This is a genomic window from Pararhizobium sp. PWRC1-1 (genome assembly GCF_049897905.1).
Lineage (GTDB): Bacteria > Pseudomonadota > Alphaproteobacteria > Rhizobiales > Rhizobiaceae > Pararhizobium.
Genome location: NZ_JAFCXE010000009.1, coordinates 1 through 56,261, shown reverse-complemented (window position 1 = coordinate 56,261; position 56,261 = coordinate 1). Strand labels below are relative to the sequence as shown.

Below are 56,261 nucleotides of genomic sequence, written 5' to 3'. Positions count from 1 at the left end.
TCGGCAGCGATGGTGCCGATCTTCCTGATCGTTTCGGCCATCGGGCTTGTCGACAGCCACCTCGCCGTCATCCTAGTGTTCGCGGGTGGACTGTTGCCGACTGCGATGTTCATCCTTCGCGACTTCATTGATGCCATTCCGCGCTCCTATGAGGAAAGCGCCATGGTAGCAGGCGCCTCGCCGATTCAAGCCTTCTTCGACGTGGCGCTTCCGGTCATCCGGCCGGGCATCGTGGTGGTGGTGGTCTGGGCGTTCGTGAACATCTGGGGTGGCTTCCTTATCCCGTTCATCCTGCTGCGCAGCGATAACCTCATGCCGGCGTCGGTCGCGATCTATTCCTTCTATTCTGAGGCAGGAACACCGATCGTCACTCTGCTCGGCGCCTATGCGCTCCTTTATTCGCTGCCGGTTATCATTCTTTACCTGTTCGTCAACTGGAAGTTCGGCTTCCGGTTCTTTGGCGGCATCAAGTCTTAACGGATCCACTTATGGCTACTGTAGAATTCCAGAACGTTTCCAAAAGCTTCGGTTCTTTCCTGGCCGTGCCCGACATCAGCTTCTCAATCGACGATGGCGAGTTCATCTGCCTGCTGGGCCCATCCGGCTGCGGCAAGACGACGAGTTTGCGCATGATCGCCGGCCTCGAGACCCCGACGTCCGGCAAGGTGATGATTGGAGGACGCGACGTCACCCACATGCACCCGAAAGACCGACAGATCTCAATGGTCTTCCAGGATTATGCGCTGTATCCCCATATGACACTTGCCGACAACATCGCCTATCCGCTGAAAGTCCGCGGCCAGTCGGTGGAAGAGCGCCACGCGCGTGCCAAATCGGTGGCGGACGTGCTGAAGATCGGTGATCTCCTGAAGCGCTTGCCGAGCCAAATTTCGGGCGGCCAGCAACAGCGAACTTCACTCGCCCGGGCGCTTGTCTATCCGAGCCAGGTGTATCTTTTCGACGAACCGCTCTCCAATCTTGATGCCAAGCTTCGGCTGGAAGCCCGCGCCTTCCTTAACCATCTGCAGCGCGATATGGGCATGACCGCGATCTATGTGACCCACGACCAGGCAGAAGCGATGGCTCTGGCGACCCGCGTCGCCGTCATGGATAAGGGGCGCATCGTCCAGTTCGCTCCGCCCATGGAAATCTATCGCCGACCGGCCACGACCTTCGTTGCCAATTTTGTCGGCAACCCGCCAATGAACCTCGTGCCCGTTGAGGCGATGGTCGCCGACGGAAAGCTGCATTTGCGGGCGGATGGCTTGACGATCGAGCCGCTGCCGGTCAACGACGCAAAGGCGACCGCCGCTGCGGCCGGCATGACGCTCGGCGTCCGTCCGGAACACCTGCGTGTCGCCCAGACCAACGACGGCAACGCCATTACCGGCACATTGTTTGCCAATGAGAACATGGGGCCAGAAAGCCTCGTCACCATAGAGCGCGGGAGCCATGGCCGGGTTACAGCACGCATCTTCACCGATGAGGAAGTACGCATGGAGCAGGATGTCCGGCTCGGCTTCGATGCCGCCCATGTCACACTATTCGACAGCACCGGTGCGCGAATACCCGGCGTCGGTGAATAATGGCTTGCAGAAAACCCATGAGTTGATCGAGACCGAAGTTCACGTCACACGTTGCTGTCTGCTGCAAGGGTTTGAATTTTCGATATAGGCCAACTGCCGGCGATGCCGCCGTGCTGGGCGCCGGCATCAAGTTCGACATCGCACCAGGCACGACGCTCGGCATCAACTACACCGGACAGGTGAGCAGCCGTGCATCCGACCACGGTATTGACGCCATGCTGGCAGTCCGTTTTTAAAAACTGCAAACCCGCCCTGCCCTGCCCGGGACGGCAGGGCGGGCTCTCAACAGCTTCTGGCATTGAACAAGGCATCCAAGGCCATGCCCCGGATGCCGAAATTAGGCAGGCAACACCAGCCCTGCACCAATCGAGTCTTTTAGCCTCATCATCCCAGTGCTGTTCTATGACATCTGTATTGACGGTTAAGGCCGGCGGCTGAGTGCAAGGATCCGGTCGCGGTCCTCCGTGCAGACCGGCGAGATCGCAGCAAAGCTATCCGGGATCGCGAGCCAAACTCTGCAAGTGAGTAGCTGGTGCTGCGGCCGCCGCCTTGTCCTTCACCAGTATGTTTCGCGCGACGAGATCGTTGATGTCGCTCAGTGCCGTGTCGGGCGATGACTGGGTCAGTGTCGCCCATTTGGACGATGTCAGCTTGCCCTCAAGCCCTCAAGCCCTCAAGCAAGCGGTTAATGACGTTGGCTTGCCGTTCGTTGAGCTTTCGCTCTGCCAAAGCCTCCCAAAAACGTGCCTTGCGCATGACATTTGTCAAAATGGCTTCGGCGCCACCGAATGCGCGATCGAGGCATGCGAGAAACCAGTCCAACCAAGCGGTGAATTCCAGGCCACCCTTTTGGGTCGCTTCGAGCATGGCGTAGTCTCTGCGTTCCAGCCGCATTTGCGCGGACATGCCGTAGAAGCGCTGCGCGCTGTCTTCTGAACGGGCCAATGCCATATCCGCGATGGCACGTGCAATGCGGCCATTTCCGTCGCCAAACGGATGGATCGTGACGAACCCCAGATGCGAAAGTGCAGCCTTGATGACCAGATCGGTCGTTAGGCCGCTGTTGAACCAATTCAGGAAGGATTGCATTTCAACGTCCAGCCGCTGGGCTGCAGGAGCTTCATAATAGACTTTTTCCCGGCCGAAAGGCCCGGAGACGACCTGCATCGGACAGGAGCTCCCGTTGCGCCAGTCGCCGACGATGATCTTGGTCATGCCGCCACGGCCCGTCGGAAATAGCGCTGCATGCCGGGCGAACAGGCGTTCGTCCGTAAGGGGCTGTGCATAATTCTGCGTCGCATCAAGCATCATCTCGACGATGCCCTCGACATGCCGGTCTGCCGGCGTAAGAGCGCCAATATCCATGCCAAGGCGTCGAGCAATCGATGACCGGACCTGGTCTTTGTCAAGGACTTCGCCTTCGATCTCGCTCGATTTCACAACATCTTCGGTCAGTGTTTCAAGCACGGCTTCCGCGCGCAGATTGAAGCCGAGCGACCGCATGCGACCGATCAGAAGTCCTTGACGATGACGCACCGAGGCGAGATGTTCGGCCAAGAGTTCGGTCTTCCAGAAGAGCTGTGGCCAGGACGGTTTCGCCGGTAGCGACCGAACGCTCCGCTGTTGTAATACCCGGGAAAGCTGGGTTTCGGCGTTCAGCCGCATCCCCTTCATTTGGATGTGAGGCTGCTTTCTTTCACCGACAAGCGCCGAAGCCTAGGACACCCGACCGCTTCCTCGAGTTTCTTTTCGAAATTGGGGATCATTTTCCATAACCCTGCGTTGTCCTGTATCTGCCTCCATTCGCTTAAAGGGCATTAAGGAAATATAGTTCAATCGGTCCGCATGAAGGGGATTGAACCGGTTGAGAGCCAACCGGCGCGTCCTGTTGGTTTTCAACTTGCAGATAGGTCGTGACGCGCAATCCCACTGCGATCATGGTTTGCGTCAACAACGTGATGGTCTGCGCAGGGATGAGGTCACAATGCCAGAAATTAAAGTTCAACAGCCCAAGGAACCCAGTTGGCTTACAGAGCAGAAATTGCTCAAGGCCATGATCGATCAGGTGCCAGATTATCTTTTCTCTAAGGATCTGGATGGTCGTTTCATGCTGGTCAACCAGGCTGTTGTCCATATTCATGGCTTTGACAAACCGGAAGAGTTGATTGGCAAAAATGACTTCGACCTTCATGACGCTGACACGGCCGGGAGGTTTTTCAAGATCGAGCAAGACGTTATTCATTCGACACGGGCGGTGGTCGATATGGAAGAGCTTGTCCTTGATGCCAGCACTGGTGCCAAAAAATGGCTCTCTACGACAAAAGTGCCTATGCGCAATGAGCACAACGCCGTTGTCGGCCTTGTGGGCATTTCTCGTGATATCACCGCCCGGAAGAAAGACAGTCTTTTAAAAGACGAGCAAGCGGCGGTTCTCGAAATGATCGCCCTGAACTTACCGCTGCGGGCGATCCTTGATCGGCTCGTTCATTTAATGGAAAGCCAGCTTGAAGGCGTGCTCGGCTCGATATTGTTGCTGGATGAAACCGGGACATATCTTAGACATGGGGCAGCGCCAACGTTGCCACTGGAATACTCAAATGCGATCGACGGTCTCGCTATTGGCCCGAGCGTTGGCTCCTGCGGCACGGCCGCCTTTCGCCGTGAAAGTGTGATCGTCTCGGACATTGCGAGTGATCCGTTATGGAAGGACTTTCGGGATCTGGCCGCGCTCCATAGTCTAGGCTCCTGTTGGTCCACCCCAATCATGTCGCATCAGGGCTTGGTTCTGGGGATTTTTGCGATGTATTCTGCTGAGGTTCGTTATCCAGGAACCGCTGAGAAACATCTCATTCAAATGACGACCCGGGTCGCAGCGATTGCCATCGAGCGGCAATATGCGGAAGATCAGATCCGCTTCATGGCTCATCATGATTTGCTTACCGGCCTTCCCAATCGAAGCTTGCTGACAGATCGCTTGACCCAAGCCATGTTACGAGCGGAGCGCCATAACCCGTGGGTATCGGTTGTCTTCGTTGACCTCGACAATTTCAAATTTGTCAACGATAGCCTTGGTCACGCCGCCGGCGACACGCTGTTGAAGACAGTCGCCCAGCGGATGTTGGATTCTGTCCGTTCGACGGATGCCGTTGTCCGCCTCGGCGGGGACGAGTTCATAATCCTGCTCACCGATATGCCCGCGAATACCGACGCAATTTCTGCGGCCCTGCACCAGATTAAGATAGCGATCACGGATCCCATCATCGTCAACGGGCAAGCCTTCCACATCACCTGCAGCATGGGTGTGGCGACGTTTCCAAATGACGGTACCGAGGCAGAAACGCTGATCGCAAATGCAGACGCTGCCATGTACAAGGCGAAAGATGCCGGTCGTGATGGGTTTCAGTTTTTCACCCCCGAGATGAACACGCGGGCACACGAGCGGTTGGCCCTTCAGGATGGCATCCGCAAGGGCATCGCGCGGTCCGAATTTTATCTGGCTTATCAGCCTCAGGTCGACCTGAAATCCGAACGGATTTTTGCTGTTGAAGCTCTTGTTCGGTGGAACCATCCAACTGGCGTCATATCTCCGATACAGTTCATTCCACTGGCCGAAGAAACCGGTCTGATCGTGCCGCTGGGAGATTGGGTGCTGCATGAGGCATGCCGGCAGAACAAGGAATGGCAGGATGCCGGACATGCGCCCATCACCGTTTGCGTCAATGTGTCGGCGCGGCAGTTTCAGGATGAAACCTGGCCAAGCCGTGTTCTGCGCGCGCTGGAAGAGACTGGTCTTGACGCGAAATACCTCGAACTTGAATTGACGGAGAGCCTCGTCATGCGCGATCTTGAACGAGCCGTGGCGATCATGAAGGAATTGCAAGCGGGCGGAATTAGCTTTTCCATCGACGACTTTGGAACGGGGTACTCAAGCTTAAGCGCGCTCAAGAGCCTGCCGGTTTGCCGACTTAAAATCGATCAGTCCTTCGTCCGCAATCTCGCGCATGACGAAGACGACAGAACGATTACCGCCGCCGTCATATCGCTTGGGCAGAAGCTCAATCTAAAAGTCATCGCCGAGGGCGTGGAGACGGACGAGCAGCTGGCGTTCCTGCGCGCTAACCAGTGCGACGAAATCCAGGGATATCATTTCTGCAGGCCCGTTAATTCCGAAACAATAGGGACGATGCTGCAAGTCCAGGAACCGGTACGCCAACGGCTTGGCAGCGTCGAGGGTTCGAAATGACGGTCTCATCGATGCAAAGAGCAGGTTTCGCGGTCGCCGTGATTGACGCGCTTTCCGCCCACATCTGCGTTTTGGATCGCAACGGACAGATTATCGCGGTCAACCACGCATGGCAAAATTTTGGTGTCGCAAACTCGCACCTGTTCGACCTTTCTGACATCGGGCGAAACTATCTCGAAATCTGCCAAAGCTCTTCGGGGCCCGGAGCTGCCGAAGCCGACGATTTTGCTACCGGCATACAGGCGGTCCTTGATGGAGGCACTCTGCTTTTTCAGATGGAGTATCCCTGTCACTCGCCGACAGTCTCCAGATGGTTTTTAGGGCGCGTGACACCGCTTGAGTTGCCCGAAGGGGGCGCTGTCATTTCGCATGAGAATATTACCAGTCGCAGGCTGCTCGAGATTGAACTTGAGAAGCTCGCGGCGACGGACGCGCTTACCGGACTACCCAATCGCCGGTATTTCCTGGACAGGGCAAACATCGAGTTCGAGAAGGTTCGCAGGTTTCACGCAAAGGTATCGCTCGTGATGATTGATGTCGATAACTTTAAAGCTGTGAACGATACCCATGGGCATGCTGCCGGGGACGAGGTCTTGAAATCCATCAGCCGGGGCTGTCGGGACCGTCTGCGGCAGAGTGATGTCCTTGCGCGGTTTGGAGGGGAGGAGTTCGTCATCCTCTTGTGCGACACCAACGCGGTAGACGCTGTCTTCTTGGCGGAGATATTGCGCAAATCTGTAGAAGAGGGCCCGGTCAAGATCGATGACGGCATAATCTTTGTTACCGCCAGCTTTGGTATTACTCAAATCTCCAGCGAGGACGCAACAATCGATACGGCGTTGGCTCGGGCTGACAAAGCTTTGTACATGGCGAAGCGTGCAGGCAGGAATCGCGTGAGACAGGCAGAAATGTCGAGTTCACTATCGGTGGCCGCGAAGACATCGCCGATCTCATGAACCTCGTGCGTCACGAGCTGGCTCTGTCGAAACCCGAACGCTGCTGCCCGAGCAAGGTTACCTGTCGGTCGATCCATTTGCGTACAGCGGCGGGTTGGCAGCAGCAGCGATTGATGCCGTTCCGGCGATAACGCAGTTTATCCTACAGTCCTTTGCCAGTTTCGGTTCACCAGGATTTTCAGTGGAACCATCTCTACAACGGAACGTTGTGTCCTCAGGAGTATGCAAGCCATGCCAATCGGGCGCGATGGCGCGAGACCATAGGGATTTAACGCATACCAGCGTCCACCCATGACGGTTTGCAACGCCCCGACCGCCCGGCGCCTTCGAACCGCCTCCTGTCAAAGTCTACAGGCTTTGGGCAAAGACTTATTTGAGGCCGGCCCCGATGGTCAAGCCGCCATTGAAACGAACCTTGCAATCTCAGCACCAAGCAAAATCGGAGGAGGAAGCGATGATAGAACCTGGACCAATTTTCAAGAACCAGGCGAAGTGCGAACCCGATCGAAGGTCTAAGGCCGGACCGGGACTTGGTCTCACAAACAGGCAAAACAAAGCGGTCATATTTCTCGGAAAGCACCATCCAGAGCCGCAGCCGACCTCCGTGATACCTGGAGTATCAGACATCACCATGGAAGAACTGATCGATCGAAACGCCGTCGCAGAGGTGCGTGATCCCAATGGCGAAGAACGCGTCTTTGTGCTGATGCCGAGCGGAGAAGATGAAGCACGGCGGCTCATACTTCAGGATGAATCGCATAGGGGAAGCCCACGGACGACATTGAAGAAATAGCCGTTAGCTAAACCTCCTCAATTGATGCTCGACACGCTTCATGAGAACGACCAAGTCTTCACCGCTGATGATCGGGGGCCGAGTTGTTGCTGAATGGACGAAGATTTCAACCGAGTCCGCTAGCGCAGGATGGCGGTTAACATGGCGTACGGCCCTTTCCAGAGAGCAAAAAGTCTCGTCAGGCACCTCGCCCAGCCAAAAAAATACCGTACAGTCCGTATGGGCAAATTCAGCGAGTTTGCTGACTGTGGCGTTTGTCATGTTAATCACCTGCCTCTGGTTCCGGTTAATCAGCACGAAATCCGACCCGTCGCGGAATGAGCACTTTTGACGACACGGCTGGCGTCTTAGCATGCACCTGGGAAAGCTCCAGCGAGAGCCGTCCCTGTGTTCATTTCCCTCTTTAAATGAGTAGACCTAATACAATAATATTTTCGCGTGTATTTACCCGCGCAATGCACCCAACAACTTTCAGTCGTGCATTGGTACAAATTCGTACCAAAGTTGTTGTGTTCTGCAATTTTTAAGCGCATCGTGATCTGCGTCGCCGCTGACGTTTGGAAGGCCATCGTGCTTTCACCCCGCCCGGAGAGCACGATGACCGGCCAAAGCAAAAGCTTGTTTAAAAACCGTCTGCTCCGCGCGCTTTCGCCTGCCGACCTCGGGCTGCTAGCGCCCAGCCTTGAGAGCGTTCAACTTAGCCTTCGCCAGTCGCTTGAGACGGCACATCAACCTATCGATCTGGTTTATTTTCTTGAGTCCGGGCTTGGTTCGGTGGTAGCCAGAAAAGAAGGCGGCACGACGGTCGAAGTCGGTCTCTTCGGCCGCGATGGCATGACAGGCACCTCCCTTGCTCTGGGAGATACAGAAAGCCCGTTCGATTGCTTCACGCAGATGGACGGTTCGGCGATGCGTATTTCCGCCGACAACCTACGCAAAGCCATGTCAAAGAGTGCTGCGGTTACAGATCTGCTCATGCATTACGCGCGCGCGCTCGGTATACAGACTACCTATACCGCCTTGGCAAATGGCCAGATCAAGCTGGAGGAGCGGTTGGCGCGGTGGATTCTCATGGTTGATGATCGCGTCGATCATGGCAGGTTTTTGTCACCCATGAGTTTCTTGCAATGATGCTTGGCGTTCACCGCCCGGGCGTCACGGTGGCGCTGCAAATTCTGGAATCCAGGCACCTTATCAAGTCGCAGCGTGGCGAGATTTTCGTCAAGAATCGAGACGGGCTCGTAACCCTTACTAAAGGCACATATGGCCCGGCTGAGGAAGAATATGAACGTTTAACCGGCATCCCTCTGGGCAAACCGGTTCCCGATGACGATGCACCTCTCTCCCGGCCGGCCTGACACGCAAACTGCGCATTCCAAGTTTGGCACAATATGGCAACCTTTGAGGACGAAGCATGACCTCAATTTATGACACGCCCATCGACGCAACATCCGACGCCAGTCTTTTCGACGCATTTACCGAGGCCTGCGCGCAACATGGAATTTCGCCAGATGGCGACGATGGTTCCGATCTCGCGACCATTCTTAGTCACGCATTTCAGCGGGGCATTACGAGCAAGGACGGGCTTATCGCTCTCGTCCTAAACCTGGTCGAAAAATGAAAGGAGACCAACCTCCATCGGATTAATGTACCGGTTTCTGGCGACGTTTCCGACAGGACAAGGCGGTTCAATGTTGAAGATCGATAAAAAATCCAAAGAGCAGATCGTTGCAGAGGGCGAAGTCGAAGGGTTTCGCGAAGAACTCGGCCCCTTCGTGGTTGCCGCCGAGACGACACGCATGGCTATGGTGTTTACGAATGCCAAGCAGCCGGATAATCCGATCATTTTCGCAAATGACAGCTTCCTGGCGCTCACCGGGTATGCGCGGGAAGAGGTGCTCGGCCAAAGCTTCAATGCGTTGATAGGACCTGCATCTGCACCAGATGGCCTGGCGCAGTTGAAATCCGCCTTCGCGGACAATAACGAGGACAATCTGGAATGCATCTGCAACAGGAAGGACGGAAGTGTGTTCTGGGCAGCTATCCTGATCGGCCCGGTTCGCGATGACGAAGGCGATATCGTCCAGCACTTCATTTCCTTCACCGATCTGACCAAGCATAAGGACGAACTGGCAAAGTCGCGCATGTTCATCGATGAATTGAACCACCGCGTGAAGAACACGCTCTCGACGGTACAATCGATCGTGTCGCAGGCCTTGCGGACAACCACGGATCCCGTGGCCATTCGAGAGGCGATCGAGTCGAGAATTTTCGCGCTGTCACGGTCTCATGATCTCCTCAGTCGGGAGATCTGGAAAGGCGCGGAACTGCACGATTTGCTAGCCGCGGCGCTGGAACCATTCAAGGAGACACCAGGGAAGTCTCCACGTTTCGTCGTCACTGGAGGGAAAATCCGTCTTTCCCCGAAAGTGACCCTGGCGCTGGGCATGGCCTTTCACGAACTGGCGACAAATGCCGTGAAATACGGTGCGCTCTCATATGACGCCGGGTCGGTCTCTGTCGACTGGACAACGGAGGTAACCCGGACGGGAAAGCAACTGACAATCCACTGGCAAGAAAAGAATGGGCCGATCGTCGCAACGCCGTCCCAAAAAGGGTTCGGCTCCAAACTTCTCGAGCGCGGGCTGGCCCACGAACTGGAGGGAACCGTTGATCTTCAATACCGACAGGACGGGATTGTCTGCACCTTCACTTTTTCGACGCCGGAGGATGATCGAAATGGATAAACTGCTATCAGGTCGGCGTGTGCTCGTCGTTGAAGACGAGATGATGGTCCTCATGCTGATGGAGGACATTCTTGCTGATCTCGGCTGCGAATCTGTAACCGTCGCTGCAAACGTCAAACAGGCCCTGGCCCTCGTCAATGCGCAACTGTTCGACGCTGCCATGCTCGATGTGAACTTGAACGGTGACAAGAGCTTTCCCATTGCCGACGCACTCGTGGCACAGGGCGTGCCGTTCGTCTTCGCCACCGGTTATGGGATCGACGCGATAACTGACAACTACCGCAACCGCCCGCTCTTGGCGAAACCCTATAGCCGCAGAGATGTGGAGGAAATTCTTGCAGATCTTCTCACACACCTGGCGTTCCGCCCGGACCTTGGGCCACGGGCGTCGGCTTGAGGTACAAGTTTGCACCGGTCGCACTTATCCGGCTGCTTTGGCAGGCGCTAACCGCATAGCCGTCGTTGTAGCTCAGCACGCCGTCTGCACCGCACGTTCGTCATCCACACAGGCGGCTGGAGCAGCGTCGATATTCCGGCGACGATCTTACCCATCACGAGGCGATGATCTCAAGTGAGGAACTGACGGCCTGGCTGCGAAACGTCGATGTCGGCGAAAGGCCATACTCCTCATAAAGATCATCGTGAGCCGATATTGTGCCTGGCGGCACCGAGCGCCGGCCCTCGGCGGGTACGCCATGAGCTTACGCGGATTGTCGAAACGTGAGAATGTTCCGACCTCGGCAACTCACGTGGCTGCAATGACCAAGCCCGCAAACAGCCTGACGTGCAAGAATTTCGAGCGCATCTGGGGCGCAAGCTAGGACGATGTAACTACGCTTAAGCATTAGCGATTTCGTTCCGGTTTGAGCTGAAGTCAATAAAACGTCACGGCTCACTCATGTTGATGGAACTGACTACTCACCCCTCGCATGCCAAAGCTGTGTTTAAAACCCGGTTTATGAGTACGCGACCTGGTAGGATCTGCCGTGTGCGAAGCACGTCAAACTGATTTGAGCCATTCAGCCAGCTCGCTTTCGGCGCGCTCCAGGGCGCTGTAGTTGAGAAGCTTGCGCAGCATCGCAACGGTTACCGCCCTTGCTCGAAGGTTGAAGCGACTGTCTTCGTGGTCGTCTGACGCGGTCTGATAGACATCGAGTTTTTCATAGAGCTGCTGCAGTCTGTTCTGGACGCTGCGAAGCGAAAGATTGCGTCTTCTCGCAATGGCCCGGTCTGTTAGGCCGAGCGCAATATCGACCAGGATTTCATACTCCGTGTCGCTAAACCCTTTCGTCTGGCCGAGACTCTTTTGCTGCATCCCGCGCACTTCGCGATCGATGACGCATTGCGCCTCGACGAAAATACTGCGCAGCGCCAGTTTCAACCGCTCGTCAGAAGCGGACTTGAGCACATATCCATATGCCGCCCCGTCCGGCACGATACGCGACACACCCCGCACATAGGCCTCATCGGAATAGTTGGACCAAAAGAGGATACGCGTATCAGGCCGCTCTTTCCAGATCGTACGCGCGGCTTCGATGCCGTTTCGATTGTTCATCTGCAGATCCATGACGACATGCGCCGAGCGGTGGTCGCGTGCGAGTTTTTCGCCCATGGTGCCACTGTCCGCCTCGATCACCGTTTCGCATTCCGGCAGGGCGGCACTGACGGCTTCGTGCAGATATGAACGGTGCAACGGGTCGTCTTCGACGATCAGAACCTTCATGAATCATTCCTCGGGTTTGGTTGGCGCGGCGTTTGCGCCGCCACTGGCAGATGCACGCCGATCGCAGTCCCAAGATTGTTTCGACCGGCACTGATAGAAAACTTGGCGGAAATCAATCTGGCCCGCGTTTTCATATTGTCGATACCACCACCATTACGCCGGCGCTGCTTGGCAATGCCAACACCGTCGTCACAAACTTCAATAGAAAGCCCGTCGGGTTGCTCGCCCAGCCGCACCACAATGCGGCTCGCCTGCGCGTGGCGCACTGCATTGTTGATAGCTTCCTGGGTAATGCGAAACAGTGCAACGCAGACGGTCGGATCAAGGCTGTCGATGCCGCCCTCTGTCTCATCGACCAACTCGCGACCGATCGACATGCCGCTGTCGCGCACCGATCGATCCAAATGGTTTTCTACTGCCTGCACGAAGCCGAAGAGCTGCAGGACGGAGGGTTTGGCCTCCTCGATGATCTGGCGGAGATCCTGCATGCAGTGCTGCAGGCTACGCACTAAAGGCTCCAATGCTTCGCCGGCGACTTCCGGTTCATGGGTTAGCCGTTCGAGTCGACGAGACAGGCGCGTCAAGTCCGCCAGCGTCTGGTCGTGCAGGTCCATACCGATGCGCTGGCGCTCGCGCTCAAGGGCTTCCGTCAGATTGAGTGCGCCCAGCCGCAATCCCTCCTCGCGTGCCCGGGCCTCGGCCTCAACGATCGCCGATTGCTGCGCCTGCTCCGCGGCCCGCAGGGCAAAGAAATAGGGTGAAAGCAAATCTGCGATAGAGCGGGCGTTGACGATGTCCTCCATCCTATAAAATCCCGCCTGATGCGACGAACAACTCAGTGCGCCGATCACGTCGCCTTCCACCTTAAGCGGAACATGGATTCGGCTGCGTAGCGCCTGGTCGAAAATCGGCAGGGTGAAAGCATTTTCAAAATTGAACCTTGGATCGATTCCGGCGTCGTCCGTTAGGAAATACGAAACCTCGCCCCAGAGGAGAGCACGGATCGGGCTGCCGGAGACAAGCGCAGGCGGATGGTTGCCCCATGCGGTTTCGAGGCCAGTCTCATAGGCCGTATGGTATTTGCCACCATGCATGATGATGCATACGTCCAGATGATCGTGCGGGATGATGTGGGAGATCTGCGCCGCCACTGCGCGGATGGCGGAGCGGAACTCAAGCTGCCCGGCAAGCAGGCGCGATATTCCCAGGTAATGTTCGAGAAGCACCGATGGCGCCATCTTGAGCATGTTTGCATCTCCTCCCCGCCAACTCGTCCCGCCTCCACGGTAAAAGTCCCGGTAATTCCTTGTCCTTTAGTAAGCCCCGTCAGCCACCGCGCGTCCTGCATGATCCCGCATCATCTACAGCAGATTCCGCAAACGGGCTGCCTCAATCTTCCTATACAAGCCGCCTGTTCTATACCATCCTGCATCCGCTGAGAGGAGGAAGCTCGGCATTTCACAAAAGCTCATCACCGCTTCGGCCACGATGAACAGATCCCGCTCAATGAAAGCTGGATCAACAGGGAGAGAGAGAGAGATGAATTTCGGAAAGATGCTTCTGGCATCGGCAGCACTTGCGTGCGCCGCAATGCCAATTCAGGCCATTGCCGACACCGCGACCAAGAAGATTGCGCTGTCCAACAACTACGCCGGCAATTCCTGGCGGCAGGCGATGCTGACGAGTTGGGAAAAGGTGACCGGCGAAGCCGTGAAGGCCGGCGTCGTTGCGGCGGCCGATCCTTTCACCACAGCCGAAAACCAGGCAACCGAGCAGGCCGCTCAAATCCAGAACATGATTTTGCAGGGTTATGACGCAATCGTGATCAACGCCGCGTCTCCAACTGCGCTCAATGGCGCCGTCAAGGAAGCGTGCGATGCGGGCCTCACCGTCGTGTCCTTCGATGGCATCGTGACCGAACCATGTGCGTGGCGCATTGCTGTCGACTTCAAGGAGATGGGCCGCAGCCAGGTTGAATACCTGTCCAAGAAGATTCCCGCCGGTGGCAATCTGCTTGAAATTCGCGGCCTCGCGGGCGTCTTCGTGGATGATGAGATTTCGGCCGGCATCCATGCCGGCGTGGCCCAGTTCCCGCAATTCAAGATCGTCGGCTCAGTGCACGGCGACTGGGCGCAGGACGTGGCCCAAAAGGCCGTGGCCGGCATCCTCCCGAGCCTTCCCGAGGTTGCAGCGGTCGTCACCCAAGGCGGTGACGGTTATGGCGCCGCAGAAGCATTCGCAGCCGCCAAGCGGCCGATACCGACCATCGTCATGGGCAACCGGCAGGACGAACTGAAATGGTGGAAGGAACAGAAGGATGCCAACGGCTATGAAACCATGTCTGTTTCAATCGCACCTGGCGTGTCAACGCTCGCCTTCTGGGTTGCCCAGCAGATTCTCGACGGCAAGGAAGTGAAGAAGGATCTCGTCGTCCCCTTCCTCAGCATCAGCCAAGACACGCTGGAAACCAATCTGGCCAGCACCCAGGAAGGCGGCGTCGCCAATGTTGAGTATTCGCAGGCCGATGCCCAAAAGGTCATAGCGGAAGCAAAATAAGACATCCTCCCAACTTACGGTTCTGTCTGGTCTCCGGACCGGCCAGAACCGTCCCCTTTTTCGGAATGCAGAGTATGACGGCAATACCGCTGCGGCACGCGATCATCGAGGTTGTAGATGCTAAAATCAGCTTTGGCGCGGTCAAGGCGCTCGATGGCGCAACCCTGAGAATTCTGCCCGGCGAATGCGTTGGCCTCGTCGGACACAACGGCGCCGGCAAATCGACGATCGTCAACGTCATCAATGGAGGGCTGTCGCCCCACCAGGGCACCATCGCATGCGCGGGGGAACCGATACAGCGTTATGGCATTGCTGCGGCCCGCGCCAATGGCGTCCGTTGCGTCTTCCAGGAATTGTCGCTGTGTCCGAACCTGACGGTGATCGAGAACACGCGCGTCATGCACCGCACGCTCACAGGCTGGGGCTGGCGGCGTCGGGCGGCGCGCATCATCGGCGGCAAGCTCAATGAGATCTTTCCTGGCCACGGTATCGACGCCGCCGGTGTCGTCAGCGATCTTTCGATCGCGCAGCGTCAGATGGTGGAGATAGCCACGGCCTTCTCGCAGGTCGCACAACCGGTGAAACTTGTCATTCTCGATGAACCCACCTCATCGCTCGACGCGAGCCTCGCGACGCAGCTGCTGAACTATGTCCGCAGTTTCGTTGAGGCCGGCGGATCGGTTATCTTCATCTCCCATATTCTGGGCGAAATACTGTCAACGTCCGACCGTATCGTCGTGATGAAGGACGGCAGGGTGGTAGCCGAACGACCTGCCGGCGAATTCGACGAACACAGCCTGGTCGCGACCATGGGGAGCGTGGTAAAGGGGCGCGATCAAGAAAAACGCGTCAACGACACCGCAGGCCTTACGCAGCTCCTGTCGCAGCCTTCGCGTCGTGGGAAGGGCTTACCCTTTGAGGCATTTCCTGGCGAAATCATCGGCCTTGCTGGTCTAGGTGGACATGGCCAGACCGATACGCTGATCGATCTCTACCTGGCGCGCACCGGCAGCTGGTTGCGCAGGCGTGATGCCGAGGTTGCCTTCGTTGCCGGGGATCGCGCGCTGAACGGCGTCTTTCCGCTCTGGAGCATTCTGAAGAACCTGACGATCGCGAATCTTTCGGGCCTCTCGCGGCGAGGCCTCGTCAGCGAGCCCGCGGAGGCCGATCTTGGGCAGGCCTGGAAGGAGCGCATCGAGATCCGCACACAGGATGTCGACAACCCTATCCTGTCGCTGTCGGGCGGCAACCAGCAGAAGGTGTTGTTTGCCCGCGCCCTTGCAACGCCGGCGCCCGCCGTACTGATGGACGATCCCATGCGTGGCGTCGACATCGGCACGAAGCAGGAGGTCTATGCCATTCTGCGGGCCGAGGCCGATAAAGGACGCACATTCGTCTGGTACTCGACCGAGATGGATGAAATCTGCCTTTGCGATCGGGTCTATGTCTTCAACAACGGTGTGATCGTTGCCGAGCTCAAGGGAGACGCCGTGACGGAGAAGAATGTCCTGGCCGCCTCGTTCATGGGTGCTGCTGCATGAAGAAAGTCCTGTCCTCCGATACCATCCGCCTTTTGATACCCGCCTTGTCGTTGACCATCCTCCTGATCTCCGTCTTCTACCTGCAGCCGCGCGCCATAAGTTATGTCGGACTCAACCTTCTGTTCAATCTGGCAGTCCCGATCGTGCTCGCAACCATCGCTCAGATGCTGATCATGACGGTCAACGATCTGGATCTGTCGATGGGCACTTTCGTCAGCTTCGTGGCCTGCGTCGCCGCCACGTTCCTGCAGGCCACTCCTGTGATTGGCGTGCTCGTCCTTGCAGCCGCAATCGCGGTCTATGCAGCACTCGGCGTGTTGATTCATGTCCGTAACCTTCCCTCCATTGTCGTCACGCTCGGCATGAGCTTCGTCTGGGGCGGGCTTGCGGTCCTCATCCTGCCGGCTCCGGGCGGAGAGGCGCCGGGATGGGTGCGCGCCATCATGATCTCCCGGCCACCTTTCGTGCCGATGGCGATCATCGCCTGCGTCATCATCGCGGTGGTCTCGCATTTTGTCATCATGCGCTCCTCCTTCGGCGTTATCATGCGCGGCGTCGGCGGCAATACCCGCTCCGTGGAGCGCGCAGGATGGTCTATTCTGGGAGCGCGGGCAGCGACCTATGCGCTTGCGGCGTTTTTTGCCATTCTCGCCGGCATTTCACTGGTCGGACTGACAACGTCTGCCGATGCCAATATCGCGCTCCGCTACACCCTCCTGTCGATTGCCGGTGTCATCCTTGGCGGCGGCGAGTTTACCGGTGGCCGCGTCTCTCCCATCGGCGCGGTCATCGGCGCGTTGACGCTGACCCTTGCCGGCTCGTTTCTCTCCTTCCTGCGCATCTCGCCGGATTGGCAGATTGGCGCGCAGGGTGCGATCCTGATCGTCGTGCTCGGGCTGCGTCTGCTGCTCAATCGCCTTGAAAATAGGGGGAAGCGAGCATGAATATCCTCACCTCCCTGTTTCGCAAGCCCTGGATCTGGTCTTTCGTCGCAGCATTTTTTGTCTGGATCGCCACCATCCTGTTTACTGGCGGTGCGAGCACAATCGGCCTCAGCCAGGCGGCGCTGACTTTCGCGGCCTTCTCCATCCTTGTCGGTATCGGCCAGATGTTCGTGATTACGCTGGGGCCGGGCAACATCGACCTCTGCGTTCCGGCCACAATGACGCTTGCGGGCACAGTCGCGCTGAAATTCATGCAGGTCGATAATTCGCTGATCCTGCCGGGACTTGTCGTCGCCATCGCGATTGGCGTTGCGGTCGGCATCGGCAACTATGCTCTGATCAAGCTCCTGCAGATCCCACCGATCATTGCGACACTGTCGATGAGTTTCATCGTTCAATCGACGGCGATCTGGACCAATCGCGGCCTGCGCATCAAGCCGCCGGACGTGCTCGCGAAATTCACAACAGAGACGACGGTCGGGATTCCGAATGTCGCTCTCGTTGCCTTGGTCCTCTCGGTTCTCGCTTTCATCCTGTTGCAAAAGACGGTCTACGGTCGCTGGATCGCAGCGATCGGACAGAGCATCCGGGCGGCTCGCATGGCCGGCATTCCCGTCGATGGCACGCGCTTCGTCACCTATGTACTGTGTTCCGTTCTGGCCGCGGTCTGCGGTTATCTGCTTGCCAGTTTCTCCGGGGGAGCCGCGCTCAACATGGGTTCGGAATACCTTTTGATGTCGATCGCCGTCGTTGTCATCGGCGGCACGGCAGTTGCTGGCGGCAACAGCAACGTGGCCGGAATCTGGGGGGCCTCGCTCTTTATGTTTCTTGTCGTCTCCATGCTCAATACCTATGGCGCCGGCGCCGGCATCAGGCTGATCATGACGGGGCTCATCATTATTGCCGTCATCGTGGTCGCCGGCGGCCGCAATCCAAACCAACGATAACCCGGTCCGGTCCCATGCCCCAAGATTCCCCCTATGAAGTCCATGACCCAAGATTCAAGACGCTGTTTATCGGCAGTGTCGCCCTTGAAGAGCTTTACACCGGTTGCCGCTGGGCCGAGGGTCCGGTCTGGTACAGCGATGCGCAGCAACTCGTCTGGAGCGACATTCCCAACCAGCGGATGTTGCGCTGGGTGCCGGACGGCGGGGTCTCCGTGTTCCGCGCACCGTCGAACTTTGCAAACGGCAATACCCGCGATCGGCAGGGCCGGCTGATTTCCTGCGAGCACGGCACACGGCGCGTCACGCGCACGGAAGTGGATGGCTCGATCACGGTTCTTGCCGACAGCTATCAGGGCAGACGGCTGAATTCTCCCAACGATGTCATCGTCCGCTCAGACGGGACCATCTGGTTCACCGATCCAACCTACGGCATTCTCTCGGATTATGAAGGATATCAGGCAGATCCAGAGCAACCCACCCGCAATGTCTACCGGCTCGATCCCGCCACCGGAGACCTAGCCGTGGTCGTCAGCGATTTTCTGCAGCCGAACGGCCTCGCCTTCTCACCGGACGAGACCAGGCTCTATGTCGCCGACAGCGGTGCAAGCCACGACGATACCGCGGCCCGCCATATTCGGATCTTTGATATCGGCGATGAGGGAGCGCCGACAAGCGGGCGGGTTTTCTGCACGATCGATAACGGTATTCCAGACGGAATTCGCGTTGATATGCATGGAAATGTCTGGTCGAGCGCTGCGGATGGGGTGCACTGCTTTGCGCCAGACGGTACCCTCATCGGCAAGATCAAGGTTCCCCAGACGGTCGCCAATCTCACATTTGGCGGCCCCCGTCGCAACCGCTTGTTCATCACGGCCACGCAGTCGCTTTATGCCATTTATCTGACGACAACCGGCTCAACCTGGCCGCGGTAACGCGTAATAGCGGGAGCGACGGCATACAAAAAGCGAGGTTTGCTTTATTTTTGCCAAAAGTTGTATTATAGCCCTGGAAAAGATAGAGGACTCCTTATGCGTCACTCAAGCGAGCGGCTCGTTGTGGGCGATTTCGTGGCCGGTGCGATTGCATCTATTACGCGCCTGATCCGCGACAAGGAACTCAAGCCAGGAGACCATTTGCCGGCCGAAGCGGCGCTTTCGGAGCAGTTGCAGGTATCCCGGACAGTGATCCGCGAGGCGCTCCGATCGCTGGCGGCCCTTCGTCTTGTCGATCTCGGTGTCGGCAAGCGGCCGACAATTGCCCAGCTCGACGACGCCTCAATGGCGATGATGATCGAGCATGGCGTTGTCACCGACCAGATCGACATCCTGCAAATCTACGATGTCCGCCGCACGATCGAGGCACGCACGGCAACGCTGGCGGCTCTCCGGCGTACCGAGGCGGAAGCGCAACTGATCCTTGCTCATGCCCGGGCGATGATAGATACCTCCGATGATCCCGTGGCGATCATGGAAAGCGACATTTCTTTTCATGTCGCGATCGCCCGCGCCTCTCGCAATCCAGTCTTTGCCCTGATCATCGGCGCCTTTCAGGGCGTGACGCGCCAGACATGGCCGATCGGTTGGAAAAGCCGGGCCGACGATGACGAGCGCCGGGCGATGAATGCGCTGCATGAGGAACTCGCGCTGGCGATTGTCGATGGCAATCCGCAGGCCGCAGCGATGCTGATGAACCGGCACTTCGATCAAAGTATCAAGGCCCTGCTCACCGCAGGCCTGGTTTGAGACGGCAGGGGAACCCATTCATGAAAATTACCGGCCTAGAAACCGTGCGCGTCGCGGAGCGCGCCAATCTTCTCTGGTTGCTCGTCCATACCGACGAAGGCATTACCGGACTTGGCGAAACCTTTTTCGGCGCCCAGACTGTCGAGGCCTATGTGCACGAATATATCGCGCCGCGGGTGATCGGCCGCGATCCGTTGCAGATCGACCTCCTGGCCGCGGACCTCGTCGGCTATCTCGGCTTTCGCTCTTCCGGTGCCGAAGTGCGCGGCAATTCGGCCTTTGACATCGCGCTCTGGGACATTTTCGGTAAGGCAACCGGCATGCCGATCGCGCAACTACTGGGCGGTTTCACCCGCCGCGAAATCCGCACCTACAACACCTGCGCCGGCACGGAATACATCAAGAAAGCCACGGGCCAGACGACGGCCAACTACGGCCTGTCGGAAGGCCAAGACTACGACGATCTGAACGGCTTTCTGCACAATGCCGACCAACTCGCCCATTCGCTGCTCGAAGAGGGTATCACGGCGATGAAGATCTGGCCCTTCGACGCGGCGGCTGAAAAGACCCGCGGACAATATATCTCGATGCCGGACCTGAAGCAGGCTTTGGAGCCCTTTGAGAAGATCCGCGAGGCCGTCGGCGACAGGATGGATATCATGGTCGAATTCCATTCGATGTGGCAGCTCCTGCCGGCCATGCAGATCGCCAAGGCGCTGACGCCGTACAAAACTTTCTGGCATGAAGACCCGATCAAAATGGACAGCCTGTCGAGCCTTGCGCGCTATGCGGCTGTTTCGCCAGCACCGATTTCGGCATCGGAAACGCTCGGTTCGCGCTGGGCGTTCCGCGATCTTCTGGAGACAGGTGCCGCCGGGGTGATGATGCTCGATATCTCCTGGTGCGGCGGTCTGTCGGAGGCGCGCAAGATTGCGTCAATGGCCGAGGCTTGGCACCTGCCGGTGGCGCCGCATGACTGCACCGGCCCGGTCGTGCTCTGCGCTTCCACCCATCTCTCGCTGAATGCGCCGAACGCGCTGGTCCAGGAAAGCGTGCGCGCATTTTATCGAACCTGGTACCGGGACCTGGTAACGGCCTTGCCGGAGGTGAAGAATGGAATGATCACCGTTCCGCCCGGCCCGGGGCTTGGCATGGAGCTTAACCCGGAGCTGGATCGAGCCTTTACGGTTAGCCGCCGTATATCGAATGCGGCCAGCCTTTAGCACTTGAACGAAAGACATATTGGAGGCTTTACGTGACGAATATTGAAACTCGCACCGCCGGATTGGGAGCTTCGGCGATGGCGGGTCCGCTGATCATGCTGCTCGGCATGCTGATGTTTGCCCTCAACGATGCCATGGGAAAGTGGCTGGTGGCGAGCTACGGGCTGGGACAGGTGATCCTCATCCGCAGTCTTGCTGCACTGATCATTCTGGCTCCATTCCTCTGGCAGGCGGGTCTCAAGTCCATTACCACGGCCGAGCAGCCATGGATGCAGTTTGCCCGCGTGGCATTCTCCACCATGGAGGTTTTTTGCTTCTACTATGCGGTCATGTATCTGCCGCTGGCCGATGTGATGACCTATTGGCTGGCGGCACCGATCTATGTCGCGGCGGCCTCGCCCCTGCTGCTGGGGGAAAAAGTCGGCTGGCGGCGCTGGTGCGCGATCACAGCCGGTTTCATCGGCGTTATCATCACACTCGAGCCGTCGAAGGCAATGTTCACTATGCCGGCCCTCATCTCGATCGTCGGCAGCGGTGCCTTCGCCTTCATGCTTCTGTCCGGTCGCGGCCTGCGCAGCACGCCAGATAAGACGCTGGTATTCTTCCAGGTGGTGGGAGCAGCAGTCGCCGGTCTGGCCTTTGCACCCTTCGACTGGGCGCCGATTTCCTCCGGCCTCGATCTGGCACTGCTTGGTCTGCTTGGCATTGTTGCAATGGCGGCTCATATGCTGGTCAATCGTGCTTTGAAAATCTCGAATGCAGCGACGGTCGCACCACTGCAATATACGCTGCTGCTGTGGGCGGTAGTGTTCGGCTGGATTTTCTTCGGCGATGTGCCTCGGCTGGGCATGCTGGCAGGAGCGGCGCTCATTGTCGCTTCCGGTCTTTTCATCTTCTTCCGGGAGCGGCAATTGAAGACGCGCGAGACGGTCTTGCCTGCTGTTCCGGAGTGATGGCCAAGCTCCATGGAGGACAGTTGCTGTCATAAAAAGGGGACCGACGCGCGTTGGCTCGGTCCCCCTTCCCGTATTTAGCTGGTTAGAGATTACTTACGGATCTCTGCAAGCTCTGCAATGATTGCATCAACCACTTCTGCACCGATTTCTGCCTTGTGCTTTTCGTAGACAACCATCGACTTTTCGCGGATACGCGCCTGCTCTTCCGGCGAAAGCACATTCACTTCCAGCCCGGCGGCCTTGATCTTTTCAAGCGACGTCTTGTTCAACTCCTGAATGACTTTCCGCTCCTCATCACGACCGACGATCGCGCATTCACGAAGGGCCGCCTGTTCTTCCGGCGTATAGGTGTCGAAGATGGCCTTCGAGAAGAGGAACAGGAACGGCGTATAGGCGTGGTTCGTCTCGGTAATATATTTCTGGACCTCGAAGAACTTCGAGGTGTCGATCGTCACATAGGGATTTTCCTGGGCATCGATCGCATTGGTTTCCAGAGCCGAGAAGACTTCACCAAAGGCCATCGGCGTGGCGTTGGCGCCAAGATTCTGGAACGTGTCGAGGAAGATGTTGTTCTGCATGACGCGAACCTTCATCCCCGAAAAATCTTCCCACTTGGTGACCGGACGAACGGAATTCGACAGGTTGCGGAAACCATTTTCCCAATAGGCGAGATTGACGAGACCGGCCGCTGCCAGCTTCTCGTTCATCATGTCGCCGAACTTGCCGTCAAGGACCTTATAGGCTTCCTGCGGTGTGCTGAACAGGAAGGGCAGGTCAAAGACGCCGAGGGCCGGGATGATGCCGACCAGCGGCGAAGACGAGGTGACGACGCCTTCCTGCACACCCGAGCGCAGGGCCTGGGTTGCCTGCAGGTCGCCCCCGAGCGCGCCGCCCCAGAAGGCGGTGATCTTCAGCTTGCCGCCGGACTTTTCGTCGAGGCAGGCCTGCATGGCCTTGATGCCGTTGCCGACCGGGTGATCGGCGTTAATGCCGTTCGAAACGCGGATGTTGCGATCGTTGAATTCGGCAAAGGCCGGAGCTGCCGATGAAAGGCCAAAGGCGATCGCGGTGGTGGCTAGAAGCAGTTTTCTCATAATATCCTCCCTGGATGATTGAGTGAGACTGTTGGCTCGCCGGCTGTTAACGCAGCCATTGAGCAGGCACGATGACGATGTCCGGGAACAGGACCAGGACGAAAAGAACGAAGATCTGCGCGGCCAGGAATGGCAGGACACCGATCGTGACCTTTCCCAGCGGCACGCGCCCGACGCCGCTGACGACGTTGAGAACGACCCCGACCGGGGGTGTTAGCAGTCCGATGCAGGTGTTCATGATGAACAGAACGCCGAAGTAGACAGGATCGATCCCTGCCTGCTTGATGATCGGCATCAGAACCGGTGTCAGGATCAGGATGGTCGGCGTCAGGTCGAGGGCGGTGCCCACGACCAGAACGAGGATCATGATGGCGAACATCAGCAGGATCGGGCGATCAATCAATGGCTCGATATAGCCGGTAATTTCGGCCGGAATATTTGCCGCCGTGATCAGCCAGGCGGACACAAGCGCTGCGCAGACCAGGAACATCACCACGGAGGTGGTTTTTGCAGCCTGGAGGATGACCCGGGGCAGGTCCCGCAGGCTTAACTCACGGTAGATGAACACACCGACGAACAGGGCATAGGCGGCAGCGACGACTGCGGCCTCCGTCGGCGTAACGACACCGGCCTTGATGCCGCCCAAGATGATCACCGGCATGCCGAGAGCCCAGAGTGCGCGACCAGTGATCCTGATACGCTCCTTCATCGGTGTCTTCGGAAGAGCCTGGACATTGTCCTTTCGAACAACAATCAGCCAGGTGACGACCAGGGCTAAGCCCATCAGGAGGCCGGGTACGATGCCGGCCATGAAAAGCTGCGTGATCGACACGTTGGCCGCAACGCCGAAGACGATAAAGGCCATTGATGGCGGGATCACGGGAGCGATGATACCACCTGCGGCGATCAGACCTGCGGACCGCGGTACGTTGTAACCGGCCTTGGCCATCATCGGGATGAGAATGGCTGCAAGAGCGGCGGTATCGGCAGCAGCGGATCCGGAAATGCTGGCCATGATGATGGCGGCCATGATGGCGACGATGCCGAGACCGCCGCGAATATGGCCGACGCAGGCAATGGCGAAGTCGATGATGCGGCGCGACAGGCCCCCGGCGTTCATCAGTTCGCCAGCGAGAATGAAAAACGGAATTGCCAGAAGCGTGAAGGTGTCCGCGCCGGCGATCATGTTCTGCGCGATGATCTGCGTGTTGAACATGCCCATGAACCACATGAGCACGACGCCGCAGAACATCAGCGAAAAGGCGACGGGGACGCCGATAGCCATGGCGCCGACAAGCGAGACGATGAAGACGAGCAAAGTCATTGGCTGCGCTCCGCCATCTGCTCGGCTGTCAGGTTCTCACCGGCAAAGGCGGCGATTTCCTCGTCGGTCACCTTGCCTGTCAGCAATCTGATCAGTCGCTCAAGGGCGATAAGGACGATACCCGCGCCGGTGAAAAAGCCGATCCCATAGACCCAGATCATCGAAATCTTGGTGACCGGGGCGTCCATGCTGGCATTGATCGGATACTGCTTCCAAGTTCCCCAGAAGAAGATCGCGGAAACGCCGATGATGATGATGTTCGACAGGATCATGCAAAGAATTCGTCCTCTGCGGCCGAAAACGGCGACCAGCGTTTCCACCCCGACATGCGCATGCTCGCGAAATGCAACGACGGCGCCGATAAACGTCACCCAGACGAAAAAGTAGCGCGAGAGTTCATCCGATATGTTGAGGCCGGAATTGAAGGCGTAACGCATGACAACATTGACGAAGACCATGATCGCCATGCCGGACAGTAGAAGGATGAGCAGGAGCTCGAGGAACCGGTAAAAGAGATTTGTCGCCTTCTGCATGGTGTGACTCACGCCTTTTCCAAAAGACCGCGACCGGCCAGATTGCGCACAAGTGCACCAACTCCGAAGGTCCATTCAGGACAAACATCGCTGCGCTCTACCCAGTTAACTAGGCGGCCAAGCTTGCTTGTCGAGATTTCAACGCGATCACCAATCTCATGGGTGAAGCCGAGGCCCGTTCCTCGCCGATCCTTGACCGGAGCGAACATGGTCCCCAGAAAAAGAACAGCGCCATCGGGATACTGATGGTTACGGTTTCTCAGCTGCGAGGCAAGATTTTCCGGCGAGCGGCTGATGGCCTCCATCGGGCTTTCTCCAGTCATTTCAAAACCATCCTCGCCATGAACCCGAAGCGCTACCCGGACACGCCGCAGGTCGTCCATCGTGAAGCCGTCGTCAAAAAGCCGGATGAACGGGCCGATCGAGCAGGACGCATTATTGTCCTTGGCCTTGCCGAGCAGCAGGGCCGAGCGTCCCTCGACATCGCGCAGGTTGACGTCATTGCCAAGGCTTGCGCCGACGATCGTGCCATCGGAGCGCAGCACAAGGACAACCTCGGGCTCCGGATTGTTCCATTGCGAAATCGGATGGATGCCGACAAGCGCGCCGCAACCGACGGAAGACATTGGCTGGGACTTGGTGAAGATTTCGGCGTCGGGGCCGATGCCGACTTCCAGATATTGCGACCAGAGGCCCATATCCTGCAGCAGCGCCTTGACCTTGGCCGCCTGCTCCGAACCGGCAACGAGCCCGCGAAGACTGTCGCCGAGAACGGGCGCAAGTTTGCCGCGGATCGCCTGGGCCCGCAGCGGATCGCCCTTGGCCTGCTCCTCGATGACGCGTTCCAGCATGCTGTCGGCAAAGGTCACGCCGGCAGCCTTGATGGCCTGCAAGTCGATCGGGGCCAGTATGGTTCCGCTGTCGCCGGACAGGAAGTCGTCGAGCGCGCCGAGGTCCGGAAGGCCGGATGCTTTACGCAGGATGTCAGCGAGGCTATCTGTTTCGAGAAGGCGCGACGTAGTAGCGGCAATGCCCGTCAGGTCCAGAACGCGGCTGCCTGAAATCATCACTGGGCAGGGGCCCGCATTTGCCTTCGACCAGACGCGTCCGATCAAAAGGGCATCGGCGGCGTCAGTCGGCAAGATGGACTCTGCACGCAATACACGTTCGAAATTCAAATGTCGTCCTCCCCATTGTCCAGCCCGCCTGCCCTCCAGCATAGCCTGCCCTATTGTCAGGATGTCTGACAACGCTCCAGCGAGCTTTCTATTATGACTTACTCCGCCTGTCCAGAGCGGAAGACCCGGAGCGGCCTAAAACCTTCAAGCGACTGTACCCGGTAGATCAAACCGTCTCAGGATATTTCAAGCGTCAAGTCCAGTCGGCCCGCAGCGCCCATGAGGTGGCCACGCATTGCGGCACGCGCCTTCATCGGATCCCGCGTCACCACGGCGTCACGGATTGCGACGTGTTCGGCGATGGTGATCTCGACGATTTCCTCAAGGACGGCGACGGCGCGCGCCGCGTTGATGGCTAGGCTGATGCGCTCGGCGATGAAGCCGATGAACAGCGGAAAATACTCGTTGTGGGTGGCCGCGGCCAGGGCGCGGTGAAAGGCAAGATCGGCAACGATTCCCTGATCCGTCCATTTCTCGGCGCCGGTCATCCGGGCAAGCGCATCATCCAGTTTTTTCAGATCGGCATCGTCGTGGTGGACGGCCGCAAGACCGGCGGCTTCGATTTCCAGCGGCATACGGAGCTGGAAAAGACTGCGGAAGGCCTCGCGGTGGCGAAGATCGGTCTGTTCGATACGAAGGGCCCCTCGCCCCAAGGCTTCGGTGACGAAGGCGCCGACACCCTGGCGTGTCTCGACCAGCCCCTCGTTGCGCAACTGGGCGATCGCTTCACGCACCACGGAGCGGCTGACACCGAATGTCTTGGCGAGAATATGCTCGGTCGGCAGCTTTTCGCCAGGCGTGATCCGGCCTTCGGCGATCTCCTTGGCGATATGGCCGGCGATACGTGCCGGCAGATGCTCAATCCGTCTGATCTGGCTGAAGTCCGCCGTCATGCTGTTGTGCGCCCCTGATGCTGTCAGACTATTCTACGATATGGCGGGGAAATTCAATTGGCAGCCCGAGTTCATCACCATCGACGGATCGATGGCCTGTTTGAGGGCTGTCAGCAATGCCCGCCGCGAAGGATCAAGCCGTTCTTCGAAATCGGCGCGCTTCAAGCGACCAACGCCATGCTCGGCGCTGATGCTGCCGTTGTACTTGTCCAGAACCTGGTTCACTATCGTCTTGGCCTTGTAGATTCGAGCGACTGCCTCCTCTGGAGAGCTGCCGGATGGCGGCAATACATTGAGATGCACGTTGCCGTCGCCGACATGGCCATAGGACACACTGACACAGTCCGGAAGCGCTTCCGAGACAGCCTGTTCGGCGTCGCGCACGAACTCGGCGAGCCGCGACAGTGGCACGGAAACGTCGGTGCGCATATGCGGGCCGCGTTTGGCCTGCCCCTCGTTCATGCCTTCGCGAAACAGCCAGAGATTGCGAGCCTGGGCTTGAGAGGCTGCGATCACACCATCAAGCACAAGACCGTCTTCCATCACGCCGCCGAGAAAGCGCTCCATCAGCTCGGCGATATCGACGAGACCGGAACCGGAAACCTCGATCAATACGTAGGCCGGACAATCGCCGGCAATCGGCATGGGCAGGTCCGGGATTGCTTCCCGCGCCAGGACAAAAGCCAGCGGCGGCATGAATTCGAAGGCCGACATCAGGTCGCAGCAATCGCGCCGCGCGCGCCGATAGAGCGTGATGGCATCATCGAGAGAATTCAGCCCAAGCAAAGCGGTTGCCACTTGGTCGGGGAAAGGCATCAGCTTGAGCGACACGGCTGTGATGATGCCGAGCGTACCCTCGGCACCGATGAAAAGCTGCTTCAGGTCGATGCCGCGATTGTCCTTGCGCAGGGTCGACAGACCGTTGAAGATCGTGCCGTCGGGCAGCACGACTTCCAGGCCCAGCACCATCTCGCGCGTCATGCCGTAGCGCAGCACGTTGATGCCGCCGGCATTGGTCGAGACATTACCTCCGATGCGGCAGGACCCTTGGGCGCCAAGCGCCAGCGGGACATACATGTCCTTTTCGGCAACGGCATCCTTGACTTCAGACAGGATGCAACCGGCTTCGACAACGGCAGAAAAATCATCCGCATCTATATTGCGGATGGCTGCCATGCGTTCGAGGCTCAGAACCACCTGCTTCCCCGGCTTGTCTGGAATGCCGCCCAGCACCAGCCCGGTATTTCCGCCCTGGGGCACGATCGAAAGCCCAAGGTCGCGGCAGGCGCGAACCGCGGCGGCAACGTCTTCGGTCGAGCGCGGGCGCAGCACCGCAACAGCGGCGCTGGTCACATCGCCATGCCAATCCCGGCAGAAGCGCAGCATTTCATCCGGGTCCGTCAGCACGATGTCGCTGGTCAATGTCGCGCGCAAGGATGCCTGCAGACCCGCAGATATGCTGATGACGTCAGCCCTCATTGCCTTGCCTTTCCGCCCCGACTGCCGCTTCAAAACCACCCTGCGGTCGCCTTACCGGGCCCGAAGGTTTTTTGCGCAGTTCAAAATATTCTGTTTTCACGGAGATCATATAAGGTTATCAGACAACCTTACAAACAAAATTTTTGCCGGCCTTTGTCAGAACATCCGGGCGGGCAAGTCCAGGGAGGAGAGACCTGATGCATATCCTGATCATCGGCGCGGCCGGTATGGTCGGCCGCAAGCTCGCGGCCAAGCTGGCTGCCGACGACCAGCTGAACGGCAAGCCTATTGCTGAGATGACCTTGGTGGATGTCGTGACCCCAGAGGTGCCGGAGGGTTTCACCGGCAAGGTTCATGTCAAGGAGGCCGATCTATCGGCACCCGGCGAAGCCGAAGCGCTCGTGTCGGTCCGGCCCGACGTGATCTTCCATCTGGCGGCGATCGTTTCCGGCGAGGCCGAGCTTGATTTCGAAAAGGGTTACCGGATCAATCTCGATGGCACACGCTATCTGTTCGATGCCATTCGCCTCGCCAATGGCGTGGACGGCTACAGGCCGCGCGTCGTGTTCACATCGTCGATTGCCGTCGTCGGCGCCCCCCTGCCCTATCCGATCCCGGACGACTATCATACGACGCCGCTGACCAGCTACGGCACCCAGAAGGCAATCTGTGAACTGCTTCTGTCTGACTACAGCCGCCGCGGCATCTTCAACGGTATTTCCATCCGCCTGCCGACGATCTGCATTCGTCCCGGCAGGCCGAACAAGGCCGCGTCCGGCTTCTTCTCCAATATCCTGCGCGAGCCTCTGGTTGGAAAGGAAGCCATTCTGCCGGTATCCGAAGACGTTCGCCATTGGCATACCTCGCCGCGCTCGGCGGTCGGCTTCCTGATCCATGGAGCGACGATCGATCTGGACACGGTCGGGCCGCGGCGGGCACTGTCCATGCCGGGCCTTAGCGCCACGGTCGGCGAACAGATCGAAGCGCTGCGCCGCGTGGCCGGCGATAAAGCTGTTGCGCTGATCCGCCGTGAACCGGACGAGATGATCATCAAGATGGTCGCTGGCTGGGCTCCGGGCTTTGAGGCGACACGCGCGAAAGCGCTTGGCTTTACCGCCGAAACCTCCTTTGATGAGATCATCCGCGTGCATATCGAGGATGAACTGGGAGGCAAACTGTGAGCAAAACAACAGGTCCGGATCAAGACCGGCCGCGCCGGATCGCCTTTCTCGGAACCGGGCTGATGGGTGCGCCGATGGCGCGACGGCTTCTCTTCACCGGTCACACGGTGACAGTCTGGAACCGCGATCTCAGCAAGGCGCAAGCTCTGGCGTCAGATGGTGCGGTTGTCGCCGAAACGGCCGCTGCTGCGATCAAGGGTTGTGACATCGTCTTCACCATGCTGAGCGACGGCCAGGCCGTCGAGGCGGTGTTGTTTGACAACGGCGTGGCCGATGCTTTGCCGCAAGGCGCCATAGCGGTCGACAGCAGCTCTATCTCGCCACCGATTGCCCGGGATCACGCGGCCCGCCTGAAAGCGTTCGGCATCGCGCATGTCGATGCACCGGTCTCCGGTGGGGTGGTCGGTGCTGAGGCGGGAACGCTGGCCATCATGGCTGGTGGCGACGCGGATGTGATCGATGGGATCACCGATGTCTTTGCGGCCCTTGGCCGGGTGACCCATGTCGGGCCGTCCGGTGCCGGGCAGATCTGCAAACTCGCCAACCAGCAGATCGTCGCCATCACCATCGGTGCTGTTGCGGAAGCGATGCTGCTGGTCGAAGCCGGTGGCGCATCGCGGGAAAAGTTCCGGGAAGCGATCCGCGGCGGCTTTGCCGAGAGCCGGATCCTGGAACTGCATGGTGCGCGCATGGTGACGCGCGACTTCGCGCCCGGCGGGCCTTCGAAGCTTCAGCTGAAGGATCTCGAAGCGGTGAAGGCCATGGCCGATCTGTTTTCGCTGGACCTGCCTTTGACCGAGAAGGTGCGTCTTGAGTTTTCCGACTTCGTCGCGGCGGGAGGGGGCGACACGGACCACAGCGGATTGTTGCTGCATCTGGAAGCAAAGAATGCCGCCAAGGGCGGGAGGGGGCGATAAATGGCTGAGGGAAACACGGTCGGGCGTCGTCTGCGCTCGCAGGACTGGTTCGACAATCCCGATCATCTCGACATGACGGCGCTCTATCTTGAGCGCTTCATGAATTATGGCACGACGCCGGAAGAACTGCGTTCCGGCAAGCCGATCATCGGCATCGCCCAAAGCGGCAGCGACATTAATCCCTGCAATCGCCATCATATCGAGCTTGCCAAGCGCATCCGCGACGGCATTCGCGATGCCGGCGGCATCCCCATCGAGTTTCCGACGCATCCACTGTTTGAGAACTGCAAGCGGCCGACCGCGGCGCTCGACCGAAACCTCGCCTATCTCGGTCTGGTCGAGATCCTCTACGGCTATCCGCTCGACGGTGTCGTGCTCACCACCGGCTGCGACAAGACCACGCCCTCGGCGCTGATGGCGGCTTCGACCGTGGATATTCCTGCGATCGTCTTTTCCGGCGGCCCGATGCTTGACGGCTGGCATGATGGCGATCTGGTCGGATCCGGCACGGTGATCTGGCGGTCGCGGCGCAAATATGCGGCGGGCGAGATCACCCGCGAGGAATTCCTACAGTCGGCGCTCGATTCCGCGCCGTCCATCGGCCATTGCAACACCATGGGGACCGCCTCGACGATGAATGCCATGGCGGAAGCGCTCGGCATGTCGCTGACCGGCTGCGCTGCCATCCCGGCCGCCTACCGCGAACGGGGCCAGATGGGTTATCGCACCGGGCGGAGAGCTGTCGAATTGGTGCTGCAGGATATTAAGCCGTCGGATATCCTCACCCGTGAGGCGTTCCTCAACGCGATCCGGGTGAATTCGGCGATCGGCGGTTCGACCAATGCGCAGCCGCATCTGGCGGCCATGGCCAAACATGCCGGCGTCGATCTTTATCCGGACGACTGGCAGACCCACGGCTTCGATATTCCGCTCTTGGCTAATGTGCAGCCGGCAGGCGCTTATCTCGGCGAGCGCTTCCACAGGGCCGGAGGCGTTCCCGCGATCATGTGGGAACTGCTGCAGGTCGGCATGCTGGAGGGCAACTGTCCGACAGTGACCGGCAAGACCATGGCGGAAAATCTTGAAGGTCGGGAATCCACCGATCGCGAGGTCATCCTGCCTTTCGATGCGCCGCTTAAGGAGCGCGCCGGCTTCCTGGTGCTGAAGGGCAATCTGTTCGATTTCGCCATCATGAAGATGAGCGTTATCTCGGCCGGCTTTCGCGAGCGTTATCTGAGCGAGCCGGGCAAAGAAGGTGTGTTCGATGGCAAGGCAGTGGTCTTTGATGGCTCCGAAGATTATCACAAGCGCATCAACGATCCGGAATTGAACATCGACGAGCGGACGATCCTGGTGATCCGCGGCGCCGGTCCGCTCGGTTGGCCTGGATCGGCCGAAGTGGTCAACATGCAGCCGCCGGATCATCTTATCAAGAAGGGGATCCTCAGCCTGCCGACGATCGGTGACGGCCGCCAGTCGGGCACGGCCGACAGCCCGTCGATCCTCAACGCCTCGCCGGAAAGCGCGGCGGGCGGCGGCCTTGCCTATATCCGGAGCGGCGACATCATCCGCATCGATTTCAACCACGGCCGTTGCGATATGCTGGTTACGCCGGAGGAGATCGAACGGCGCAAGGCGGACGGCATTCCCGCCGTGCCAGTCGATGCGACACCATGGCAGATGCTGTATCGCCGCACCGTGACGCAACTATCTGACGGCGCCGTTATCGAGGGGGCGCCGGAATTCCGTAAACTTGCCGAAAAGTTGCCACGACACAACCACTGAAATGATGAGGCTTGTGCCGATCATCGGGTTTCGTCGTTCTCGTGTGTTACGGTCAAACGCCCTGAATGCGTTTGTGACCTGGCGGCTGCAGCATTTTGTGTTCGCCGTTTTCTCAGCTTTAAACGCAAGAAAACCCTCCGGGCTGGTAGGGCCTTCTTGTTGATATCCTTGGGAAAAGTTGGTTGCGGTGGGCCTGATGGCGTAGAGACTTGTAATTTCAAGCTCTTATACAGACCTCAGCGAACACGTCCGGTTTGCGCACCAGGAGCGGACGTGTCCACACCTCTTCATAGGGGGCGGGGTCATTGGAGTTGGCTTAGAGCCGATAGCGGAAACTCAGCATCTTGCGCGCTATCTCCGCCTCTGCTGTAGCTTCTCTCAGAACTTAGTTGTCTCTGCAAGGGTGCTTCCCGCAACAGCCCAGTTTGACGCCGGCTTTTCGTCGATGACTACCCACACGCTTTCCGGCTTGCACTCCAGGCTCGCGCAGACTGTCTCGGTGACGGCCTCGGCTAACAGACGCTTCTGCTCCGAAGTACGTCCTTCAAGCATTTCGATCTTCACATAGGGCATGCGACTCTCCCTTTGGTGGCTTTGTTGCGCTTTTCTGTCTGCTGATTGGTACGTTTTCGGTAATGTTAGCTCGCTGGCGGCGGATCAGATCGCGTTAAGCCAGGTGTCTGACAGGGTGAAACCGGTCGGATATGGATCGGTCGGATCAAGTCCCGATTGGGTGAGCCCTGTAATCCAGGCCTGCCCGGCAACGCTCGGAATGACCGCCGGATATGGACCGACGTTCGCCAACCCATCGATCCCGCACAAAAAGCGACTGCCGGTAATCGAGTGGTGAATGAAGACGCAAGGCTGGATTTGACCCTTCGCATGCATCACGGCGAGCCGCGCTGAAGTCCCCGCACCACAGGGCGAGCGATCACAGCGTCCGGGTGATACGATGCAGGTGTTACGGGAAACGAGTTGGCCGTCTTCCCTATGCAGCGGAGCTGTGATCTGCGTCATCGTGATGCCGGGCATGTCCGGATTGCCGGGATATGAGACCGCGAGCTGCTCCGCGGCAGCCGCCTTGATCCTCACGCCGACTTCGCAAAGCTCCCGCGCCTCCGATGGGGAGATGTCGAACCCGATTGTCGTGCCGTCGACGATGGCGATCGTCATTCCGCCGAATGCTACGTCGATCGTGATTGTTCCGAGACCGGGTACCTCGACCTGGGCGTCGAGGTGGTAGCAGAATGCTGGCTGGTTCACGAGCTTCACGCTCGTCACTTTGCCGTCGCGGCATTCGCAGCGAACACGGATCAGACCAGCGGGTGCCTCGAGCGTCAGGTCGGTGACTGGCTCCTGCATCGGCAGAATGCCCGTCTCCAGGAGGACGGTCGCGACGCAGATCGTGTTGGACCCGGACATGGCCGGATACTCGGTCGACTCCATGATGACGAAGCCCATGTCCGCCATCGGGTTGTTGCTCGGCAGAATGACGTTGGCGTTATGCCATGCCGCTCCGCGCGGTTCGAACAGGACCCTCTTCCGGATGTCGTCGCGATGCCTCTCGAGGTACAGCTTCTTGTCGAACATGGTTTCGCCAGGAACCTGGCCCATCCCGGCGACAATAACCTTTCCCACTTCGCCCTCGGCGTGGCAGTCCACGATCGACAGAACCTCTTCCCAGCGCATGATCTTCCCCTGTGTAGCAGTCCCGTTGGATGCGAAGACTCACTTCCTTGCGCCTGCTTAAACGATTGCATCAGACCGCCGTCGACGCGGATGTTCTGGACCGTGATGCAGCCCGCACCGTCCGAAATTAGGAAGGCGATCGTGGCAGCTATCTCGTCAGCGGTACCGTACCGGCCCATCGGAACCGACGCGCGGCGCTCTTCGCACTTCTGGCAGGCTGTCGATCCATCCGGGGAGCACGTTGTTGATCCGAATGTTTTTGGACGCATAGGTGTCCGCGAAGATTTTGGAGAAGCTCGCGAGCCCTGCGCGGAAGACCGCGGACGTGGGGAACATCGCCGCCGGTTCGAACGTCCATGCGGACGTGATGTTGACGATCGCGCCTCCGCCCCTGGGCTTCCATGATCGGCGTCACCAGGCGAATTGGGCGGACCGCATTCAGGAAGTAGACGTCCATTCCCTTGTGCCAGTCGTCGTCGGAAATTTCGACGATCTGCGCACGCGGTCCATGTCCGGCGGAGTTCACGAGGGCATCCACTCTCCCCCACCTCTCCAAGGCCAGGTCCACCAGTCGCCTCAGATCGTCGTTGGACTGGTTCGATCCCGTAACGCCCACACCACCCAGTTCCTTTGCGAGAGCCTCTCCCTTTCCGGAGGAAGAGAGAACTGCGACCTTGAAACCATCCTTCGCAAGTCTGCTGGCTTCGGCGGCACCCTGTCCGGACCCGCCTGCGGTGATAAGCGCGACTTTTCCTTGGGTCATTGCAGTCTCCTGATCTCGTTTTCCACGGCGATAATGCAACAACCTGCGCGTATTTTCGCGACAGAAGTGATAGCGTGAGGCTGTAGAAAACCTATTGGCTGGAACATGGCGCGCTCACGCAAAGGACTTCCTCCTCTCAATGCGATCCGCGCCTTCGAGGTCGCGGGACGCCAGCTCAACTTCCGAGCAGCCGCCGACGAACTCGGCGTGACCCAGGGAGCGGTTGCGCAGCAGGTTCGGTCCCTTGAGGAACATGTCGGCCAACCATTGTTTCATCGGCTGGCGAGAGGATTGGCCCTTACTTCCGAAGGCGCGATATACCTCGCCGACGTCACACGCGCCTTCGATACCCTTGCCGCGGCGACAGCGCGATTTTCCAGCCGACCCGGCGCAGTGACAATCAGCGTCACGCCGACCTTCGCGACCAAGTTGCTCATTCCCAAGATGGCGGAACTCAGGGCCGCATGTCCGAACGTCGAACTCAGGACGATCGCGACCGAGGCTCTGTCAGACTTCGACCGGGACGATGTGGATATCGCTGTAAGAATCGTACGCCCCCCGTTTCCAGATTTTCTCGAGTCCGTCCTCCTCTTCCGTCATGAACTTGTAATCGTCGCCAGCCCGCTCCTCGTGGCCGGCGCTGAACTACCGATGTCCTTGGACCAAGTCGGCAGGTTCCCCTTGCTTCATGATGCCTACGATCACTGGCATGCGCTGTTTGACTCCGGCAACATGCCTTTCGGCGCAAAGTTCAACCGGACAACGCTGGCCCTCGATGCGGCGATGGCGGGGCAAGGCATCGCTCTCGCCTGCAAACCGTTCGTTGCACCGGACCTGGAGGCGGGACGGCTCGTACAGGTTACCGACGACACCTTCCTTGTTAAGCCGGACTATTATCTCGTTCGAAAGAGGAGTGCCTATCCGGGGCGCTATGCCGACTTGGTCTGGAAGTGGTGTGTCGCACAGTGGGGTACGACGGAAGCGAGAGCATAATCCACCAGTCGTTGGCAATCGCTGATCCGATTTCGGCGACTTTCGGGCATCGGGCACCAGAATACGGGAAAGACGAGGACGAGGTTGTCGGTTCCGTCGATCCGCACATGTTCAGACAACGAGGAACGTGCGAGCACAGCGCTCGTGAGTGTCCTCCTCGTCACGCTCCATCAGACGGCTGTAGCCTGCGACATCGGCCGCAAGAATCTCCGCCAGCTTCCTTTGGGGGCCAGCGAAAACCAAGATCGGTTCGTCATCTTCCGGCATTGAACAAGGGTACGCCGCACTAGCTCTGCATTAGCACGAAGGTTTACACCAAACGTGAACGGGGACCGAGGTCGTCTGTGGGCCACAGCAGTCCGGCTTTCCGGCCCTCTGCACACTGCTATACGGAAATCATTTCCGCTTATGCCAGCGATACGCCAGGTACTGAACCTTGGCCTGATGGCATGGAGACTTTTAAATTCTCAGCCTCAAGTCGGCCCGGCATTGACAATTACCGCTTTAGGGTCAGAAGCGGCCATTATGCACGGTGATCTCGCCAGCCGAAATGGGGCCGTGAAGAGACCAGCAGGTTTCGGAGCGGTCCATCGTCAGTTCAAGGCAATGACCGCGATGACACCGGTGCAGTTTCAAAAGCAGATCCGCCTGATGGAGGCGCGCCGGCTGATGCTGTCGCGCGCGGCGGAAACGGTCGCCTTTGAGGTGGGCTATGCCAGCCCCTCACAGTTCAGCCGGGAATATTGCCGGCTGTTCGGGGCTCCGCCACGCCGAGACATCGGAAAGCTTCTGTCGGCCTGACTGTTTCAGCGCGCACGCTGAAACAGCGCATGACCGCTCTCAGGCGCTAAGCGGAAACTATTACCGCTCTCGGCCCATTGCGGACGTAAATCACCCTATATTTCCATGAGATGACGTTCGTTCTAGGCGTCGTACTTTCGGTTATCGCCCCGCATCCGATGCTGCCATCGGCAAATGAACGCCACGGTGTCGACGGCATCGAGCGGTACATTGGGATCACTCAGGCGGATCTGGATGTGATTGTGGTATCATACTGTTGTCAACCATCGTGGTGGAACGATATGGAGAACGCGATGTCGAATGAGTTTGTGGCAATCGCAGTAGCACGAGCCCGTAAGCGTCGGGACGAAGCGAGAAGTAACCTGAGCGAGGCGCAAGCTGAATTGCAGCAGCAAAATGACGCTCGCATTTCCGTTGGAGCGTTAGCGGCGCTCAAATTGCAGGTCGAAATGTACGCCGACCTCGTTGCGAAGTACGATGTCATTATTGCTGCTTATGAGAACGACTAGATGGCGCTGGTGGGGCCTGGCACATCGGCGAACCGGGCGGTTAAGCCCGGCTCTCCATTTCAGGACTGCAGGGCCGCTACCCGTCAAAGTGGGGTGATATCGTCTGGTTACCCTCGCGGTAAAGAAAAGCGCGACGGCAAGTCGAGTGGCTTGCCTTTGGCGAACGCCTGAGCGAATTTCACAGGCAGAGGATTTTTATGGTTGGCATTCGGAATCCATGAGCAAAACAGTATTTGAAACTTTGACTGGCATGTACTTCACGGTCGATGACCCAGATGGAAGCTATGGCACGGGCCAAGTTGTTCGCCTCGCCGCGGAGGGGGTTTACTTTATCCGCTTTGACGGCAACGAGGTGCCGCTCCCCTTGGAACTAGCGTCAATCGGCGAGATGCTGGAGGCCACCGAAGAGGAGTACAAACGCTGGCGGTTCTTCGACTCGGTTGAGGAAAGAGACAAATGGATCGAGTGGCTGGATGCTCCATCCAAGCCTCGCGTCATTTCGCTGGTGAAGCCGACAAAATGAGGGGTCATCTGGCTCGCTCCACCCCGCCACCAGTGAAGGAGACGGTTTGCTATCAGGCTTCTGGCCTCCTGTGGGAGCGCGCTTGCCTGCCGGTTTTTATGCCCCGCACCACGAGTTACCGGAACCAGTATGCAGCTTCGGCCGGGATGATCACCAGTGCTAGGAACTTGGTTGCGGGGGCAGGATTTGAACCTGCGGCCTTCAGGTTATGAGCCACAAACAAACCCCTCTCCTTCTGATTATGAACCCGAAGACCCGCCTGTCCCAGACCGGGACATCCTGCGTCGCCAAAACTCATTTTGCGACCTAAGCATCTGTATACATTTACTTAATAAAAAAACCACGCTTCCCTTGTGGCACAGCGGCATTCCACCCCCTGCTGGTGGCCGAGCCCAAATAGTTGCCCAATTACAACCGCAAAAGGGAAGTGAAAAATGAGAAGAGAATACCTCAGAGACACCTCCGTCTTAATTCTGGAGGGCGAGGCAGAACGCTACGAGGTCCGCGACGTCGATATCAAGAACTTCGCGGTAAGGGTCGGGCCGAAAACGAAAGTCTGCTATCTCCTCGGCCGATTCGGGAAAGCCACGCGGATGAAGATCGGAACCTTCGGCCCGAAGATGAAAACCGAGGATGCGCGCCAGATCGCGAAGGATTGGAACGCCATGATCCGGAACGGCGTCGACATCGTCGAGCACCGGGAAACGGAACGGCACGTCGAGGCCCTCAGCGCGAGAAGCACGTTCAGATCCGTGATGGAAGATTACCTGGCCTTTCTTGACCTGAGAGACAGGAACCGCACAGTCGAGGAAGACCGGGCGTTCGCAAGGCGTAACATAATCAACCCGGAGACGAACCCTTGGATGAACCTGCCAATTTCGAAAGTGACGGACGAGCACATCGCAGACCTTGTCACGCGCATCCAGGCTAGAGGAGCGAAGGTGCAGGCGCGCAAGACGCTCCAGATGATCCGCAGATTCTATAAATGGACGATGCTTCCGAATCGGAGGGGGAAGGTCGGGCTGACCAGCAATCCCGTTGCGGACCTGACGCCAGACTCCATGTCACTTAAAACAAAATCACGAACCAGGCATTTTCGCAGTAAGGAGGTCCGCGCCTTTCTCGTCGCCTCCGCCGGCGTGCTTTTCGAAGGGAAAGAAGGCCTTCGACGAGCTGTTTCTGACCGAATACCGGAAAATCCAGCCGGTTGGGACGCTACGTCATTGGACCTGGCACGACGTCCGCAGGACAATGCGCACGCATTTTTCCGGCTTTGTCCCCCATGAGGTCGCCGAAGCGGCGATCGGGCACGGTAAAAAGGGAATGGGGAAAGTCTATGACATGTTCAAGTACCGCCAACAGCTCAGAGCGGCGTTCAAGCAATGGTCCGCAATCCTGGACGATGTGCTCGCCGGCGGAGCGAACCCTTACGACGATGAGCGTCCGCAGCGGCGAGCAGAGGGAGGCTCCCCGCAATGATCACGCGCGAGGAACTCTACCATATGGTCTGGACCCGGCCGGCACGAGATGTCGCCCGTCGGCTCGGGATTTCCGACGTTTACCTCGTCAACGTTTGCAAGGCCCTCAACGTACCGAAACCGCCGCGCGGGTGGTGGAGCAGCAACGACGTCGGACGCACGCGCCCGGCGCTGCCAGCCACGCAACGGGGTCGCCCCGTCTCGTGGTCGAAGGGCGGGGTGGCAACCAGCCCCATCAAGCACTTTTATGCCTCGCCTTCCGCAGGCCCAATGGTTCGCGGAATGCATCCTCTCGCCGTCTGCGCCATCGAGTATTTCAGAGGGGTCGACGCGAAGGGCGACGGGGCGATACTCGCGCCCCGCGCACACCGGGCGGCGGACCTCACCATCTCTCAGGGCGTCATCGATGCGGCGATAGAGGCATTCAACACGTTGTCCATTGCTCTCGAAGACCGCAGCCATATCGTTTCCATAGAGAGGTGGCAAAACTACATCAGGCCTTCGATCGACTTTCGAGATCCCTCGTCAGCGAAGCGCGAAGACAAGCTCTTGCCGAACTGGACGCCGCGCTGGCCGACCATCGCCAAGATCAACGGTACCGCGTTGGGTCTCGCGATCGTCGAAATTCGGGAAATACGGGAGATGGAGTATGCGGGCGACGGTCGGTACATCCCGGTATCGACCAAGCGCCGCGCCCCCAGGCCGTCCGCCGGGATCACCTGGCGTGAACGCCGATGGATGCCGAGCGGTCGGCTGAAACTGGTCGCCTATTCGCCTTTCCACCGATTTCCTTGGAAAGCGGAATGGGCGTTAGCCGATCCGGACGACGTCGCCACAATGTCCGCACTCGTCCACCGGCTCGAAGATGCCGCCGCTCGGCTGCAAATCAGGCGGAACGAGTAGACGATCGACGTTGCGCCGCCTCCTCGGCTGCAGAAGGCGAATTCCCTGAAACAACGCCTGCGAAGATCCGAAACTGCCGAAATCCTCATGCCGTCAATTCCTCCCCGAACCCATTTTTCGAAAGGAAATCACGATGCTGCAGTCCCGCCGCTGGGAAGACGCCGATTCTCCATATGACGGCGCCGGGATGTGCGAAGAAGAACACCTTCTGGCTGCTGGAGACGACAAGTTTAAGGTTTTTATTGATTGTGTCGGTGATGAACGCGTGGTTGCCTTGCGTGAACGGCAGCCTTTTGATCAGTTTGTCGTTGAGACGTTGCGCCGGCGCCTCAGCTTCCATCGACCGGCTTCGGTCTGCGCGACAAGGCCACGCCGGGTCCTCTTTCCGGCGACGCCTCGATGAACACGACCCCTCCGGCTTCAAGTGCGCGCCTCACCTTGTCGATCGCATCCACCAGCACGTTCGTTTCCAATCGCTCGATGCGGACGACCACTTGGCGGCTCACCCCGGCGAGACCTGCCAACTCGTCCTGACTCAGGTCCAATAGCGCGCGCGCGGCCCGCAGCACGACCATTATTTCGCTCGTCGAATCCATGGAGGTGACGAGGCGGGATTTGTCCGCCGTTGTCAACAATTAAGGATTCGTGCGTGTTGAGCCTCATGCCATCAAGGATACCTTCGCAAGAGTTGTTTGGGATTTCCAGCCTCGAATCCATGGAGGAAAGGAGGGCCTTCATTGTCAACTATCAGGCAAAGGACTCGAGCGATGGATTCGCGTCGTCGGTCCAGCGGCGTACGAACATTAAGTCGGTGGCAGAGCGAAGCTTGATCTTCCGCCCGGTGCCTAATCCTTCCGTTAAGCCAAGGGCCATCCGATTTAAGTATTCAATTCCCTTAACCCAAAAAAAGATTTCAGGGCTTCCGGGTTCGCGAGAGCATTCCTATTTTTTATCGACGGCCGCGCACCACATCGCTCACGGCCCGTTCAACGACCTTGCCGGATTTGGTCCGGGGGCATTCAGAAGCTAGAGGAAAAGCGTACGGCTCAACTTAATCGCACGAGAAGGAGGGAGCCGCCGAGCCCTCGAACTGTGTGTCTGGCAGCGGACCGTTTGTTGTTATCCAAGTCGAAATAATTTCCGCTTTGCGCCCCCATTCCGGCCATTTAATGGGTCTCGTCCAGCTTCGAAAGCCGACGTTCCGCCGGGTCCGAGCAGCGGCCCAGTTCGTGGGCTCCGACTGTCCTTCTGGATGCAACTGGAAGTATTCTCGCAATAGAAGCAAACTCTCAAAGATCGTGCCGTCTCCGCAGACCCTCGGCGATCGCCCGGAGAGTTACTGCCTGCCGCCCCAAGAATTCGGTTACTAAGAAGGGGAGTCGCCGATTGATCTTATCCTCCCGACCATAGAAAAGATTGCGATTGCGAAACTTGTCAAAGTGGCCATCAGTCATGTCCGGCATCAGAATGTACTTTTCCGCTGCAACGCCGTCCTTAATCTCCTCATATGCCTTCGGCATATCATCGAGCAACCCATTGTGAATGATGTGGTTGCGCAAGGTCTCTATATTGACAAGGAATGTACAGTCCTCGAAGAGCGTACCCGCTTCCTTGTTTAGCCCAAGACGCTTGCGGTCGCCGTATTGCGCGTTGAGGCTCGACATTTTAGGGTAGTTGGTGAAGTTGGTCGGGAGCTTTTCAGCCTCCATTGCCACCTTCACGGTGTAGTCGAGCAGGCTGTGCATCCTGATGAACAAGAAGCTAAGGAATGCGAACAGCTTGGTGACTACCGGTGACGTCGAATACCGCAATCCATCCTCGTGCTTCATAGATGGATAGAAGAAGGATTCGAGGTTAAACGTGCGATAGAACTCGCCGTGGATCTGAATGAGCTCCTTAGCGCACTCCTGAATGGCACTGACGAGGCGTTGGCAGTCATATAAGTAAAGGAACCGGTGCAGCTCTGGGATGCTATCTGCAAGCCTAAGCACCTCTTCGAAATCCGATTTGGAACCTGCCGCTTCGGAATTGTGGCCCAATGTCGAGATAAAAGGGGGTACGAGCGGCAACAGTTCGTTGTAAGGGAGCCCTTTGAAGATCGCTCTTGCGAACATCTGATGCAGTTCGACCGCCGCGGCTGACGCGATCTGCTTCGAGATGGAATAATATTGGTCACCAATGACCTTTGTCCGGTTTACCGTCGAGATGGACTTCGAGGGTAGGCCTGCCCCACATCGAAAATGTTTTCATGAGTTGCGGAACACATGCGCTATCAGGTCACAGTCTTGGGTGCCGATTTATTGGACGATGGTGTCCCCGATACCATCGGATCGGTGAGACTCGGTGGGTGTTCCACCTTGCTGCTCTGCGCTTCCGGCAGTCGCAAGCGCGCATTCATGTTCACCAGGTCGGGTAGCGAGCGCGCCTTCATTTTGCGCATCACCTGACCACGGTGAGCCTTAACTGTAATCTCGCTGATGCCGAGTTCAAACCCGACCTGCTTGTTCAGCAGTCCCGCCACAACGAGCGCCATTACCTCGCGTTCGCGGCGACTCAGGGAAGAGTGTCCGTCTCTGATGGACTGAAGCGCACTTTCATCCTCGAGCGCGGTGGCACTCCGGTCGAGGGCATATCGGATTGCCTTGATCAGCACGTCGTCCGGAAACGGCTTCATCAGAAATTCCACCGCTCCGGCCTTCATCGCCTTCACCGTCATCGGTACGTCACCGTACCCAGTGATGAAGATAATCGGAATCTCGGTCCGATCCCCAAGCTGCTCTTGCAGGTCGAGCCCGTTGAGATCGGGTAGAGAGATGTCGAGGATAAGGCAGCTCGGGACAGCCGTGCGCTGCTGTTCCAGGAACTCCTTCGCCGATGCACACATCACCGCCTTCCACCCCTCGAAAGCGATCAATGGCTCAAGGGATTCGCGAACCGAAATGTCGTCATCAACGACAAACACGACCGGCACTATAGGAGGTGATTCCATCCGAGGCATGATGACTTCTCGTTTCACTGTCATGCGCGGATCGAAACTATCACTTCATCTTCGGCGCAGCAAATCGCTAGTTCACTCTCAACGCGGCCTTCAGCGCCGCCAAAAGGCCCGTGTCGCTGAAGGGTTTAAACAGGCATTCGGCCGTACCCAGCTCTCTTTCGTTTGGCGGCGCGCTCTCGTCACCCGTGGCGGTGATAAACACGACCGGGATATACAGTTTACGCTTGGAAAGCTCTCGCTTCAGCTCAGGGCCGGACATTCCGGGCATGGAGATATCAAGGATCAGACAACGGGTTTCATCGACATGGCCGGACGCGAGAAACTGCTCTGCGGACGAAAACGCCATTGCTGCAAAACCGAATTCCCTCAACAGGTCGGGCAAGGATTCACGAATGGACTCATCGTCATCGACGACCGAGACGAGTGGTGGGCGGATCATCATTGTTTTCCTGCAGCATGCTGACCGTTTGGCCCTTGGGTGACCCGGTCGCGAACACCGTGGCCGACACCGGGAGAACTTTCCGCGGAAAGCGGTATGGCGAACGAGAAGGTGGCACCAGGTCCACTGTTGGGCACCGCCCAAAGGCGACCATTGTGCCGTTCGACGATGGAGCGACTGACGGATAGACCGATCCCCATCCCGCGGCTCTTGGTCGTATAAAACGCCTCGAAAATTCTGTTCACTTCGTCAGGCTGGAAGCCAACGCCGACATCCTCCACCGTCAATCGCACACTGTTGTCATCGTCTCTGGTCGTCTTGATCACCAACTGCCTCGGACGATCGTCAACGGAGACCATGGCGTCAGATGCGTTTATCAGAAGATTCATGATAACCTGCTGCAACTGAACACGATCTCCCAGTACAGGGGGAAGCGCGTCTGCGAGCTCGGTTCGGAGCAACACCTGGCTTCTTTGAAGCTCGTTCGACAACAGTGCGGCCACCTCTCGCGTCGCTTCGCTCAAGTCCACCAGTTCTTTGTTAGCGGCGTTTTTGACAAATAGCGCGCGCAATCGCTTGATGACTTCGGACGCACGGTTTGCATCCCGGATCGTGCGCTTTGCCGTTTCGCGTGCACCCTCCACATTGGGAAATTCCGACGCCAGCATCCTCAAACAGGTTCCAGCGTTAGTTACGATACCTGCAAGCGGCTGATTGACTTCATGGGCGATAGAAGCCGTAAGGGTGCCAAGGCTGGTCATCCGAGCAACACGCGCCAGTTCGGAACGCACCTGGTCAAGCGCTTCCTCCGATAGTTGCCGATCCGTGATGTCCTGAATGGCCCCTATGTATTCGAAATTCTCGTTGGCTCCACATTGATGGGCCACGAGATGCAAGTGCTTGACCGACTGATCGCCCATGCGCAAGCGATATTCCTCGTCAAGGTCTTCGCCGCGGCGGGCACGGTCGGCCATATCGAGAAACAGGGGCATGTCGTCGGTATGCGTCATCCTCGCAATGCTTGCAAAAGATACGGGGCCAGCTTCGAACTCATAAATACGATAAGCCTGGGCTGAGAATGTGACAGTGTCTGTAGACACGTTCCAGGAGAAGCTCCCTGTCCGGCTCAAGTGCTGGGCCTCCTCCAGGAAGGTTTCGCTCCGACGTAGGGCGGCGGCCTGAGCATGTCCTCGCTGCGCGAGGAACACCGTCAGACCAAATATCGGCCCGACCACGCACCCGACGACCAATACCACCGTCGGCAACATGGAGAATGGCGCATACCCTCCCAATACGAGCGCTCGCCATAGGCCGACGATACCCGTCAAAACTCCAATCACGACACTGAGGGGTAGCCATGGCGGCGTTGGCATGGGATGTGCCTCGACCCGCCAAGCCAACGCAAGCATTCCCACACCGAGGATCACGAGACCGAATGAAGTATGGAGGGCTGCGAGGGTCACCCCACCCCAGTAGCCGACAACTGCGGCCGCTCCGAAGGCGGTGACGATTGAGCCACCCAGGCCCACCAAGAGGGACGATGTGATCGTGAATGTACTGGGGGCCAGCATCAGCGCCACGGAGCTAAACGCGAAACAGACTGCTGTCAGCGGAGCCATTCTTCCGGGACTTCTCAGGTTCACCGAAATGAAGGAGCTGCCGAGCAGTTCGTCGATACCGGCATCGACCCGGAACACGATCTCGATGATTGTCGTCATGCTGACAAAAGTCACCAATCCAGCGCACAGGAACACAGCCCAACGAGGACCATCGACCGCCAAAGTCAGAAGGGCGACACCACATAGTCCGAAGCACAATGCGGCGTTTCGCGTCATTGGCGGCAGAGTGGGCGAGAGCTGTATCAAAGCCGGGCTTTTGACAGTCCAGCCCAAGAGAACGAAAGCGCCGAGCGTGATCATCAGAACCGCCGAGACCTTAGCCACATAACTGGGCCACGGCCTTCTTGCGACGGTGTCGATCACATTAATATCCTTTGGGGCTTGCTAGGCGGTGTGACACACCATCGCGAAACAGCAGGCACACGGGGCGGTATTTCATGGGCATGGGCGGCGTCTTCGCAAGTGCGGTGCCCACTAGCCATGTGAAAGTCTGCGCTCGAATGTCTCTGTTGTCTATGGCACCATAGTGTTGGTTTCCAGCGACAAGGGCAAAACCTTGGGGTGATGCGGAAGATGAAGGCAAAATCGTTGCCGGATCTGGTAAACATGAACGGACGTTTGCAATGAGCTCGAACGCCCTTTTTCTTCTTTATTGGTATCGCGGGGCAACGTCTTTTTTCGACAAATAAGGAGCCATCGCCAAACGGGCCTCGTTGTACGCAAGCCAGAGCCGTTCGTCCGCTAGAGGTGGGATAGTCACCACCTCACGCTTGTCAAATCCAACAAGGGCGGCGTCGACCAGATCCCCCGCATCCATGACTGCCTCTGGAACGATGGCGTCGACGTCTTTGCCGGAGCGCTCCCAGATTTCGGTTCGGGTCGCTCCTGGGAGGACAACCTGGATCTGAACGTTCCCGGTTGTCATCTTCAAAGCCATCGACAGGCTGAGATTGAGCAGATACGCCTTCGATCCACTATAGACGCCATCCAAGAACTCCGGGGCGAATGCCAGTACCGAAGCTATGTTGATGATGGCACCTGCCTTCCGGTCCATAAATGCTCTGCCTGCGGCGGCGGCCAATACCGTTGGCGCGGTAATGTTGAGGTCGATCAATTGTTTTAGTTCGGCGGCTTTGTTGTCGAGCAACCCTCCGTTCAGATCGATCCCTGCATTGTTGACCAACAGAGTGATCGAGGCATCGGTTTCAATACACCGCTCAATGCTCGCGAGGTCGTCCGAGTTGGTCAGGTCCGCCGCCCGAACCTCAACTTTTTGGCCTGTTTCGGTCCGAACTCGAGCAGCGATTGTTTCTAGGTTCGCAGCATTTCTTGCAACCAGGATCAGGTCGTAACCGCGCCTTGATAGCCTGTCGGCATAAACCGCTCCGATGCCGGTCGACGCTCCGGTGATTAACGCGGTTCCCATCACGGTGTGTTTCACAATAAGCTCCTTTAGCGTCAGGCGATCCCAATCGATTGGAATCCGGCGAACGCATCAAACTACGTTGATAACCACGTCAACATTGCCACGCGTGGCTTTGGAATACGGGCATGTCTGATGGGCGGCGTCTACGACGGCACGTGCCATTTCCGGGGCAAGTCCAGGGAGGCTAACGTTGAGACGTGCCTGCAGGAAGTACTGACCATCAACCAGACAAAGATCGACTTCTGCGTCGATCGCGAGGTCGGCTGGCAGGGCGATTTTCATTTTGCGAGCCGCAAGCCCCATGGCGCCTTCGAAGCATGCCGACCAGCCCGCTGCAAAGAGCTGTTCCGGATTGGTGCCGCTCCCGGCCGTGCCGGGGGACGAAAGCTTCACGTCGAGCCGCCCATCGGAGCTGCGAGACGCACCGTCTCTGCCCCCCGTCGTGTGGGTCTTGCCTGTGTAATAGACTTTTTCAATCTGTGTCGCGGTATCCATTATTTGTCTCCCTTTCTCGGCATCTGTTCATCAAATGCGCGGGTAAGGTCAGACAGAACTCTCCTGGAAACCATTGTACGATAGTATCGACGATACCATCGCATTGGTCGGCGTGAGCGTGCAGCAACGCCGTGCTAGAGCGTTTTCAGATGACCTGCGCTCTGCGGATGGCTCAACGGATCTAAACCGATACCTTAGGACAATGGACTTTTGCACGTACTGGCTGCATGGTGTTCGTTAGAAGTCCTGAAAGGACTGCCATGAACAACCCGCTTAGCCATGTCGTTGACGCGCTCCCCGGACTGGTTTGGACTGCTCATCCCAATGGTCAAGCCGACTTTTTGAACAAACGCTGGCTTCAATACACCGGCCTGGTGCGTGAGGAGGCACTAGGCACCGGTTGGCATTCGTGTGTTCATCCCGAGGATCTGGCTGAATTCCTGGCAAGCTGGGAGCGTATGATCGTATCAGGCGAAGCGGGAGAATTCGAAGCGCGTATGCGGCGCTTCGACGGCGTGTATCGGTGGTTCAACATTCGCGCCAATCCACTTCTCGACCCGGACGACAAGATAATACAATGGTGTGGAATAAACTCGGATATCGACAACCGAAAACGGACCGAGACGATTGGACGCGAACTCCAGGACCGCTATCGCTCGATCGTCGACGGGCTGCCGTCAATAGTCACCCTTTTATCCCCCGACGGTCACGTCGAGCATGCCAATAGGCACATGCTTGAATATCTCGGCACCACCAGCGAGGAGATGCGCGGGCGTGCGGTTGGCCAGGCTTTTCACCCCGAAGATCGCCCCGAGGTATTAAGAAGGTGGGAACGCTCTGCTGCATCAGGACAGCCATATGATTTCGAAGCTCGTCTCCGGCGCGCGGACGGAGCGTATCGGTGGTTTCACACGCAAGGATGCCCGTTGCGAGCCTCAAATGGAGAGATCTCCGTTTGGTACTTTCTGCAGACCGATATCGAGGACCGCAAACGCGCGGAAGCACTACTGTTCGGCGAGAAGCAATTGCTAGAAATGGTCGCAAGAGGTGACTCTTCACCCGCTGTGCTGGATGCGCTTTGCCGACTGGTCGAGAGCACTGCTGACGGCTGCTACTGTAGCGTTATCCTGGCGGACCAGAGCGGACAGCGCGTTGAGCAGGGTGCAGCTCCCAGTATCCCTGCCGAATTTATTGATGCCCTAATCGGCAGACCGATCAACGCCGAGTCTGGACCTTGCGGGATGGCGACGTTTTTAAAGGAGCAAGTCACTTCGGAGGATATCAGCACTGAAACGCGCTGGCCGACCTGGTGTCCTGTCGCTATGGAACACGGCCTTATGGCCTGTTGGTCAACCCCGATTTCATCATCGACCGGCAGGGCGTTAGGCGCCTTCGCAATCTATCACAGGGAGCCAAGCACGCCCACCTCAGTCCTTCGAGAACTGATTGAGCAGTTTGCGCATATTGCCAGTATTGCGGTCGAAGGCTTGCAGAGCGGAGCTGCCCTCAAGCGAAGCGAGGCATGGTTGCGCGAAGCGCAACATTTGAGCTCGACCGGAAGCTGGTACTGGCGAGTGGCGGCGGACACATTGGAATTTTCCGAGCAGACCTGCGTCATCTATGAACTCGATCCCTTTCAGACCATTACGCTCGACGTCATCGCATCGCGCATACACCCCGAGGATCTTCCGATCCTTCAGGAGATGATCGACATCGCGCGAGGCCCGGCCGATGACCTGGACTACCTTTACCGCGCGCAGATGCCGGATCTCTCCGTAAAACACCTTCATCTCGTTGCTCACGGCTCTCGCGACAAAAATGGTCAGCTCGAGTACATCGGCGCAATCCAGGATGTGACGCAGCGCCATTTGGCCGAAGAAGCTCTGGGACGCGCCCGGTCCGAGTTGGCTCATGTTGCACGTGTCACGACACTTGGCGTTCTGACCGCATCGATCGCCCATGAGGTCAATCAGCCCCTACTGGGGATCGTCACCAACGCGAGCACCTGCCTGCGCATGCTGGCCGCCGACCCACCGAACATCGAGGGCGCGCGCAGGACCGCCGAACGGTCCATTCGTGACGGTCATAGTGCAGCCGATGTTATCACCCGGTTGCGCTCGCTTTTTGGCACAAAGGGCACCACGACAGAACCAGTAGACCTCAACGAAGCCGCTAGGGAAGTTATTGCGCTCACATCGAGCGAACTGCAGCGTGCTCGGGTGAATTTGCAAGCCGATCTCGCGGGCAAGCTACCGCTTGTTTCGGGGGATCGAGTGCAGTTGCAGCAGGTTATCCTCAATCTGCTGCTCAACGCCTGCGATGCAATGAGCGAGATCCATGACCGACCCAGAAAGCTCATTATTCGGACCCGACATCAAGCAGACGACAGGGTAGACCTCTCCGTTCAGGATGTCGGAGCTGGCTTGGAATGGCAGGATCTCGAAAAGCTGTTCGAGGCGTTTTACACCACTAAAGAGACCGGAATGGGCATGGGGTTGTCCGTCAGTCGTTCAATCATTGAAAGTCACTCCGGAATTCTGTCTGCAACACCAAATCAAGGCCCCGGAGCGACGTTCTCATTCTCCTTGCCAATCTCGGAGAGCGCTGAATCCGTCGGCAGGACCATCGTTCGTATTCCGCCGTTAAAACTCGTAGACGTCTCAAGGCATCCGCAATGATCGAATATCCGCTTGTTTCCATCGTCGATGACGACGAGTCCGTCAGGGATGCTTTGCCGGACTTGATAATTGAGCTGGGCTTTGCAGCGCGAGCATTCTCTTCCGCAGAAGAGTTCCTCGCCTCAGAGGATCAGGGTAGGACCGGTTGCCTCGTCCTTGATGTTGCAATGCCAGGAATGTCGGGTCCGGAGCTTCAGGAAGAGTTGAGGCGAAACGAGATGGAAATCCCGATCATATTTATCACCGCCCATGGCGACGATAACGTTCGGCCTTTGATGATGGCGCGCGGAGCAGTAGAATGCCTATTCAAGCCGTTCACGGACATCGCCCTGCTTGCCGCTCTCAACGCGGCCTTTGGCAGATCCTAATTTTCCTCGCGGGCACGTATGCTCTGCACGACATGCCATTGTCATGCAGAGCTTACGGTCGTCGTAAGCCGGCCTTCCTTCAAACGATGTCAAAAGCAATGCTTTAGTATCGCCGACACCATCGTTCAATATATTTGGTGCCGTCGCCATGATCTGAATAGCTCAGCGTTTGCATGATGCAAACAGCATTCACATGAGGTGAGGAGCATCAGCATGACTGCGAAAACATTTCCACAAACAAGACGGGATTTTCTTTCGGTCTCGGCAGCCACGTCTGTCGCACTCTTGGCGAGCACGACTGCATTCAGCGTGTTGTCGCCGCAAGTGGCCACCGCTGCAACGAGTGGCGCGATACGTCCGTTTCATATCGACATTCCGGAAGCTGCGCTCGCCGACTTGCGCCGTCGCGTCCAGGCCACACGATGGCCGGACCGCGAGACCGTCAACGATCGATCGCAAGGTGTGCAACTGGCGAAGCTTAAGCCGCTCGTCGAATATTGGGGAACTGGCTACGACTGGCGAAAAGTTGAGGCGAAGCTCAACGCCCTGCCGCAGTTCATCACGGAGATCGACGGGCTGGACATCCAGTTCGCACATATCCGCTCGCCGCACGAACAGGCTATGCCGATGCTCATGACGCATGGTTGGCCGGGCTCAATCATCGAACTGCTGAAGGTCATCGAGCCGCTGACCAACCCAACCGCTCACGGCGGCCGCGCCGAGGACGCCTTCCATCTCATTCTTCCTACGATGCCCGGATACGGCTTTTCCGGCAATCCGACGACCACGGGTTGGAGCCCGGCCCGGATGGCAACCGCTTTCCACGAACTCATGCTGCGACTTGGCTATCCGAAGTATGTTTCTCAAGGTGGCGACTGGGGTGCAATTATCTCGGAAATTCTTGCGGTCCAGGCTCCTGAAGGGCTGCTCGGCATCCACATCAACATGCCAGGTACCTTGCCGCCGGACGTGCTGCGACACCTGCTTAACTTCGACCCAGCGCCGACTGAACTCTCTGATCGGGAGAAGATCGCTTATGACCGACTGCTGCATTTCTACCGCGATGGCTTCGGATACGCCGCGATGATGAACCAGAGCCCGCAAACAATTGGTTATGCCCTGGCTGACTCGCCAGTGGCGATGGCGGCATACTACTACGACAAGTTCGCTGAGTGGACCGACACGGGCGGCGAACCTGAAAAGGTCCTCACCAATGACGAGATGCTCGACGCGATTTCCCTTTATTGGCTGACGAACACGGGGACATCCTCATCACGGTCATATTGGGAAGGCGCCCAAGCCGGCGGGGGTCCATTCAATGCGTTTGACATCCCAACGTTGCCAGTTGCGGTCACAATTTTCCCTGCGGAAATATACCGTGCGCCAAAAAGCTGGGGCGAAAAAAGCTTCGGCAATATCATCCACTGGAACGAAGTCGAGAAGGGCGGTCATTTCGCCGCATGGGAACAGCCAGAGCTTTTCTCAGCCGAGCTGAGGACCGCCTTCAAGTCCCTCCGCTCATCGATCTGAGCACCTGACGGCGCCTACCTTGGTGGGCGCCGTCGAACAGGTAGCCGCTCTGTCGCCGCGAGCATTTCAACGCGGATTTGTCACTTCGACGAGCATGGATTGATCTTACGAGATTCCAGAGGAAGTAAAATGGACAGATTGTTGACGAGCGTCCTTGACGCGCATGGCGGATTGCAGAATTGGGCGAAGGTCACAAAGCTAACGGCTGAAATGACGCTCGGAGGACCTTTTTGGGGAGCCCGTGGATGGCCTGGCGTTTTCGATAGGCAAACTGTCACGGCAGATCCACATCGCCAGCATATTACCTTTTCGCCCTTCACTGCGGAGAGGTACACGTCCGTGCTGGACGTGGCGCCTGAGCGTGTTGCACTGACGACGTCGGATGGTCGCATGGTTCAAGAGCGCCTCAATCCGCGCGAGTCCTTTCCAACAGTCTTTGACCCCTTCACCACGCCATGGGACGCGATCCAGGTCGCATACTTTACCAGTGGGGCGGTATGGAATTACCTCACAGCGCCGTTTGTGTTTGTGCAGTCTGGTGTCATAGCCACAGAGATCGATCCTTGGACCGAGGACGGCCAGATCTGGCGACGGCTGGCTGTCAGTTTCCCGACGTCTATCGCCAACCATAATGCCGATCAGACATTCTATTATGACGAGTCTTTTCTTCTTCGGCGGATGGACTATTCACCGGATGTGACCGGTAAGCCGCCTGTGGCGCACTACGCCTTCGATCACAAAACGTTCGACGGCTTCGTTTTTCCAACCCGTCGCCGAGTGTTCCTTCACGACGCGGATGGAATAGCCGACCAGGGATTCGCGCCGATCACGATTGACCTGGCTTCCGTCAAAGTCGAGCGGCGGTAGCGCGCAGCGACCGTCGCCACGAAACGTCAATCGCAGAGAGTTGGAGAAGTTTCGATGTTCACCGGTTTCAATGCCCAACGCCGCCAATTTCTCGCAATCGCAACTGGGGCGTTCGCTCTAGCACCAGCCGTGACGATCGGTCCTGCGCGCGCCAAATCCAAGGAGGTGAATTTGACTGCTGACACCGCCTCTACATTGCGAAGTAATGCCACGTTTGCCGCGCTCAAGCAGATCGAAGCTGGCGTCCTCGATATTGGATATGCCGAAGCCGGTCCCGTCGATGGTCCCGTAGCAATTCTGTTGCATGGGTGGCCCTACGATATTCACACCTATGTCGACGTTGCTCCTTTGCTGGCATCGAAAGGTTTTCGGGTGATCGTCCCCTATCTGCGTGGCTACGGTACAACGACATTCTTGTCGGCGGATACGCTGCGCAACGGTCAGCAGGCAGTGCTTGCAATCGACATCATTGCATTGATGGACGCCCTCCAAGTTGACCGGGCCATTATTGCTGGATGCGACTGGGGCGCAAGGACCGCATGTATCCTTGCCGCGCTATGGCCGGAACGCGTTAAAGCATTGGTGTCGGTGAGCGGGTATCTGATCGGCAGCCGAGAAGCAAACAAGATGCCTCTGCCCCCTAACGCCGAACAGAAGTGGTGGTATCAGTTCTATTTCGCGACCGAGCGCGGGCGTGCTGGATATGCTGTGAATCGGCAGGACTTCGCCAAACTAATTTGGCAGACCGCATCGCCAAGCTGGAAGTTCGATGATGCAGCTTTTGAGCGGACCAGTGTATCTCTCAACAATCCAGATCACGTCGACATCGTGGTTCATAATTATCGCTGGCGCCTAGGGTTGGCAGACGGGGAGTCGAAATACGATGACTTGGAAATGCGGCTCGCCCGAAGCCCGGTTATTACCGTCCCGACTATCACTCTTGAGGGGGATAACAATGGTGCCCCACATCCGCTCGCGACTGTCTATGCAAAGAAATTCTCGAGCAGATATGAGCATCGGATTATCAGCGGTGGCATAGGACATAATCTGCCACAGGAGGCGCCGCAACCTTTCGCTCAGGCCGTCATCGATATCGGGGGCTCTTGACACTCCTGGTAGCGTTGTCGGTGCGGAAGGTTAGGCATAGGCTGTGTCAAGAAGGCTGAAGCGCATCTCGACCTTCACTCGGGCTAACCTGCTGTCTCACAATCGTTTCCCCCCATCGCCTCGTTCTTGCCTATGCATCGACTTCGACAAGCTTACGGACCGCGAACGGGCGGGCACATCCCCTGAAGGAGGCAACATCACGCTCGGACGGAGCCAGGAAAAACCCAGCCTGATGGCTGATTTGAGTTAGTCCAGACTTCAGCAGTCACGCCTTGTCTGTCTGCTCTTCGCAATGACCGTCCAGCACCGGACGGTCCGCCTCCGGCCCCATTGCAGAAAACGCACCGTTTCAGGATGACCGCGCCAACTTTAGCTCGTGGTCGATCTATGAATGGAGTATAGAAGGATTGCTGGGCATGCTGGTCAGCAGGACCGGAGCCGTTGGCTTGGATCGATGCTCGCCATAATGCGCGTTCACATAGTGAACGCTTACGCACCGATGGGAACTCCGATATGGACGTCGTTGTAAGAACTTACTCAGGTAAAGGCGCGAACGAGCTATTTTCATTGCTGGAGGAGCGCAAGGCGGAGATTGAAAAGCTTCTGCGCTCAACGAAAGGATTTGTGAGCTACACTCTGGCTCGGAGTAGTGAAAGTGACGGAGGGCTATCGATGACCGTTTGCCAGGACAAGGCAGGCATCGATGAGAGTGTACGCATGGCTAAGGACTGGATTGCAAAAAACGCAGCACACATTGGCATAGAAGCGCCGAAGGTATCTTTTGGAAAGATAGTCATCCACGCCACAAATTAGCAGTCTTATATTGCCACCCGGTTGAGCGAACCTGCCCGGCCGGTTGGCAACCCGCCCATCAGTTTCCGACACCCGTCTCCTGTGCGTGCTTGAAGGAAAGTGATCGAGCGTCTCCGCTTGGCGCGATGCAGCCCCGGCGTTGGTCGCCTATCGGCCCATTGCGGACCAAGCGACATATTCAGTTGCGGTTCCAAGTGGGCCGCCTTGGGTTTGATGACCTGTGATCTGCGGAACGCAATTCGAGACGCTACCAAGTGTCTTTCGTGATATAGTCTTCTTAGGCTTGAGGAGCCATCAACGGACAAGTCCAACCACTGGCATTTGAGCCGAGTCCCTTTCATGCCCCGCTGTGCTGAGGAGCGAGCGTCGGAGCGGGGTGTGGTCCCTACCGCAGCAGAGTTGGCTCTGGCTTGTAGCGGGCATCGGTTGCCGGCGTCGACGGCAAGAATTCTGATCCAACTAACGACGAACGCCAGATTCGCAGTAAGAAGCGCTACAGGGGAGGATGACATGACGACATTGTTCGTGAGGCACGCTGTCTCGGACTACAAGACTTGGCGGAAGGTCTACGACACGTTTTCTACGATCCAGAAGGCGAACGGCGTAACAGCGGAGGCAGTATATCAAGCCATCGACAACCCCAACGACGTCACCGTGACCCACGAATTCGCTACGCTGGAGGCGGCTCAGGCCTTCACCAGGTTGGAAGAGTTGGGCAAGGCGATGCAGAGCGGAGGAGTGGTCGGGACACCGACAGTCTGGTTCACGCACAAAGTGTAACGTCGCAAGGGGAGATGGAAAAGGTGCCCGTTAGAGGTCCATTCCTGGCCCAATGCGACTGCACCGGTTCAAGAGGGGGTGCTCGTCGGCCGTAGTCCCAGGCTGTACCAAGGGAGGACGGAATGAGCGAGACGCTTGCGCTGCGCCATCGAAGTGCAGAACGGCATGGTCGAGCGCAATGCTGGCCTACCGCCTGAACGACGCATCGAGTTCCGCGTCGGTATCCATCTCGGCGACGTGGTCGAAGAGAGCGACGGCGATCTGATGGGCGACGGAGTCAATATTGCCGCGCGCCTCGAAGGCATTTGCGAGCCTGGCAGTATCTGTCTCTCCGAGCAAGCTTACTGGCAGGTCAAGGCAAGGCTCGATCTCGCGATCAACGATCGCGGCGCAGTGCAACTCAAGAACATCGCCGATCCGGTCCGGGTTTATTCGCTGCAAGTCGGCGTCCCCGCCCAGGCGAAGTCGGCGGTGTCTGCGGACCCCGCCAAGCCGGACAAGCCTTGGATGCGGCTCGCGTTGCCCGACAAGCCTTCGATCGCGGTCTTGCCGTTCCAGAACATGAGCGGCGAGGCCGACCAGGAGTATTTCGCCGACGGCATGGTCGAGGACATCATCACCGGGCTGTCGCGGATCAGATGGCTGTTCGTGATCGCCCGCAATTCCAGCTTCGTTTATAAGGGAAAGGCCGTGGACATCCGACAGGTCGGCCAGGAACTCGGCGTGCGGTATGTTTTGGAGGGTGGCGTGCGAAAGGCGGGCAATCGATTGCGCATCACTGCACAGCTCATCGAAGCAGAGACCGGGGCGCATCTGTGGGCAGACAGATATGATGGCGCGTTGGAGGATGTTTTCGATCTGCAGGACCAAATTACCGACAAGGTGGTCGGCATCGTCGAGCCAAGTTTGCAGCGGTCGGAGATCGAGCGCTCGCGACGAAAGCGTCCGGAAAATCTCGACGCCTACGACCTATACCTGCGCGCGGTTCCCCATATGGCAACCGTGATGCCTGCCGACGCAAGGATCGCAGCCGAGCTTCTTGAGGATGCGCTAAGGCTCGAGCCGAACTACGCCGCAGCCCATGCGCGGCTTGCCTGGTGCCATGAGATTTTCTTCACCCGCGCTGGATGCAATGCGGCCG

At 58.0% G+C, this 56,261-nt stretch carries 56 protein-coding genes and 2 pseudogenes (1 of these 58 running past the window's edge); 36 read left to right on the top strand and 22 right to left on the bottom strand.

All coding sequences use genetic code 11. The features are described from left to right. On the top strand, positions 1-477 hold the 3' portion of the coding sequence (locus ACP7E0_RS15440; RefSeq protein WP_426125926.1) for a carbohydrate ABC transporter permease. Its footprint begins 342 nt before the window's first position; only the last 477 of its 819 coding nucleotides appear in the window; its start codon lies beyond the left edge, outside the window; it ends in the stop codon at positions 475-477. A gap of 11 nt (positions 478-488) precedes the next feature. Then, positions 489-1,586: an ABC transporter ATP-binding protein gene (locus tag ACP7E0_RS15435; protein WP_426125925.1), complete on the top strand. Its 1,098-nt coding sequence runs from the start codon at positions 489-491 to the stop codon at positions 1,584-1,586. A gap of 44 nt (positions 1,587-1,630) precedes the next feature. On the opposite strand, the gene ACP7E0_RS15430 is transcribed toward ACP7E0_RS15435, so the two are convergent. Next, on the bottom strand, positions 1,631-1,885 hold the full coding sequence (locus tag ACP7E0_RS15430; RefSeq protein ID WP_426125924.1) for a hypothetical protein: 255 nt from the start codon (positions 1,883-1,885) through the stop codon (positions 1,631-1,633). A gap of 358 nt (positions 1,886-2,243) precedes the next feature. Continuing rightward, positions 2,244-3,251 (bottom strand): Fic family protein, encoded by a 1,008-nt coding sequence (locus tag ACP7E0_RS15425; protein ID WP_426126071.1) that lies wholly within the window; start codon positions 3,249-3,251, stop codon positions 2,244-2,246. A gap of 319 nt (positions 3,252-3,570) precedes the next feature. On the opposite strand from ACP7E0_RS15425, the gene ACP7E0_RS15420 reads away from it, so the two are divergent. The 3 genes from ACP7E0_RS15420 to ACP7E0_RS15410 all read left to right on the top strand — a co-directional run bounded on the left by ACP7E0_RS15420 (position 3,571) and on the right by ACP7E0_RS15410 (position 7,578). Beyond that, on the top strand, positions 3,571-5,829 hold the full coding sequence (locus tag ACP7E0_RS15420) for a sensor domain-containing protein (protein ID WP_426125923.1): 2,259 nt from the start codon (positions 3,571-3,573) through the stop codon (positions 5,827-5,829). Beyond that, a complete protein-coding gene (locus ACP7E0_RS15415) occupies positions 5,826-6,785 on the top strand; it encodes a diguanylate cyclase (RefSeq protein ID WP_426125922.1) in 960 nt (319 codons plus the stop codon). Before ACP7E0_RS15420 ends, ACP7E0_RS15415 begins: the two co-directional genes overlap by 4 nt. Positions 6,786-7,173: 388 nt before the next feature. Continuing rightward, a complete protein-coding gene (locus tag ACP7E0_RS15410; RefSeq protein WP_426125921.1) occupies positions 7,174-7,578 on the top strand; it encodes a hypothetical protein in 405 nt (134 codons plus the stop codon). Positions 7,579-7,581: 3 nt separating this feature from the next. On the opposite strand, the gene ACP7E0_RS15405 is transcribed toward ACP7E0_RS15410, so the two are convergent. Further along, a complete protein-coding gene (locus ACP7E0_RS15405) occupies positions 7,582-7,839 on the bottom strand; it encodes a hypothetical protein (protein WP_426125920.1) in 258 nt (85 codons plus the stop codon). 336 nt (positions 7,840-8,175) lie between these two features. Between ACP7E0_RS15405 and ACP7E0_RS15400 the strand changes: the two genes are divergently transcribed. The 5 genes from ACP7E0_RS15400 to ACP7E0_RS15380 all read left to right on the top strand — a co-directional run bounded on the left by ACP7E0_RS15400 (position 8,176) and on the right by ACP7E0_RS15380 (position 10,722). Beyond that, the gene (locus ACP7E0_RS15400) at positions 8,176-8,709 is read left to right on the top strand and encodes a Crp/Fnr family transcriptional regulator (RefSeq protein ID WP_426125919.1); all 534 of its coding nucleotides are present in this window, start codon (positions 8,176-8,178) and stop codon (positions 8,707-8,709) included. After that, positions 8,706-8,936, top strand: a complete 231-nt coding sequence (locus ACP7E0_RS15395; RefSeq protein WP_426125918.1) for a hypothetical protein — start codon at positions 8,706-8,708, stop codon at positions 8,934-8,936. Before ACP7E0_RS15400 ends, ACP7E0_RS15395 begins: the two co-directional genes overlap by 4 nt. A 56-nt stretch (positions 8,937-8,992) precedes the next feature. Further along, on the top strand, positions 8,993-9,199 hold the full coding sequence (locus ACP7E0_RS15390) for a hypothetical protein (protein ID WP_426125917.1): 207 nt from the start codon (positions 8,993-8,995) through the stop codon (positions 9,197-9,199). A gap of 70 nt (positions 9,200-9,269) precedes the next feature. Then, the gene (locus ACP7E0_RS15385) at positions 9,270-10,325 is read left to right on the top strand and encodes an HWE histidine kinase domain-containing protein (RefSeq protein ID WP_426125916.1); all 1,056 of its coding nucleotides are present in this window, start codon (positions 9,270-9,272) and stop codon (positions 10,323-10,325) included. Next, positions 10,318-10,722, top strand: coding sequence for a response regulator (locus ACP7E0_RS15380; protein WP_426125915.1), 405 nt, complete (start codon positions 10,318-10,320; stop codon positions 10,720-10,722). Before ACP7E0_RS15385 ends, ACP7E0_RS15380 begins: the two co-directional genes overlap by 8 nt. A 603-nt stretch (positions 10,723-11,325) precedes the next feature. Here ACP7E0_RS15380 and ACP7E0_RS15375 read toward each other — a convergent pair. Both ACP7E0_RS15375 and ACP7E0_RS15370 read right to left on the bottom strand, forming a co-directional pair. After that, positions 11,326-12,048 (bottom strand): response regulator, encoded by a 723-nt coding sequence (locus tag ACP7E0_RS15375; RefSeq protein WP_426125914.1) that lies wholly within the window; start codon positions 12,046-12,048, stop codon positions 11,326-11,328. Beyond that, on the bottom strand, positions 12,045-13,295 hold the full coding sequence (locus tag ACP7E0_RS15370) for a GAF domain-containing sensor histidine kinase (protein WP_426125913.1): 1,251 nt from the start codon (positions 13,293-13,295) through the stop codon (positions 12,045-12,047). Before ACP7E0_RS15370 ends, ACP7E0_RS15375 begins: the two co-directional genes overlap by 4 nt. 292 nt (positions 13,296-13,587) lie before the next feature. Here ACP7E0_RS15370 and ACP7E0_RS15365 point away from each other — a divergent pair, with 292 nt between their 5' ends. The 8 genes from ACP7E0_RS15365 to ACP7E0_RS15330 all read left to right on the top strand — a co-directional run bounded on the left by ACP7E0_RS15365 (position 13,588) and on the right by ACP7E0_RS15330 (position 21,954). Continuing rightward, complete coding sequence (locus tag ACP7E0_RS15365) at positions 13,588-14,604, top strand: ABC transporter substrate-binding protein (RefSeq protein WP_426125912.1); 1,017 nt, start codon at positions 13,588-13,590, stop codon at positions 14,602-14,604. A gap of 74 nt (positions 14,605-14,678) precedes the next feature. After that, positions 14,679-16,145: a sugar ABC transporter ATP-binding protein gene (locus ACP7E0_RS15360; RefSeq protein WP_426125911.1), complete on the top strand. Its 1,467-nt coding sequence runs from the start codon at positions 14,679-14,681 to the stop codon at positions 16,143-16,145. Beyond that, the gene (locus ACP7E0_RS15355; RefSeq protein WP_426125909.1) at positions 16,142-17,089 is read left to right on the top strand and encodes an ABC transporter permease; all 948 of its coding nucleotides are present in this window, start codon (positions 16,142-16,144) and stop codon (positions 17,087-17,089) included. The genes ACP7E0_RS15360 and ACP7E0_RS15355 overlap by 4 nt, the downstream gene beginning before the upstream one ends. Further along, a complete protein-coding gene (locus ACP7E0_RS15350; RefSeq protein ID WP_426125908.1) occupies positions 17,086-18,036 on the top strand; it encodes an ABC transporter permease in 951 nt (316 codons plus the stop codon). The genes ACP7E0_RS15355 and ACP7E0_RS15350 overlap by 4 nt, the downstream gene beginning before the upstream one ends. A 14-nt stretch (positions 18,037-18,050) precedes the next feature. Then, complete coding sequence (locus ACP7E0_RS15345; RefSeq protein ID WP_426125906.1) at positions 18,051-18,968, top strand: SMP-30/gluconolactonase/LRE family protein; 918 nt, start codon at positions 18,051-18,053, stop codon at positions 18,966-18,968. Between the two features lie 96 nt (positions 18,969-19,064). Beyond that, positions 19,065-19,778: a FadR/GntR family transcriptional regulator gene (locus ACP7E0_RS15340; protein ID WP_426125905.1), complete on the top strand. Its 714-nt coding sequence runs from the start codon at positions 19,065-19,067 to the stop codon at positions 19,776-19,778. A gap of 20 nt (positions 19,779-19,798) precedes the next feature. Beyond that, positions 19,799-21,001 carry a mandelate racemase/muconate lactonizing enzyme family protein gene (locus ACP7E0_RS15335; protein WP_426125904.1) on the top strand — a complete coding sequence of 401 codons (1,203 nt, stop codon included), beginning with the start codon at positions 19,799-19,801 and terminating at the stop codon, positions 20,999-21,001. A 77-nt stretch (positions 21,002-21,078) separates the two neighbouring features. Next, positions 21,079-21,954, top strand: a complete 876-nt coding sequence (locus ACP7E0_RS15330) for a DMT family transporter (protein WP_426126070.1) — start codon at positions 21,079-21,081, stop codon at positions 21,952-21,954. Between the two features lie 92 nt (positions 21,955-22,046). On the opposite strand, the gene ACP7E0_RS15325 is transcribed toward ACP7E0_RS15330, so the two are convergent. From ACP7E0_RS15325 to ACP7E0_RS15300, 6 genes are all read right to left on the bottom strand, one after another. After that, a complete protein-coding gene (locus ACP7E0_RS15325) occupies positions 22,047-23,051 on the bottom strand; it encodes a TRAP transporter substrate-binding protein (RefSeq protein WP_426125903.1) in 1,005 nt (334 codons plus the stop codon). Between the two features lie 46 nt (positions 23,052-23,097). Continuing rightward, a complete protein-coding gene (locus tag ACP7E0_RS15320) occupies positions 23,098-24,375 on the bottom strand; it encodes a TRAP transporter large permease (protein ID WP_426125902.1) in 1,278 nt (425 codons plus the stop codon). After that, entirely contained in the window at positions 24,372-24,908 is a 537-nt protein-coding gene (locus tag ACP7E0_RS15315) for a TRAP transporter small permease (RefSeq protein WP_426126069.1), read from the bottom strand. Before ACP7E0_RS15315 ends, ACP7E0_RS15320 begins: the two co-directional genes overlap by 4 nt. Before the next feature lie 8 nt (positions 24,909-24,916). After that, entirely contained in the window at positions 24,917-26,128 is a 1,212-nt protein-coding gene (locus tag ACP7E0_RS15310; RefSeq protein WP_426125901.1) for a fumarylacetoacetate hydrolase family protein, read from the bottom strand. Between the two features lie 134 nt (positions 26,129-26,262). Beyond that, positions 26,263-26,979, bottom strand: a complete 717-nt coding sequence (locus ACP7E0_RS15305) for a FadR/GntR family transcriptional regulator (protein WP_426125900.1) — start codon at positions 26,977-26,979, stop codon at positions 26,263-26,265. A gap of 33 nt (positions 26,980-27,012) precedes the next feature. After that, positions 27,013-28,458: an FAD-binding oxidoreductase gene (locus tag ACP7E0_RS15300; RefSeq protein WP_426125899.1), complete on the bottom strand. Its 1,446-nt coding sequence runs from the start codon at positions 28,456-28,458 to the stop codon at positions 27,013-27,015. 197 nt (positions 28,459-28,655) lie between these two features. Here ACP7E0_RS15300 and denD point away from each other — a divergent pair, with 197 nt between their 5' ends. From denD to ACP7E0_RS15285, 3 genes are read left to right on the top strand one after another with little or no spacing between them, the layout of a single operon-like run. Then, positions 28,656-29,639: a D-erythronate dehydrogenase gene (gene denD / locus ACP7E0_RS15295; protein ID WP_426125898.1), complete on the top strand. Its 984-nt coding sequence runs from the start codon at positions 28,656-28,658 to the stop codon at positions 29,637-29,639. Then, entirely contained in the window at positions 29,636-30,556 is a 921-nt protein-coding gene (locus tag ACP7E0_RS15290) for an NAD(P)-dependent oxidoreductase (protein WP_426125897.1), read from the top strand. Before denD ends, ACP7E0_RS15290 begins: the two co-directional genes overlap by 4 nt. Next, a complete protein-coding gene (locus tag ACP7E0_RS15285; RefSeq protein ID WP_426125896.1) occupies positions 30,557-32,341 on the top strand; it encodes an IlvD/Edd family dehydratase in 1,785 nt (594 codons plus the stop codon). A 378-nt stretch (positions 32,342-32,719) separates the two neighbouring features. Here ACP7E0_RS15285 and ACP7E0_RS15280 read toward each other — a convergent pair. From ACP7E0_RS15280 to ACP7E0_RS15270, 3 genes and pseudogenes are all read right to left on the bottom strand, one after another. Beyond that, positions 32,720-32,923, bottom strand: a pseudogene (locus ACP7E0_RS15280) (tautomerase family protein); the annotation flags it as partial. Positions 32,924-32,998: 75 nt separating this feature from the next. Next, positions 32,999-34,030 carry a proline racemase family protein gene (locus ACP7E0_RS15275; protein WP_426125895.1) on the bottom strand — a complete coding sequence of 344 codons (1,032 nt, stop codon included), beginning with the start codon at positions 34,028-34,030 and terminating at the stop codon, positions 32,999-33,001. 62 nt (positions 34,031-34,092) lie between these two features. Then, positions 34,093-34,793 (bottom strand): annotated as a pseudogene (locus ACP7E0_RS15270) (SDR family oxidoreductase); the annotation flags it as partial. 105 nt (positions 34,794-34,898) lie between these two features. On the opposite strand from ACP7E0_RS15270, the gene ACP7E0_RS15265 reads away from it, so the two are divergent. The 7 genes from ACP7E0_RS15265 to ACP7E0_RS15235 all read left to right on the top strand — a co-directional run bounded on the left by ACP7E0_RS15265 (position 34,899) and on the right by ACP7E0_RS15235 (position 40,000). Next, positions 34,899-35,786 (top strand): LysR substrate-binding domain-containing protein, encoded by an 888-nt coding sequence (locus ACP7E0_RS15265; RefSeq protein WP_426125894.1) that lies wholly within the window; start codon positions 34,899-34,901, stop codon positions 35,784-35,786. A gap of 408 nt (positions 35,787-36,194) precedes the next feature. After that, a complete protein-coding gene (locus ACP7E0_RS15260) occupies positions 36,195-36,587 on the top strand; it encodes a helix-turn-helix domain-containing protein (RefSeq protein WP_426125893.1) in 393 nt (130 codons plus the stop codon). Positions 36,588-36,697: 110 nt separating this feature from the next. Continuing rightward, on the top strand, positions 36,698-37,096 hold the full coding sequence (locus tag ACP7E0_RS15255) for a hypothetical protein (RefSeq protein ID WP_426125892.1): 399 nt from the start codon (positions 36,698-36,700) through the stop codon (positions 37,094-37,096). 217 nt (positions 37,097-37,313) lie between these two features. After that, positions 37,314-37,619 carry a hypothetical protein gene (locus ACP7E0_RS15250; RefSeq protein ID WP_426125891.1) on the top strand — a complete coding sequence of 102 codons (306 nt, stop codon included), beginning with the start codon at positions 37,314-37,316 and terminating at the stop codon, positions 37,617-37,619. A gap of 434 nt (positions 37,620-38,053) precedes the next feature. Continuing rightward, positions 38,054-38,905: an integrase arm-type DNA-binding domain-containing protein gene (locus tag ACP7E0_RS15245; protein ID WP_426125890.1), complete on the top strand. Its 852-nt coding sequence runs from the start codon at positions 38,054-38,056 to the stop codon at positions 38,903-38,905. Continuing rightward, on the top strand, positions 38,871-39,098 hold the full coding sequence (locus ACP7E0_RS15240; protein ID WP_426125889.1) for a hypothetical protein: 228 nt from the start codon (positions 38,871-38,873) through the stop codon (positions 39,096-39,098). The genes ACP7E0_RS15245 and ACP7E0_RS15240 overlap by 35 nt, the downstream gene beginning before the upstream one ends. Beyond that, entirely contained in the window at positions 39,095-40,000 is a 906-nt protein-coding gene (locus ACP7E0_RS15235; protein WP_426125888.1) for a hypothetical protein, read from the top strand. Before ACP7E0_RS15240 ends, ACP7E0_RS15235 begins: the two co-directional genes overlap by 4 nt. Positions 40,001-40,085: 85 nt before the next feature. Here the strand turns inward: ACP7E0_RS15235 and ACP7E0_RS15230 are convergent, their stop codons facing one another. From ACP7E0_RS15230 to ACP7E0_RS15195, 8 genes are all read right to left on the bottom strand, one after another. Next, the gene (locus ACP7E0_RS15230) at positions 40,086-40,340 is read right to left on the bottom strand and encodes a hypothetical protein (protein ID WP_426125886.1); all 255 of its coding nucleotides are present in this window, start codon (positions 40,338-40,340) and stop codon (positions 40,086-40,088) included. Next, a complete protein-coding gene (locus ACP7E0_RS15225) occupies positions 40,330-40,635 on the bottom strand; it encodes a helix-turn-helix transcriptional regulator (protein ID WP_426125885.1) in 306 nt (101 codons plus the stop codon). Before ACP7E0_RS15225 ends, ACP7E0_RS15230 begins: the two co-directional genes overlap by 11 nt. Before the next feature lie 654 nt (positions 40,636-41,289). Then, entirely contained in the window at positions 41,290-42,114 is an 825-nt protein-coding gene (locus ACP7E0_RS15220; protein WP_426125884.1) for a hypothetical protein, read from the bottom strand. Positions 42,115-42,272: 158 nt separating this feature from the next. Further along, a complete protein-coding gene (locus ACP7E0_RS15215) occupies positions 42,273-43,022 on the bottom strand; it encodes a response regulator transcription factor (protein WP_426125882.1) in 750 nt (249 codons plus the stop codon). 43 nt (positions 43,023-43,065) lie between these two features. Beyond that, the gene (locus tag ACP7E0_RS15210; RefSeq protein WP_426125881.1) at positions 43,066-43,440 is read right to left on the bottom strand and encodes a response regulator; all 375 of its coding nucleotides are present in this window, start codon (positions 43,438-43,440) and stop codon (positions 43,066-43,068) included. Beyond that, the gene (locus ACP7E0_RS15205) at positions 43,437-45,419 is read right to left on the bottom strand and encodes an ATP-binding protein (protein WP_426125880.1); all 1,983 of its coding nucleotides are present in this window, start codon (positions 45,417-45,419) and stop codon (positions 43,437-43,439) included. The genes ACP7E0_RS15210 and ACP7E0_RS15205 overlap by 4 nt, the downstream gene beginning before the upstream one ends. A 286-nt stretch (positions 45,420-45,705) precedes the next feature. After that, positions 45,706-46,497, bottom strand: a complete 792-nt coding sequence (locus tag ACP7E0_RS15200) for an SDR family NAD(P)-dependent oxidoreductase (protein WP_426125879.1) — start codon at positions 46,495-46,497, stop codon at positions 45,706-45,708. A 54-nt stretch (positions 46,498-46,551) separates the two neighbouring features. Beyond that, positions 46,552-46,977: an organic hydroperoxide resistance protein gene (locus ACP7E0_RS15195; RefSeq protein ID WP_426125878.1), complete on the bottom strand. Its 426-nt coding sequence runs from the start codon at positions 46,975-46,977 to the stop codon at positions 46,552-46,554. Positions 46,978-47,237: 260 nt separating this feature from the next. Here ACP7E0_RS15195 and ACP7E0_RS15190 point away from each other — a divergent pair, with 260 nt between their 5' ends. The 8 genes from ACP7E0_RS15190 to ACP7E0_RS15155 form a co-directional block, all read left to right on the top strand. Continuing rightward, complete coding sequence (locus ACP7E0_RS15190) at positions 47,238-49,655, top strand: PAS domain-containing protein (protein WP_426125877.1); 2,418 nt, start codon at positions 47,238-47,240, stop codon at positions 49,653-49,655. After that, positions 49,652-50,023, top strand: coding sequence for a response regulator (locus tag ACP7E0_RS15185; protein WP_426125876.1), 372 nt, complete (start codon positions 49,652-49,654; stop codon positions 50,021-50,023). The genes ACP7E0_RS15190 and ACP7E0_RS15185 overlap by 4 nt, the downstream gene beginning before the upstream one ends. A gap of 213 nt (positions 50,024-50,236) precedes the next feature. Further along, complete coding sequence (locus ACP7E0_RS15180) at positions 50,237-51,553, top strand: epoxide hydrolase family protein (protein ID WP_426125875.1); 1,317 nt, start codon at positions 50,237-50,239, stop codon at positions 51,551-51,553. 129 nt (positions 51,554-51,682) lie between these two features. Beyond that, positions 51,683-52,420, top strand: a complete 738-nt coding sequence (locus ACP7E0_RS15175; protein WP_426125874.1) for a hypothetical protein — start codon at positions 51,683-51,685, stop codon at positions 52,418-52,420. Between the two features lie 54 nt (positions 52,421-52,474). Further along, positions 52,475-53,527 carry an alpha/beta fold hydrolase gene (locus ACP7E0_RS15170; RefSeq protein ID WP_426125873.1) on the top strand — a complete coding sequence of 351 codons (1,053 nt, stop codon included), beginning with the start codon at positions 52,475-52,477 and terminating at the stop codon, positions 53,525-53,527. A gap of 513 nt (positions 53,528-54,040) precedes the next feature. Next, a complete protein-coding gene (locus ACP7E0_RS15165; protein ID WP_426125872.1) occupies positions 54,041-54,340 on the top strand; it encodes a hypothetical protein in 300 nt (99 codons plus the stop codon). A 510-nt stretch (positions 54,341-54,850) separates the two neighbouring features. Next, positions 54,851-55,120, top strand: a complete 270-nt coding sequence (locus ACP7E0_RS15160) for a cyclase (RefSeq protein WP_426125871.1) — start codon at positions 54,851-54,853, stop codon at positions 55,118-55,120. Between the two features lie 135 nt (positions 55,121-55,255). After that, on the top strand, positions 55,256-56,261 hold a 1,006-nt coding region (locus ACP7E0_RS15155; protein ID WP_426125870.1), incomplete at its 3' end, for an adenylate/guanylate cyclase domain-containing protein.

Excerpts from the sequence above, each read along its gene's own strand:
- ACP7E0_RS15435 (WP_426125925.1), top strand. The coding sequence starts at position 489 with ATGGCTACTGTAGAATTCCAGAACGTTTCCAAAAGCTTCGGTTCTTTC.
- ACP7E0_RS15430 (WP_426125924.1), bottom strand. The coding sequence starts at position 1,885 with ATGCCAGAAGCTGTTGAGAGCCCGCCCTGCCGTCCCGGGCAGGGCAGG.
- ACP7E0_RS15425 (WP_426126071.1), bottom strand. The coding sequence starts at position 3,251 with ATGCGGCTGAACGCCGAAACCCAGCTTTCCCGGGTATTACAACAGCGG.
- ACP7E0_RS15420 (WP_426125923.1), top strand. The coding sequence starts at position 3,571 with ATGCCAGAAATTAAAGTTCAACAGCCCAAGGAACCCAGTTGGCTTACA.
- ACP7E0_RS15415 (WP_426125922.1), top strand. The coding sequence starts at position 5,826 with ATGACGGTCTCATCGATGCAAAGAGCAGGTTTCGCGGTCGCCGTGATT.
- ACP7E0_RS15410 (WP_426125921.1), top strand. The coding sequence starts at position 7,174 with ATGGTCAAGCCGCCATTGAAACGAACCTTGCAATCTCAGCACCAAGCA.
- ACP7E0_RS15405 (WP_426125920.1), bottom strand. The coding sequence starts at position 7,839 with ATGACAAACGCCACAGTCAGCAAACTCGCTGAATTTGCCCATACGGAC.
- ACP7E0_RS15400 (WP_426125919.1), top strand. The coding sequence starts at position 8,176 with ATGACCGGCCAAAGCAAAAGCTTGTTTAAAAACCGTCTGCTCCGCGCG.
- ACP7E0_RS15395 (WP_426125918.1), top strand. The coding sequence starts at position 8,706 with ATGATGCTTGGCGTTCACCGCCCGGGCGTCACGGTGGCGCTGCAAATT.
- ACP7E0_RS15390 (WP_426125917.1), top strand. The coding sequence starts at position 8,993 with ATGACCTCAATTTATGACACGCCCATCGACGCAACATCCGACGCCAGT.
- ACP7E0_RS15385 (WP_426125916.1), top strand. The coding sequence starts at position 9,270 with ATGTTGAAGATCGATAAAAAATCCAAAGAGCAGATCGTTGCAGAGGGC.
- ACP7E0_RS15380 (WP_426125915.1), top strand. The coding sequence starts at position 10,318 with ATGGATAAACTGCTATCAGGTCGGCGTGTGCTCGTCGTTGAAGACGAG.
- ACP7E0_RS15375 (WP_426125914.1), bottom strand. The coding sequence starts at position 12,048 with ATGAAGGTTCTGATCGTCGAAGACGACCCGTTGCACCGTTCATATCTG.
- ACP7E0_RS15370 (WP_426125913.1), bottom strand. The coding sequence starts at position 13,295 with ATGCTCAAGATGGCGCCATCGGTGCTTCTCGAACATTACCTGGGAATA.
- ACP7E0_RS15365 (WP_426125912.1), top strand. The coding sequence starts at position 13,588 with ATGAATTTCGGAAAGATGCTTCTGGCATCGGCAGCACTTGCGTGCGCC.
- ACP7E0_RS15360 (WP_426125911.1), top strand. The coding sequence starts at position 14,679 with ATGACGGCAATACCGCTGCGGCACGCGATCATCGAGGTTGTAGATGCT.
- ACP7E0_RS15355 (WP_426125909.1), top strand. The coding sequence starts at position 16,142 with ATGAAGAAAGTCCTGTCCTCCGATACCATCCGCCTTTTGATACCCGCC.
- ACP7E0_RS15350 (WP_426125908.1), top strand. The coding sequence starts at position 17,086 with ATGAATATCCTCACCTCCCTGTTTCGCAAGCCCTGGATCTGGTCTTTC.
- ACP7E0_RS15345 (WP_426125906.1), top strand. The coding sequence starts at position 18,051 with ATGCCCCAAGATTCCCCCTATGAAGTCCATGACCCAAGATTCAAGACG.
- ACP7E0_RS15340 (WP_426125905.1), top strand. The coding sequence starts at position 19,065 with ATGCGTCACTCAAGCGAGCGGCTCGTTGTGGGCGATTTCGTGGCCGGT.
- ACP7E0_RS15335 (WP_426125904.1), top strand. The coding sequence starts at position 19,799 with ATGAAAATTACCGGCCTAGAAACCGTGCGCGTCGCGGAGCGCGCCAAT.
- ACP7E0_RS15330 (WP_426126070.1), top strand. The coding sequence starts at position 21,079 with ATGGCGGGTCCGCTGATCATGCTGCTCGGCATGCTGATGTTTGCCCTC.
- ACP7E0_RS15325 (WP_426125903.1), bottom strand. The coding sequence starts at position 23,051 with ATGAGAAAACTGCTTCTAGCCACCACCGCGATCGCCTTTGGCCTTTCA.
- ACP7E0_RS15320 (WP_426125902.1), bottom strand. The coding sequence starts at position 24,375 with ATGACTTTGCTCGTCTTCATCGTCTCGCTTGTCGGCGCCATGGCTATC.
- ACP7E0_RS15315 (WP_426126069.1), bottom strand. The coding sequence starts at position 24,908 with ATGCAGAAGGCGACAAATCTCTTTTACCGGTTCCTCGAGCTCCTGCTC.
- ACP7E0_RS15310 (WP_426125901.1), bottom strand. The coding sequence starts at position 26,128 with ATGCTGGAGGGCAGGCGGGCTGGACAATGGGGAGGACGACATTTGAAT.
- ACP7E0_RS15305 (WP_426125900.1), bottom strand. The coding sequence starts at position 26,979 with ATGACGGCGGACTTCAGCCAGATCAGACGGATTGAGCATCTGCCGGCA.
- ACP7E0_RS15300 (WP_426125899.1), bottom strand. The coding sequence starts at position 28,458 with ATGAGGGCTGACGTCATCAGCATATCTGCGGGTCTGCAGGCATCCTTG.
- denD (WP_426125898.1), top strand. The coding sequence starts at position 28,656 with ATGCATATCCTGATCATCGGCGCGGCCGGTATGGTCGGCCGCAAGCTC.
- ACP7E0_RS15285 (WP_426125896.1), top strand. The coding sequence starts at position 30,557 with ATGGCTGAGGGAAACACGGTCGGGCGTCGTCTGCGCTCGCAGGACTGG.
- ACP7E0_RS15275 (WP_426125895.1), bottom strand. The coding sequence starts at position 34,030 with ATGCGCTGGGAAGAGGTTCTGTCGATCGTGGACTGCCACGCCGAGGGC.
- ACP7E0_RS15265 (WP_426125894.1), top strand. The coding sequence starts at position 34,899 with ATGGCGCGCTCACGCAAAGGACTTCCTCCTCTCAATGCGATCCGCGCC.
- ACP7E0_RS15260 (WP_426125893.1), top strand. The coding sequence starts at position 36,195 with ATGCCAGCGATACGCCAGGTACTGAACCTTGGCCTGATGGCATGGAGA.
- ACP7E0_RS15255 (WP_426125892.1), top strand. The coding sequence starts at position 36,698 with ATGACGTTCGTTCTAGGCGTCGTACTTTCGGTTATCGCCCCGCATCCG.
- ACP7E0_RS15250 (WP_426125891.1), top strand. The coding sequence starts at position 37,314 with ATGAGCAAAACAGTATTTGAAACTTTGACTGGCATGTACTTCACGGTC.
- ACP7E0_RS15245 (WP_426125890.1), top strand. The coding sequence starts at position 38,054 with ATGAGAAGAGAATACCTCAGAGACACCTCCGTCTTAATTCTGGAGGGC.
- ACP7E0_RS15240 (WP_426125889.1), top strand. The coding sequence starts at position 38,871 with ATGCGCACGCATTTTTCCGGCTTTGTCCCCCATGAGGTCGCCGAAGCG.
- ACP7E0_RS15235 (WP_426125888.1), top strand. The coding sequence starts at position 39,095 with ATGATCACGCGCGAGGAACTCTACCATATGGTCTGGACCCGGCCGGCA.
- ACP7E0_RS15230 (WP_426125886.1), bottom strand. The coding sequence starts at position 40,340 with ATGGAAGCTGAGGCGCCGGCGCAACGTCTCAACGACAAACTGATCAAA.
- ACP7E0_RS15220 (WP_426125884.1), bottom strand. The coding sequence starts at position 42,114 with ATGTTCGCAAGAGCGATCTTCAAAGGGCTCCCTTACAACGAACTGTTG.
- ACP7E0_RS15215 (WP_426125882.1), bottom strand. The coding sequence starts at position 43,022 with ATGACAGTGAAACGAGAAGTCATCATGCCTCGGATGGAATCACCTCCT.
- ACP7E0_RS15210 (WP_426125881.1), bottom strand. The coding sequence starts at position 43,440 with ATGATGATCCGCCCACCACTCGTCTCGGTCGTCGATGACGATGAGTCC.
- ACP7E0_RS15195 (WP_426125878.1), bottom strand. The coding sequence starts at position 46,977 with ATGGATACCGCGACACAGATTGAAAAAGTCTATTACACAGGCAAGACC.
- ACP7E0_RS15190 (WP_426125877.1), top strand. The coding sequence starts at position 47,238 with ATGAACAACCCGCTTAGCCATGTCGTTGACGCGCTCCCCGGACTGGTT.
- ACP7E0_RS15185 (WP_426125876.1), top strand. The coding sequence starts at position 49,652 with ATGATCGAATATCCGCTTGTTTCCATCGTCGATGACGACGAGTCCGTC.
- ACP7E0_RS15180 (WP_426125875.1), top strand. The coding sequence starts at position 50,237 with ATGACTGCGAAAACATTTCCACAAACAAGACGGGATTTTCTTTCGGTC.
- ACP7E0_RS15175 (WP_426125874.1), top strand. The coding sequence starts at position 51,683 with ATGGACAGATTGTTGACGAGCGTCCTTGACGCGCATGGCGGATTGCAG.
- ACP7E0_RS15170 (WP_426125873.1), top strand. The coding sequence starts at position 52,475 with ATGTTCACCGGTTTCAATGCCCAACGCCGCCAATTTCTCGCAATCGCA.
- ACP7E0_RS15165 (WP_426125872.1), top strand. The coding sequence starts at position 54,041 with ATGGACGTCGTTGTAAGAACTTACTCAGGTAAAGGCGCGAACGAGCTA.
- ACP7E0_RS15160 (WP_426125871.1), top strand. The coding sequence starts at position 54,851 with ATGACGACATTGTTCGTGAGGCACGCTGTCTCGGACTACAAGACTTGG.